The organism is Streptomyces sp. NPDC001339, from assembly GCF_042895955.1.
Lineage (GTDB): Bacteria > Actinomycetota > Actinomycetes > Streptomycetales > Streptomycetaceae > Streptomyces.
Genome location: NZ_JBIAWT010000018.1, coordinates 1 through 56,230, shown reverse-complemented (window position 1 = coordinate 56,230; position 56,230 = coordinate 1). Strand labels below are relative to the sequence as shown.

Genomic DNA, 56,230 nt, shown 5'->3' with positions numbered 1-56,230 from the left:
GCGTCGAAGGGCACGGCGAGCGCGAGCACCGCGCCCGGCCGCGCCGCCACTCCCGCCCCCACTGCTCCCACTGCCCCCACTTCTCCCACCCCCGCTCCCAGCGCTCCCACCGGTGCCACGAAGGCCGACATCGTCCACCTGATGAAGGACGACCCCAAGGTCAGCGCGGATGTGAAGAAGTCCCTGTACAAGCCCTGTGCGGCCGATGAGTACGCGATCGATGTGACCTATGCGTCACTGACCGGCAGCGAGGCTCCGGATGTCATCGTCAACGTCATGACCTGCGCGGATTCCGTGGGCATCGGCTCGTACGTCTACCGCAGGAGCAGCGGCGCGCGGGACGGGTATGACAACGTGTACGCGAATGAGCAGCCGTCGGTCCACGCGGGGATCAGCAAGGGTGAGCTGGAGATCTCCACACAGACCTACGCGCCCAGTGACAAAGTGTGCTGCCCGTCCGGTGAGAACGTGGTGGTGTACCGCTGGACCAAGGACCGCTTCGCCGAGCACGAGAAGTATCACACCGACTACAGCAAGACCACGGTCGCCGGCGGCACGCCGGACGACAGTGCGGTATCGGAGGGCTGAGAGAACCACATGGCCGAGACCCATGTCCTCTTCGTCGAGGACGACGACGTCATCCGTGAGGCCACCCAACTCGCCCTGGAGCGGGACGGGTTCGTGGTCACCGCTATGCCGGACGGGCTTGCGGGCCTGGAGGCGTTCCGCGCCAACCGCCCCGACATCGCCCTGCTGGATGTGATGGTGCCGGGGCTGGACGGCGTCAGCCTGTGCCGGCGGATCCGTGACGAGTCGACGGTGCCGGTGATCATGCTGTCGGCGCGTGCCGACTCGATCGATGTGGTGCTGGGCCTGGAGGCGGGCGCGGACGACTACGTCACCAAGCCGTTCGACGGTGCGGTGCTGGTCGCCCGGATCCGCGCCGTGCTGCGCCGCTTCGGCCACGCCAGCGGGCCGGACGGCGGTAAACCGGCGGCGGACGAGGCGGGCGTGCCCGTCGAGTCGGTGCTGCGCTTCGGTGATCTCGAGGTCGACACAGAGGGCATGGAGGTGCGCAAAGGCGGCCAGAACGTCGCGCTGACGCCCACCGAGATGCGGCTGCTGCTGGAGTTCTCCAACGCCCCGGGTACGGTCCTGTCGCGGGACCAGCTGCTGGAGCGGGTCTGGGACTACGGCTGGGGCGGTGACACCCGGGTCGTGGACGTCCATGTCCAGCGGCTGCGCGGCAAGATCGGCCAGGACCGGATCGAAACGGTCCGGGGCTTTGGATACAAGCTGAGAGGCTGACACCTCCGGTGGTCAGACTGGCCCTGCGGACGGGGCTGAGATGGAAGCTCAGCGCCGCGATCGCGCTCGTCGGAGCGCTGGTCGCGGTCGCGCTGAGCATTGTCGTACACAACGCGGCCCGGCATTCGATGCTCGACAACAGCCGGGATGTGCAGATCGAGCGGCTCAACTTCACGCAGAAGATCTTCGAGTCCACCAACCGGCTGCAGTTCGGCGCGAAGCTCGACGATCCGGCGATGCCGCGGGAGCTGCGCGCGGGGATCGCCAAGGGCGAGCGGGCCACCTACCTCCAGGACACCGGGGAGACCGCTCCCGAGGTCTGGGCCGCCTCGCCGCTGGGCGACGGCCGGGTGCTGTCCATGCACGACCACTTCCCGGACCGCTTCGCCGTTCTGGAGGACCTGGACCGGGCGCTGCTCGTCGGCTCGACCGCGGTGGTGGTCGGTGGCTGTGCGCTGGGCGTACTGGTCGGCGGACGGCTGTCCAAGCGGCTGCGCAAGGCGGCCGCGGCGGCCGGCAAGCTGGCCGACGGGGACACCGCGGTGCGGATCCGTGACGAGGTCGGCGGCGGGCGGGTGCACGACGAGACCGACGATCTGGCCTGGGCCGTCGACGCGATGTCGGACGCCCTTCAGGAGCGCATCGAGGCCGAGCGCCGGGTGACCGCCGATATCGCCCATGAGCTGCGCACACCGGTCACCGGCCTGCTCACCGCGGCCGAACTGCTGCCGCCCGGCCGCCCGTCGGAGCTGGTACGGGACCGGGCGCAGGCGCTGCGCACCCTGGTCGAGGACGTGCTGGAGGTGGCCCGGCTCGACGGCTACGCCGAGCGCGCCGAGCTCCAGGACGTCGCGCTCGGCGAGTTCGTGATCCGCCGGGTCCGGGCCCTCGACCCGGACATCACCGTCGAGGTCGTACGGGACGCCGAGGTCACCACGGATCCGCGCCGCCTGGAGCGGATCCTGGGCAATCTCATCGCGAACGCCGCCCGGCACGGCAGGCCGCCGATCGAGGTCACCGTCGAGGGCAGGGTGCTGCGGGTCCGCGACCACGGCCCGGGCTTCCCGGAGGCGCTGCTCCGGGAGGGGCCGAGCCGGTTCCGCACCGGCAGCAGCGACCGGGCCGGCCGCGGCCACGGCCTGGGCCTGACGATCGCGACCGGCCAGGCCCGGGTGCTGGGCGCCCGGCTCACCTTCCGTAACGCGGATGAGCTCACGGACGGCTCGACCGGGGCGGTGTCCGTGCTGTGGCTGCCGGAGAACGCGCCGACGAACACGGGGAGCTTTCCGGTCATCCATCTTCCGGACCGGTAGTCGTCTCTTCCGGGCCGGTAGTCGTCCCGGACCGGTAATCGCCCCGGACCGGCCGTCCTGCCGGTGCCGCAATACGGTGCCCCGATACGGCGGGCGGCCCCCGGCACGGATGCCGGGGGCCGCCTCGGGGCCGAGAACGCAGGCCGGGTCAGACGGTCTCCGCCACTGCCACCCGGTCCACCGGAGCGTCCCCACCCTCCGGGTTCTCCGCCGGCTTGGCGGGCCCGCCGCGCAGCGGTACTTCCTTCAGGAACCACGCCGCCGCGAAGCCGATGACGCTGACCACCGCGCCCCAGACGAAGACCTGGTGGGTGCCGGAGGCCACCGCGTGCGCGTACGCGTCCTTGACCATCGGCGGGAGCTTGGCCAGGCTCTTCGGGTCCATCTGGGCCCCACCGCTGGTGATCTTCTCGGCGGCCTTGCCGATCCGTTCGGTCATTGTGGACTGCACCTGACTGGTGAAGATCGCACCGAAGATCGCGACGCCGAAGGAGCCGCCGATCGTACGGAAGAGGGTGGCGGACGAGGAGCCGACGCCCATGTCCTTCATCTCGACGCTGTTCTGGGCTATCAGCATGGTGGTCTGCATCAGGAAGCCCATACCAACGCCGAGCACCGCCATGAAGGCACCCGAGGTGAAGCGCGTGGTGCCGGTGTCCATGAGGGACAGCAGCGCCAGCCCCGCGGTGATCAGCGCGCCGCCGCCCACGACGAAGATCTTGTACTTGCCGGTCTGGGTGGTGAACCGGCCGGCGACCAGCGAGACGGCCATCATCGCCAGCAGCATCGGAAGCAGCAGCAGACCCGAGTTGGTGGCCGAGGCGCCCTGCACGGTCTGCTGGAACAGCGGCAGGAACGTCATCGACCCGAACATCACAAAGCCGACCAGGAAGCCGATGACGGTGACGAGCGAGAAGTTGCCGTTACGGAAGATGTGCAGCGGCAGCACCGGCTCGCTGACCTTGCGCTCCACCAGGACAAAGGCCACCAGCGCCAGCACACCGGCGATGCCGAGGCCGACGATCTGGCTGGAGAGCCAGTCGTACTCGGTGCCGCCCCAGGTGGTGATCAGCACCAGGGCCGTGATGCCGAGGGTGAGCAGCGCGGCGCCCACATAGTCGATCCGGGTCTGCGACCGCTTCTTCGGCAGGTGCAGCACCGTGGTGATCATGACCAGGGCGACCGCGCCGAGCGGCAGGTTGATGTAGAAGCTCCAGCGCCAGCCGAGGTGGTCGGTGAGGGTGCCGCCGACCAGCGGTCCGCCGATCATGGCGACGGCCATGACACCGGCCATCATGCCCTGGTACTTGCCGCGTTCCCGCGGCGGGATCAGGTCACCGATGATCGCCATGACGCCGACCATCAGACCGCCCGCGCCCAGGCCCTGTACGGCGCGGAAGCCGATCAGCTGGCCCATGTCCTGGGCCATGCCGGAGAGCGCCGAGCCGATCAGGAAGATCACGATGGAGGTGAGGAAGACGCCCTTGCGTCCGTACATGTCGCCGAGCTTGCCCCAGATGGGTGTGGAGGCCGCGGTGGCGAGGGTGTAGGCGGTGACCACCCAGGAAAGGTGGCTCATTCCGCCGAGCTCGCCGACGATGGTCGGCATCGCGGTGCCGACGATCATGTTGTCCAGCATGGCGAGCAGCATCGCGATCATCAGCGCGAAGAGCACGACGCGTACGCTCGCCGGCTGCTTGTCCCCGTCCGCGCCCGCTGGGGACGCGGGCTGCGGTCCGTCCGCCGTCGCGGACGCGCCGGATGTTGTTCTCTCCCCCGTCGGGGTCGCGGATCGCGACTTCCCCATTGTTCCACTCCCACTTACTTGCCGACCGGCTAGTTCACTACGCTGGAGAAGGTAGGTGACCTACTAGCCGGGCGTCAAGTAAGTTTCTCTGGAACCCGCCTGGGCAGCCCTCTGACCAGTACCGACAAGCAGGAGAAGCACCGTGAGCACACCGCAGGCGCGCAGGGGGAACACCCGACAGCGCATTCAGGACGTCGCTCTGGAGCTGTTCGCCGAGCAGGGCTACGACAAGACCTCACTACGCGAGATCGCCGAGCGGCTGGAGGTCACCAAGGCGGCGCTCTACTACCACTTCAAGTCCAAGGAAGACATCGTCATCAGTGTGTTCCAGGACGTGACCAGGCCCATCGACGAGCTGATCGCCTGGGCCGAGGGGCAGCCGCGCACCCTGGAGACCAAGCAGCGGCTGATCAGCGAGTACAGCGAGTGCCTGCGCTCCGCCGGGCCCTTCTTCCACTTCATGCACCAGAACCAGGCGACGGTGCGCGAGCTGACCATCGGCGAGAGCTTCCGGCAGCGTCTGCTGACCCTCTCCGGGTTCCTCAAGGAGCCCGATGCCGAGCTGGTGGATCAGGTGCGCTGCATCACGGCGCTGTTCGCCCTGCAGGCCCATCTCTTCGCCGCCCAAAGCCTGGAAGGCGACCCCGAGGACAAGCGCAGGGCTTTCCTCGAGGTCGCCACAGAACTGGTCACGGCGGCAAACCCGCCGAGCCGCCGGCCAGTCCGGCCGGATTCAGCTCAGACGTGATCAGACGGTCACGCCGTGAGCCCGCAGGAATCCGGTCGGCTCGATGCCCGTCCCGTAGTTGGGGCCGGTGCGGACCTCGAAGTGCAGGTGGGGACCGGTGGAGTTGCCGGTGCTGCCGACCAGGCCGATCTGCTGGCCGGTGGAGACGTTCTGACCGACCTTGATCTGCACCGATGACAGGTGTGCGTACTGGGAGTACATGCCGTTGTCGTGCTTGATCACGATGGCGTTGCCGTACGCGGGGCCGTCGATGTTCAGGCCGGCCTTGACGACGGTGCCACCGTGCACGGCCTTGACCGGGGTGCCGCTCGATGCGACGAAGTCCTGACCGCTGTGGCTGTGCGACCACATGTTGCCGGCGAGACCGAAGGTGGAGCCGAGGGTGTACTTGTCCAGCGGCGTCACCCACGCGTTGGCCTTCTTCGCCGCGTCCTGCTTCGCCTTCGCAGCGGCCTGCTGGGCGTCGGCGGCGGCCTTGACCTGAGCGTCGGCCTGGGCGGCGACGGTCGAGCCGACGCCCGAGGTGAGACCCAGCAGCCCGCTGTCGGCGGCGGAGGCGACACCGGCGCCGAGCGCCGCGGTGATGCCGATACCGGCGGCCACGACGGCGACGCGGTTACGCAGCACGGACTTCTTGGAATTACGTATGGCGGTGGACTTCGACATGCGGGTTTACCCTCCGGGGAAATTGATTGGTTTCCCGGCTGCGGACCGGGAGCGCCATCCCTTGGTAACCCGCATCAAGCCCCTCGCCAAGGGGCCCTTTCTACTACCGCACCCCGTATGACGGACGAGGGAATATCCCTCTCGCATTCACCGAGCCCATCCCCACCAACCCCCTCAAAACGGACAGGAGGGGACGCGCTCGGGCACCCACCACAGCCCCCTGATCAGTGGTTTCTGCCCTGTACGGCACGGGCGCAGCCGCACCCCGGCCGACCGCCTCTGCCGCCCCTGCCGCATCCGCCGCGAATCCCCGGCCGTCACCCTCTCCCCTCCCCTAACCCCTCTAGTAGTCCCGGAATCCCTGTGCGCCATATCACGACAGGAAGAGATCCAATTTCCCCTCCATGTGAACTGGGTTACTCGAAAACGTGTGATGTGGATTACCCGGATCCGCCCGATATTCCATTCACCGCACTATCGGGATCGCCGAATTCGTGACCGCCACCACACCACACAGCGCCACGCCGCCCGAAGGCGGGATGGCGGATGGCCACATAGCTGGATGACTGGATACCCGGATGCCTGGATGGCTGGATGGCTGGATTCAGAGTTCATGGCCGAAAATGGTCCCCACCCGAAAAGGGACTGCCCCGAAACCGTTTCTCACGGTTTCGGGGCAGTCCCTTATCTGTGTGCGTTGCCTGCGCCGCTTAACGGCTCAGGTGTCGCTTATCAGGATCAGGCGTCCTTGCTCAGGTTCGGGCCCGAGCCGCCGGTGGCGGACTCGATCGGCGGGGCGTCCGGCAGGGCCGCCTTCTCCTCGCCGCGGAAGGTGAACTTGGCGTTCTCCCCCTCGCCCTCGACATCGACGACCACGATGTGGCCCGGACGCAGCTCGGCGAAGAGGATCTTCTCCGAGAGGGCGTCCTCGATCTCGCGCTGGATCGTGCGGCGCAGCGGACGGGCGCCGAGCACCGGGTCGTACCCGCGCTTGGCCAGCATCTTCTTGGCCTCGCCGCTGAGCTCGATGCCCATGTCGCGGTCCTTGAGCCGCTCGTCCACCTTGGCGATCATCAGGTCGACGATCTGGATGATGTCTTCCTCGGTGAGCTGGTGGAAGACGACGGTGTCGTCGACACGGTTGAGGAACTCGGGCCGGAAGTGCTGCTTGAGCTCCTCGTTGACCTTGGCCTTCATCCGTTCGTAGCCGGTCTTGACGTCGCCCTGGGCCGCGAAGCCGAGGTTGAAGCCCTTGGAGATGTCCCGGGTGCCGAGGTTGGTCGTCATGATGATGACGGTGTTCTTGAAGTCCACGACCCGGCCCTGGGAGTCGGTCAGGCGACCGTCCTCCAGGATCTGCAGCAGCGAGTTGAAGATGTCCGGGTGGGCCTTCTCGACCTCGTCGAAGAGGACGACCGAGAACGGCTTGCGGCGGACCTTCTCCGTCAGCTGACCGCCCTCTTCGTAGCCGACGTAGCCGGGGGGCGAGCCGAACAGCCGCGAGACGGTGTGCTTCTCGCTGAACTCCGACATGTCGAGGGAGATCAGGGCGTCCTCGTCGCCGAAGAGGAACTCGGCGAGCGTCTTGGACAGCTCGGTCTTACCGACACCGGACGGGCCGGCGAAGATGAACGAGCCACCGGGACGCTTGGGGTCCTTCAGGCCGGCGCGGGTACGGCGGATGGCCTGGGAGAGCGCCTTGATGGCGTCCTTCTGCCCGATGACGCGCTTGTGGAGCTCGTCCTCCATGCGGAGCAGGCGGCTGGACTCCTCCTCGGTGAGCTTGAAGACCGGGATGCCCGTGGCCGTGGCCAGGACCTCGGCGATCAGCTCCTCGTCCACCTCGGCGACGACGTCCATGTCGCCGGCCTTCCACTCCTTCTCCCGCTTCGCCTTGGCGGCCAGGAGCTGCTTCTCCTTGTCGCGCAGGCCCGCGGCCATCTCGAAGTCCTGCGAGTCGATCGCGGACTCCTTCTCCCGGCGCACATCGGCGATCTTCTCGTCGAATTCGCGCAGGTCCGGCGGCGCGGTCATCCGGCGGATCCGCATCCGGGAGCCGGCCTCGTCGATCAGGTCGATGGCCTTGTCCGGCAGGAACCGGTCGGAGATGTAGCGGTCGGCGAGGGTGGCCGCCGCGACCAGCGCGGAGTCCGTGATGGAGACGCGGTGGTGCGCTTCGTAGCGGTCCCGCAGACCCTTGAGGATCTCGATGGTGTGCGGCAGCGACGGCTCGGCGACCTGGATGGGCTGGAAGCGGCGCTCCAGCGCGGCGTCCTTCTCCAGGTGCTTGCGGTACTCGTCGAGCGTGGTGGCACCGATGGTCTGCAGCTCGCCTCGCGCCAGCATGGGCTTGAGGATGCTGGCGGCGTCGATCGCGCCCTCGGCGGCGCCCGCACCCACGAGGGTGTGGAGCTCGTCGATGAACAGGATGATGTCGCCGCGGGTGCGGATCTCCTTGAGGACCTTCTTCAGGCGCTCTTCGAAGTCACCCCTGTAGCGGGAGCCGGCGACCAGGGCGCCGAGGTCGAGGGTGTAGAGGTGCTTGTCCTTGAGGGTCTCGGGCACCTCGCCCTTGACGATGGCCTGGGCCAGGCCCTCGACGACCGCCGTCTTGCCGACGCCGGGCTCGCCGATGAGGACCGGGTTGTTCTTCGTACGGCGCGAGAGCACCTGCATGACCCGCTCGATCTCCTTCTCGCGCCCGATGACCGGGTCGAGCTTGGATTCGCGGGCGGCCTGGGTGAGGTTGCGGCCGAACTGGTCCAGGACGAGGGAGGTCGAGGGCGTGCCCTCGGCGGGGCCGCCGGCCGTGGCGGCCTCCTTGCCCTGGTAGCCGGAGAGCAGCTGGATGACCTGCTGCCGCACCCGGTTGAGATCGGCGCCCAGCTTCACCAGGACCTGGGCTGCGACGCCCTCGCCCTCGCGGATCAGGCCGAGCAGGATGTGCTCCGTGCCGATGTAGTTGTGGCCGAGCTGGAGGGCCTCGCGGAGCGACAGCTCCAGGACCTTCTTGGCACGCGGGGTGAAGGGAATGTGCCCGGACGGGGCCTGCTGGCCCTGGCCGATGATCTCCTCCACCTGCTGGCGGACCGCCTCGAGCGAAATCCCGAGGCTCTCCAGGGCCTTAGCGGCGACACCCTCACCCTCGTGGATCAGGCCCAGGAGGATGTGCTCGGTGCCGATGTAGTTGTGGTTGAGCATCCGGGCTTCTTCCTGAGCCAGGACGACAACCCGCCGCGCACGGTCGGTGAACCTCTCGAACATCGTTAATCGCTCCTCAGAGCGGTCAGGCAGTTAGGGGTCGGTCCCCTCCCTGTCCTTCCGCATGCTAGTCCCGCAGGGCGGGACAGCTCATTCCAACTGCCGACACCCGTCCGGATCACCCCCGCTCCGGCGGGGAAATGTACTGCCGAACAGCTGACATCTGCTCCAACTCGATGGTGCGAGACGATGTTCCCGCAGGCCAGGCATATACGCCGTCCGCCGCTACGCCCGTGGCGAACGCGGCCCTGCCCGACACACCGTCGGCATCCCGCCATCGCCGGGACCGCGGCGCCGTGTGCGCCGGTCACACCGTCTCTTTCCACTGAGACTGTCTTACCCGCCGCCACTGACACTCCATGCGGCGCGGGCAGCTTCCATCCGCTACGGGCGAACATCCGCGCGCCGCCGAATGCTCCGTCGCACCTCACGGAGAGCACACACAGTTTCCGGAATTCCACCCAGCGTAACTTCCTGGAGGGTGCGGAGTTGCACCGGGCATGGCCCGCGTGCCCTTTCCGCACCCCCGCAGCCCCCTCGCCGCCGTCCGCCGGTGGTACGAGGACGAGCTGGGCTGGCCGACCACCGGTGCGGCACCGGTGGAACTGCTGACGGGGCTGCGCTTCGACGCCCTGGAGATGCCGTATGACGCGGGGTGCGCCGTACTGCGGCGCTGGCCGCACACCGGCCCGGTGGCGCTGCTGCACACCGGACGCGACGGAAATCAGCCCGGTGATCGGCCGAAACTGCTCGTGTTCATCGCGGCCGGCGGCGCCGAGGAACTCCCGGGAATCCTGGAATGGCTGGAGTGGGGCCCTCTGGCGCCGGATCTCACCGCCCGTGGGGCCGGAGACCGGATGCCCGCGCCGGCATTCCCCGCCGGCGCTCCGCCGGAGTCGGCGCCCGGCGGATTCCGCTCGCGGGAGGCCGCGGAACCCGGCGGATTCGGACCGCGGGAGGCCGCGGAATGGGTGCGGCCTCCCCGACCCGGGTACGAGGCGGAGAATTCCCTGCCCGCCACGGGGATCGGGGCAGGTACCGGGGACCGCGGAAGCGCCCCCGACCTCGTACGACTCGTGAGCACGGCGGCGACGGAGTGCCACCGTGCCCGGTTGGTGCGTGCTCGTAATGGCCGGAGTGCTCGTAATGGCCAATCGGACCGCGCGTGCGGCGATCAGGCGTTGGCCTTCTCGAATGCCTCGCGAATGTCGGCGGGGACACGGCCGCGGTCATTGACGTTGTAGCCGTTCTCCTTCGCCCAGGCGCGGATCTTCGCGGTGTCCTGGCTTCCCGCGGAAGCCGTCGCGCGACCCTTGCCGCGGGCGCCGGAACGGCCACCGGTCTTGCGGCCCGCCTTCACGAACTCCGCAAGCGAGTCACGCAGCTTGTCGGCGTTGGAGTCCGAGAGGTCGATCTCGTAGGACTTACCGTCGAGAGCGAACGTCACCGTCTCGTGGGCCTCGCCGCCGTCGAGGTCGTCGACAAGAAGAACCTGAACCTTCTGTGCCACGGGTTTCCCTTTCATCGAATGCGGATTACGACGGAAAGCAAACCGCTTTTCCGGGAAAAACACAAACCCTTGGGTAGGGTTCACTTGCCCACAGACAGGGGAACGCATGCTTCCCTGGCCACTTCCCTGGCCTGAGATAGGGCGCTAGCCATGAGATAGGGGAGCGATTCGGACATAGAACACTCTTCACAGGTACAGATCGCAGGCGAGATCCCAGGTGCGGATCACAGATGCAGAAGCATCCGGCTGTTACCGAGGGTGTTGGGCTTCACTCGTTCGAGACCGAGGAACTCCGCAACGCCCTCGTCATAGGAACGCAGCAGCTCGCTGTAGACATCCCCGTCCACGGGTGCCTCACCGATCTCCACGAAGCCGTGCTTGCCGAAGAAGTCGACTTCGAAGGTGAGACAGAAAATGCGCCGCACTCCGAGCCAGCTCGCGGTGCGCAGCAGCTTGTCCAGCACCTGATGGCCGACTCCCGACCCCTTCAGCCGCGGATCCACGGCCAGGGTGCGGACCTCGGCGAGGTCTTCCCACATGACGTGGAGTGCCCCGCAGCCGACGACCTCGCCGTCTTCGTCGCGCTCCGCGACCCAGAACTCCTGAATGTCCTCGTAAAGCGTGACGGTCGCCTTGTCGAGCAGGATCCCGTCACGTGAGTAGGCGTCGATGAGCCGGCGTACGGCCGGTACATCACTGGTCCTGGCACGGCGGACGGTGAGCCCTTTTGAATGGGGAGGCATGCCCGGACGCTATCGCCCCTTGCCCTCGCCGCCCGTCCCGGGTTCGCCCCGTTCCTCGGATCCGGCTTCACGGCCCGCTCGCGGTCCCTCTCCGGCCCGTTCTCCGGCCCGTTCTTCGGCCCGTTCTTCGGCCCGTTCTTCGGCTCGTTCGTCGTCGGCCTGGACGATCCGTACAGCATCGCGCAGGGCATGGCGCTGGTCCGGCGACATCATGCCGAAGAAGGCCACGAGTGCGGCGGCCGGGTTGTCACTGGCGGACCATGCCTCGTTCATCAGTGCGGCCGCGTAGGCGGCGCGTGTGGAGACCGCCTCATATCGATAGGCGCGGCCTTCCGCTTCGCGGCGCACCCAGCCCTTCTGATGAAGGTTGTCCAATACGGTCATGACCGTTGTGTAGGCGATCGACCGTTCCTTCTGCAGATCTTCCAGGACTTCTCGAACGGTGACCGGGCGGTTCCACTCCCAGACCCGCGTCATGACCGCGTCTTCCAGATCACCCAATGGCCTCGGCACACAAGAACAATAGTCGTAGATGTCAGGAATGTCCGTTGTTCTGGTGCGTGTGCGCCTGTTCTCGCGCGTGTGCGCCGACTCGTCGCGTCGCGCGTCGCAGCACGCGTCGCTCGTCGCAGCACGCGTCGCTCGTCGCGGCGAAGGAATCCCACGGCATGCGTACGGCCCGGGACGCTCGGGTCCCGGGCCGTACGGGTGCGCTGCGCCCGTCGGGCGGTTCAGGCGCCGTGCGCCGTGGGGCTCTGGCCGGAGGACTCCGCGCGGGCCAGTGCGGAGTCCACGGCGGCGTCCTCCTTGGCCTTGTTCGCGCCGCCCTGGCTCTTGATGATCGTGACGATCAGGAAGGTGAAGGCCACGGCCATCACCGCGGGCGGGAGCAGCGCTGCGACGTAATCCATGACGAAGGGCCTCCCTGGCGGGCATGAGCATCCGGACGTACCCCGTCAGCCTACGCAGCCCTCAGGCGGTGCGGCTCGCGGGGGGCCGAGCGGGCTTGCGGCGGGGCGGGAAGACCTCGCCGGGCGTGGGGATCGGCCGGTCGCGCCGTGGGACTTTCGGCTGCGGCGCGGGCGCAGGTGCGGGCGCCGGCGCGGGGTCCGGCTTGCGCTCCGGTTTCGGCTCGCGAGCGGGGTCCGGCTCCCGCCCGCCGCGGGCCCCTGAGCGGCCGCCCGGCAGTGCGCGCAGCCGTACCCGTACGGAGTGTTCGGCCAGGCGCTCACAGTGGCGCAGCAGGGCGCCGCGGCGCTCGCGTACGGCCGGACCGGCGTGCCGGGTGGGCAGCGCACGCAGCGCGGCGAGGTCCTCGGGGCCGGGGGTGTGGCCGGCCTCCAGGGCCTCGGTCAGCAGCGCGAGGTAGCCGGCGGCCGTAGCGGGCAGGGCTTCGCGATAGCGGGCGAGGTCGGCGAGCAGGAAGGCGCGCAGCCGGCCGCCTTCGCTGACCGCCTCGTCGACGGCCTCGGCCAGCCGGAGATATTCCTGGATGTCCCGCGCACCCTCGGGGCCGGGGGCGGCCGGCGGGGCGGGGCAGGGGGTCGTCCGGAGGGCGTGGGCGAGGGCGCGACGGAGCACACGCAACTCTTCGGCGCTGAACGCCACGCCGCCGCGGGTTCCGTTTGGCATTGGCATATAGCGACTTTACGACCTATTTGGACAAAAGCCGCTTAATTCGTGAATGGTGGCGCGGCAGCGAGCCGCACCGCCTCGCACCGGCGCGCGACCGTCAGACCGTCACCTCGAGCCGCCTCGCGTCGCCGTCCCGCGGCCGGTCGCCGGTTACGCCGGGGTCGCCGGTTACGCCGAGGTCGCCGACTGCGCCCGGCTGGCGTTGCGCCCGGCCGGCAGCCGACGTTCACGCCCGGTCGGCGTTACGCCGGGCCGACAGCCGGCGTTCACGCCCGGCCGACGTTGCGCTCGTACACCAGGCGCAGCCCGATCAGGGTCAGCCAGGGCTCGTGCGCATCGATCACCGAGGACTCGCCGAGCACCATCGGGGCCAGCCCGCCGGTGGCGATCACGGTCACCTCGTCCGGCTCCTCGGCCAGCTCCCGCGCCATCCGCTGGACCACGCCGTCGACCTGGCCGGCGAAGCCGTAGAGGATGCCGGACTGCATCGCCTCGACGGTGTTCTTGCCGATGACGCTGCGCGGCCGGGCCAGTTCGATCTTGCGGAGCTGGGCGCCCTTGACCCCCAGCGCGTCCACCGAGATCTCGATGCCCGGCGCGATCACGCCGCCCACGTACTCGCCGCGCGCGCTGACCGCGTCGAACGTCGTGGCCGTACCGAAGTCCACGACCACCGCCGGGCCGCCGTAGAGCTCGACCGCCGCCAGGGCATTGATGATCCGGTCGGCGCCGACCTCCTTCGGGTTGTCCATCAGGACCGGAACGCCCGTCTTGACGCCCGGCTCCACCAGGACGGCGGGCACGTCCCCGTAGTAGCGCCGGGTGACCTCGCGCAGCTCGTGCAGGACGGAGGGCACGGTGGAGCAGATGGAGATGCCCTCGATGCCGTCGCCCAGGTCGTCGCCGAGCAGCGGGTGCATGCCCATCAGGCCCTGCAGCAGCACGGCGAGTTCGTCGGCGGTGCGGCGGGCGTCGGTGGAGATGCGCCAGTGCTCGACGATCTCATCGCCGTCGAAGAGGCCCAGGACGGTGTGGGTGTTTCCTACGTCGATGGTCAGCAGCATGGCGGTCAGCGCTCGTTCCGGTGCTTGTCGTCCGCCCCGTGCTCGTCGTCCGCTCCTTCGGCTTCTTCGCCCACGGCTTCCACGGCTACGGCGTCCACGGCCACGGCTTCGTCGTCCTCGCGCAGGTCGAGGCCGATGTCGAGGATCGGGGAGGAGTGCGTCAGCGACCCGACGGCCAGGTAGTCGATGCCGGTCTCGGCGTACGTACGGGCGTTGTCCAGGGTGAGCCGGCCCGAGGACTCCAGCATCGCGCGCCCGGCGACCAGTTCCACGGCCTCCCGGGTCTGCTCCGGGGTGAAGTTGTCCAGCAGGATGAGCTCGACGCCCTGGGCGAGGATCGGCGGGATCTGGTCGAGCCGGTCGACCTCCACCTCGATCGGCACCCCGGGGAACTCCTCCCGTACGGCGGCGAACGCCGCGGCCACCCCGCCGGCCGCGACCACGTGGTTGTCCTTGATCAGCGCCGCGTCGGACAGCGACATCCGGTGGTTGACGCCGCCACCGCAGCGCACCGCGAACTTCTCCAGGGCGCGCAGCCCCGGCGTCGTCTTACGGGTGTCGCGGACCTTGGCCTTGGTCCCCTCCAGGGCGTCCGCCCAGGCCCGGGTCGCGGTGGCGATGCCCGACAGCCGGCAGAGGAGGTTCAGCGCGCTGCGTTCGGCGGTGAGCAGATCGCGGGTACGGGTGGTGACCGTCAGCAGCTTGGCGCCGGCCGCGACCCGGTCGCCGTCCTCGACGTGCCGCTCGACCGCGAACTCCTCGGTGCACACGAGGGAGAGCACCGCCTCGGCGATCCGCAGCCCGGCGACCGTACCGGCCTCTCGCGCGGTGAAGTCACCAGTGGCGAACGCGTCCGCCGGGATGGTGGCCACGGTCGTGACGTCCACCCCCTGGTCGAGGTCCTCCTCGATGGCGAGGTGCGCGATGTCCTCGACCTGTACGGGGTCGAGCCCGGCGGCGACCAGGAGGGCGGCCAGGTCGGGGTCGAGTCCACAGGTCAGCGGGTCGATCCCGGACGAGCCGTCGTCGCCGGCGCACCCGCAGGCGTCGCCGCAGCCGCCACCGGTGGGGACGCCGCCGGCGGGCCCGCCGATCTGGGGGAAGGGGAGGTCGTCGGTGGTGCTGCTCACGGGGTGGGCTCCGTATTCGGGGAGTCGGTGGTGGGTGTGTTCGGGGACCCAGCGGTGGTGGGCGCGTTCGGGGAGTCGACGGTGGAGGGCGCGTTCGAGGAGTCGACGGTGGGGAGCGCGTTCGGGGAGTCGACGGTGGGTGGGAAGTCGGCGGTCGCCGTCGTATGGATGCGTAGCGCGCGGTCCGCCCCCAGGGTGATGCGGAAGTGGCGGCGCCAGGAGGCATCGTCCCGGTCCGGGTGGTCCTCGCGCCAATGGCAGCCGCGGGTCTCCGCGCGGCGCTGAGCGGCGGCGACCAGCACCCGGGCGACACACAGCAGGTTGGTGGCCTCCCAGGCCTCCACACCGGGCTCGGGCACCTTGTGGGTGGTCTCGGGGGACCCCAGGGAGCCAGGGGCCTCGCCGGTGGCCTCGGGGCCGTCGTCGCCGTTCCCGGCGGCCGCCGCCTCCCTCGCTTCGCGGTGGATCCGGTCCAGCTCCGCGGCCGCCCGGGCGAGGCTGTCGGCGCTGCGCAGCACGCCGGCCCCGGTGGTCATGATCCGCTGGACTTCGCCCCGGGCCTCGGGGGCGAGCAACGGCAGCGCGGTACGAGGCGCCGGGGCGCCCGCGGGCCCGGTCGTGGTCGTGGACACCGGCGCGGGGGCGGACACCGGCGCGGGGGCCGGGCACCCGGGTACGCCGCTGCCGGAGGTGTCACCACCGGGTACGCCACCACCGGGACCGCCGGCGATGTCCGAGGCGATCCGCTCGGCGAAGACCAGGCCCTCCAGGAGGGAGTTGGAGGCGAGCCGGTTGGCACCGTGGACGCCGGTGCAGGCGACCTCGCCGCACGCGTAGAGGCCGGGCACCGTGGTGCGGCCGTGCAGGTCGGTGCGGACGCCTCCGGAGGCGTGGTGAGCGGCCGGGGCGACCGGTATCGGTTCGGTGACCGGGTCGATGCCGTGGCTGCGGCAGGCGGCCAGGATGGTCGGGAAGCGGGTCTCCCACATCCGGGCGCCGAAGTGCCGGGCGTCCAGATACATGTGGTCGACGCCCTGTTCGTGCGCCCGGCGCCGGATCGCCTTGGCGACGATGTCGCGCGGCGCCAGCTCGGCGAGCTCGTGCTGCCCGACCATGAAACGCGTGCCGTCGGCGTCGACGAGGTGCGCGCCCTCGCCCCGTACGGCCTCGGAGATCAGCGGCTGCTGGCCCTCCGCCTCCGGGCCCAGGTACAGGACCGTGGGGTGGAACTGCACGAATTCGAGGTCCGACACCTCGGCGCCGGCCCGCAGCGCCAGGGCCACCCCGTCTCCCGTGGAGACGGCCGGGTTGGTGGTCGCGGAGAAGACCTGCCCCATGCCCCCGGTGGCGAGGACCACGGCCGGGGCGTGTACGGCGCCGACGCCGTCGTGCTGGCCCTCCCCCATGACGTGCAGGGTGACGCCGGACGTACGGCCGTCGGCGTCCGTGAGCAGGTCGAGGACGAGGGCGTTCTCGATGGTGCGCAGTCCGGCGGCGCGGACCGCGTCGACCAGTGCGCGGGAGATCTCGGCGCCGGTGGCGTCACCGCCGGCGTGCAGGATACGGCGGCGGTGGTGGCCGCCCTCGCGGGTGAGCGCCATCTCGTCGCTGTCCGGTGCCGTGTCGAAGCGGGCACCGGCCGCGATGAGCCGGTGGACGGCGTCCGGGCCTTCGGTGACCAGGGTCCGTACGGCCGCCTCGTCGCACAGCCCGGCGCCCGCGACGAGGGTGTCGGCCAGATGCTGCTCAGGGGAGTCGCCGTCGCCCAGTGCCGCGGCGATTCCGCCCTGCGCCCACCGGGTGGAGCCGTCGTCCAGGCGGGCCTTGGTGACGACGACCGTCCGGCGCCCGGCCGCGGCGCAGCGCAGCGCGGCGGTCAGCCCGGCCACTCCGGAGCCCACGACGACGACGTCCGCGTCGATGGCCCAGCCGGGGGCGGGGGCGGTCAGGCGTATAGCGGTGCCCGGTACGGGGTCGAGGTCCGTGCCCGGTACGGGGTCAAGGGCCGTGCCTGGTACGGGATGGGGGCCGTGGCCGGTGTCTGTTCCGGTGGCGGGGCCTGTTCCGGTGACCGTCATCGGGTCCCTCCGAGGGGGCCTTGGGGAGCGTGGGGAGTGCGGGGATCGCGGGCAGCGTGGGAAGTGCGGGAAGTGCGGGGAGCACTTGTCGGCGGTACGTCCGTGCCGGTGCGGGTCGGTACGTCGGTGCCTGTGCCGGTCGGTACGTCGGTGCCTGTGCCGGTCGGTACGAAAGTGAGCCGGATGTTGTCGATGAGACGGGTCGTGCCGACCTTGGCGGCGACCGCGAGGACCGCCTCGCCTTCGTAGGAGTCCGCGATCTCGGTGAAGTCCGACGGATCGACCAGCGCCAGGTAGTCGAGCCTGAGCGGTGGCTCCAGCCGGGCGGCGTCGTCCAGGACGGCGCGGGCCGCGGCACGTGCCACGGACGGCCCGTGCGGGGGGCCGGCGGCGGCGTAGGCGACGGCGTGCGCGTCGGCGGCGGCCCGGTCCTCACCGAGGGCGGCCAGCGCCGCGGAGCGGTCCTGTGCGGGGTGGCCCGTGGAGACGGCGCGGGCGCGCAGCGCCTCTTCGGCGGTGAGCCGGTCGCGGGCCGCGAACAGGGCCGCGGAGAGCGCGAGCGCGGTGCGCCGCTCCGGGGTGGACAGATAGCGGTTGCGGCTGGAGAGGGCGAGCCCGTCCTCCTCTCGTACCGTCGGAACGCCGACGATCTCCACCGGGAAGTTCAGGTCGGCGGCCATCCGCGTGATCACGGCGAGCTGCTGGGCGTCCTTCTGGCCGAAGAACGCGAGGTCCGGCGCGGTCAGGTGCAGCAGCTTGGCGACGACGGTCAGCACCCCGTCGAAGTGTCCCGGGCGGCTGGCGCCCTCCAGGAGCGTGCCCATGGGACCCGCGGTGATCCTTACCTGCGGCTCTCCGCCCGGGTAGACCTCGTCGGCGGACGGCGCGAACACCACGTCCGCGCCCGCCGCGACGGCCAGCTCGATGTCCTCGTCCAGGGTCCGCGGATAGCGGTCCAGGTCCTCGCCCGCCCCGAACTGCAGCGGATTGACGAAGACCGTGACGACGACCTGTCCCTGCGGCCCGACGCGCCGGCGGGCGGCGCGGATCAGGGTGGCATGGCCCTCGTGCAGTGCCCCCATGGTCATGACGACGGCCCGCCCGCCACTGGGGCGCGGGAGGGCGCGGAGGGCGCCGGCGGTGTGGAGGAGGACCGTGGAAGCGGGGGCGGAAGCGGGCGTGGGGGTGGGGGTAGGCGTGGGAGTGGGGGTGGACGGCGAGGAATTCATCGGTCGTCTCCCTCGGGGCCGTGGTCAGGTCCCTCAAGGCCGCGGCCGGGCGCGTCAGGACCGTCATCGGAGGTGTCAGGGCCAGAGTCATGGCCAGGGCCCACGCCACGGGTACCGGGGCCCGCATCGGGGCGGCCGGAGCGGTCATCGGGGCCGCCGGAGCCGTCACCCGGGCTGCCGGCGTTCGGGCTGTCGGCATCGGGGGCGGCCGCGCTGCCGACATCCGGGGCGGCCGGGCCCGGGCGGGGGCCCTCACCGGCGTCCGCGAGCACATCGAGCAGGTCCTCGGCCAGTTCCGGCTTCAGCAGGCCCTGGACCAGCGCCCGGTCCGCGGTCATACGGGCCATCGCGAGGTACCCGGCAACGCTCTGCGGCGAGTGCCGGCGCAGCTCGGCGACATGGGCGGCGACGGTGCCCGCGTCACCGCGCGCGACCGGACCCGTCAGCGCGGCGTCGCCGGAGCGCAGCGCGTTGTCCAGCGCGGCGCCGAGCAGCGGGCCCAGCATCCGGTTCGGCGCCTGCACACCGGCGTCGCCGAGCAGCTCCATCGCCTGGGCGACCAGGGTGACCAGGTAATTCGCACCGATCGCCAGCGCCGCGTGGTAGAGCGGACGGGCGGATTCCGTGATCCATTCCGGCTCGCCGCCCATCTCGATGACCAGCGCCTCGGCGGCCATCCGCAACTCATCGGGCGCGGTCACACCGAAGGAGCAGCCGGCCAGCCGCTGGACGTCCACGGAGGTGCCGGTGAACGTCATGGCCGGGTGGAGGGCGAGCGGCAGCGCGCCGGCCCGGGTGGCCGGTTCCAGGACCGCCGTCCCGTAGCGCCCGGAGGTGTGCACCAGCAGCTGGCCCGGCCGTACGGCACCGGTCTCCGCGAGGCCGCGTACCAGGCCGGCGAGGGCGTCGTCGGGGACCGTCAGCAGGACGAGCTCGGCACGGGCGAGCACCTCGGCCGGAGTGACCACGGGGACACCGGGCAGCAGCTCGGCCGCGCGTCGCCGGGAGGCGTCGGAAACCCCCGACACGGCGACCGGGCGGTGCCCTGCGAGCCGCAGCGCCGCGGCGAGGGCAGGCCCCACACGTCCCGCGCCGACGACTCCTACGGTCAGCCGTGCGGGGCGGTCCTGGGCCTCGATAGGTGGGTTTGCGTTCACGCGGCGATGGCCTTCCGTTCCAGTCCGCGGAGGGGTACCGGACGATTCCTCGCCATGCTACGCGAGTGCTTCCGGCGGGTCCGGAGACTGCGCTGAGGGTGAGACCAGGGTCTCTCGCGGAGTTATCCACAGGGGTCGCGGGCCTGCGGCGGGCTGGGCCATGCTCGGTTCCACGACGCGGGTCGGCAGACACAGCCGGCACGGCAGGCGCAGTCGGCACGGCACGGGCAGTCGACGCGGCACGGGCAGTCGACGCGGCAGGCACAGCAGGCACACATCAGGGGGAATCATGAAACAGCAGATGGGCGAAGCAGGGGCAGGAGCAGGAGCAGGAGCAGGGGCAGGGGCAGGAGCAGGGGACCGCACCCCAGGCCCTCCGGTCGACCGGACGCGCATGGTGGCGGCGTTCCGCGGCGCGGAGCGGGTGCTGGCGGGCGGCGCGCGGGTCGGGACGATCCGCGAGCGGCTGGCCCGCCTGGTGGCCGATGCCCCCGCCGCGTACGACCTGGACGACGTGACCGACATCTACGCGAATGACGACGGCGTGGTCGGTGCCCTGGAACGCCGGACCGCCGAGGCCCTGGGCACCGAGGACGCCGCGTTCTTCCCGACCGGCACGATGGCTCAGCAGGTGGCGCTGCGCTGCTGGGCGGGGCGTACGGGCAACGCGACGGTGGCCGGCCACCCGCTCTCCCATCTGGAGATGCATGAGCGCGACGCGTACGCGGTGGTCAGCGGCCTGCGGATGGTGCATCCGACGCGCGCCCCACGGCTGCCGACAGCCGCGGAGGTCTACGAACTGCGGGAGCCTTTCGGGACGCTGGCGCTCGAACTTCCCCTCCGGGAAGCCGGGTTCACCCTGCCGACGTGGGAGGAGCTGACCTCGGTCGTGGCGGCGGCGCGGGACCGCGACGCGGTGGTGCACTTCGACGGCGCGCGGCTGTGGGAGTGCGGCCCGCATTTCGGCCGCGGTCTCCCGGAGATCGCCGCCCTCGCGGACAGCGTGTACGTCTCCTTCTACAAGTCGTTGGGCGGCATATCGGGCGCCGCACTCGCCGGCTCTGGGGACTTCGTGGCGGAGGCACGGGCCTGGCGGCACCGCTACGGCGGCCAGCTGTTCCAGCAGTGGCCGGCCGCCCTGGCCGCGCTGGCCGGCCTGGACCGCGAACTGCCACGGCTGCCGGAGTACGTGGCCCAGGCCAAGGTCGTGGCGCGGGCCCTGCACGAGGGGCTGGCCGATGCCGGCGTGCCGTGGTTCAGGGTGCACCCGGAAGTGCCGTACACCCACCAGTTCCAGGTGTGGCTGCCGTACCCGTCCGAGGTGCTGACCGAGGCCGCCGTACGCCAGGCGGAGGAGACCGGGACGGCCCTGTTCGGCAGATGGTCCGAGCCGGACCTGGCCGGACCGCCCGGAGTGGCCATGACGGAGCTGACGATCGCCGCCCCGGGTCTGGAATGGGCAACGTCGGAGAGGCCGGAGAGGCCGGAGAGGCCGGAGAGGCCGGAGATACGGGCGGCGGTCGCGGAGTTCATACAGTTCGTGCAGTCGGTGCAGCCCGCGTAGCCCGCATAGCCCGCATAGCCCGCATAGCCCGTGTGTCCGCGCCGTTCGCACCGTTCGCGCCGTCCGTACAGTTCGTGCAGTTCGCGCCGTCCACGCAGCCTGTGCAGTTCGTGGACTACGCGGAGTTCGTGGACTACGCGGAGCGGGTGGGGTCCGCGGGGAGGTGACGGCGGGAGACGGCACGCAGGGCCCGGCGGATCCGCCCCGCGATGCGCCCCGCGAGCCGGCCCTCCGGCTCGCCGATCACGGCCTGGAAGCGGCGCCACTGCTGGATTTCGCGGACGGTGCGGACGGTGCGGGTGCCCGGGGCGGGCGGGGCGGTCTCACCGTGCTGGGCGGCTCGGTAGGCGTCGAGGAGGTGCTGCTGGGTGGCGTTCATGGCGTCACTGTGGGGCCGACCGGCGGCCGGTGGCACGTCGATTGACGGGAGCCGTCAATCGACGACCGTGCAGGTCGTGGCCTCGCGCATGATGGGTCCATGGCCAACGTCATCGACATCACCGGGCTGCTGCCGGAGCGCGTTCTCTTCGCGCCCTCCCCGCTCGCGGAGCTGGGCGCCGCACTGCACGCGCTGTCCGAGCCGGCGCACCACCCCGGGCTGCACGGCTGGGTCACCGCCACCAACGCGGCGTTGAAGACCGACCTGGCCGACCGGCTGTGCGAGGCGGACTTCCTGTGGCGGTCGGCCCGTTCGGACATCCTGCTGCCCGCCCGGCCCGGGGCGACGCTGACCGAGGAGCTGGACGAGCTGGACAAGATCGACGACGAGCGGTTCGTGGCCGCCGTGTTCGAGATCTCCTGCACGACGACGTACACCCGGTGCACGCCGTCGCCGCTCGTCGACGAGCACGAGCGCGCCCGGGTGCGGGAGATGGCCGCCGCACGCGGCCCCCGGCAGGCCGCCTTCACCGACCGGATGCTCACCGACCCCGACGGCCTGCGGATATGGCTGCGCCGGCTCTTCGAGGACTGCGAGGACGCGTTCTTCGGGGACATCTGGCGCCGGGTGGGCGTCCAGCTGGCGGCCGACGCCCGGCACAAGACCGAGCTGCTGCGGCACAAGGGCCTGGCCGAGACGCTGTCCGCGACGTCGAGCGCACTGTCCCTGGAGGACGCGCAGGACGGCAGTGGCGGTACCCGCATCCTGGTCGACAAGCTCGCCCGGGGACGCACCACGGCGTTCGCCAGTCCCGCCGATCCCGGCGTCACCTTCCTGCCGACGTCGTTCGGCTGGCCGCATCTGCTGTTCAGCCACGCTCCGGGCTGGCGGCCGGTGCTGCAATACCCCGTCGCCGGCCCGGAGTTGCCGGCTCCGGCCGCGCTGGAACTCGTACAGCAACGGCTGGAGGCGCTGGGGCACCCGATGCGGATGCAGCTGTGCCGGATGCTGTCGCGGGGGCCGCACACCACCGGGGAGCTGGCGGCCGCGTACGGCATCACAGCGCCGGAGGTGTCGCGGCATGTGGCGACGCTGAAGAAAGCCGGGCTGGTCCAGACGCGGCGCCGTGGCCGCTATGTGCTGCACCAGCTGGACCTCCAGGTGGTGGCCCGGCTGGGCAGCGACTTCCTGGAGGGCGTACTCCGGTAGGCGAGAGTCGGCCGGCGGCAGGCGATCCGCCTACGCCCCCGCTCCCCCGGCCCTCACCAGCCCCGTCTCGTACGCCAGCACCACCGCCTGGACCCGGTCGCGCAGGCTCAGCTTGGTGAGGATGCGCCCCACATGGGTCTTCACCGTGGCCTCGGACAGCACCAGCCGCCCCGCGATCTCACCGTTCGACAGGCCCTGGGCGACCAGGAGCAGCACCTCCCGCTCGCGGTCCGTCAGCCGGTCCAGCTCGGGGTGGGCCGATGTGGCGGAGGCAGTGGGCAGCATCGGCGTGAACCGGTCGAGGAGCCGGCGGGTGGTGGAGGGCGCGACGACCGCGTCGCCGCTCTCCACCGCCCGGATCGCGGAGAGCAGCTCAGCCGGCGGCACGTCCTTCAGCATGAAGCCGCTGGCCCCGGCCTTCAGGGCCGAGAAGGCGTATTCGTCCAGGTCGAAGGTGGTCAGGATGAGCACCTTCGGGGCGTCCTCGCGCTGCCCGCCCTCGCAGATCCGGCGGGTGGTCTCCACCCCGTCCAGATGCGGCATACGGACGTCCATGAGGATCACGTCGACCTTGGTGGAGCGGAGGACCTCCAGGGCCTCGACTCCGTCACCGGCCTCCGCGACGACCTCCATGTCGGGCTGGGCCGCGAGCACCATCCGGAAGCCGGTGCGCAGCAGCACCTGGTCGTCGACGAGCATCACGCGGATGGTCATGGCAGGGGGTTCCCTTCAGGCATGGGCGGGAGAGGCGTGGACGGGAGGGGATGCGGAGGCGTGGGGACGACGCGGAGGCGTGGGGACAAGGGCGAGCGGGTGGGGACAAGGGCGAGCGGGCCGGGGCTGCGGCAGCATGAGCTTGGCCGGTCCTCACTGGGCCGGTTTGAACGGCAGTACCGCGCTGACCCGGAAGCCGCCGCCCGGCCGCGGCCCCGCGGTCAGGCTGCCGCCGACCATACCGATACGTTCGCGCATCCCGATCAGACCGTGGCCGAGGCCGTCGGCCCCGCCTTCTTCGTACAGCTCGTGCTGCGCACCGCGCCCGTCGTCCTCCACGAGCAGATCGAGTTCGTCGTCCCGGTAGGCGAGGCGGACGGTCGCGCGGACATCGGACCCGCCGTGCTTGCGCGTATTGGTGAGTGCTTCCTGGACGATGCGGTACGCGGTGAGTTCGATGCTGCTGGGCAGCGGGCGGGGCTCGCCCTCCACCCGGAAGTCGACCGGCAGTCCCGCGCCGCGCACCTGGTCCACAAGTTCGGTGAGCTGCTCGACGCCGGGCTGGGGGACGTACTCGCCGCCCTCGGGCTGTTCGCCGGTGCGCAGGACGCCCAGCAGGCGGCGCATCTCGGCCAGCGCCTGACGGCCGGTGCCGGAGATCGTCTCCAGAGCCTGCCGGGTCTGTTCGGGCGCGGCATCGAGGACGTACGCGGCCCCGTCGGCCTGGACGACCATCACCGAGACGTTGTGGGCGACGACGTCGTGCAGCTCGCGGGCGATCCGGGCCCGCTCGGCGGCGACCGCGATCCGGGACTGCGCCTCGCGCTCCTTCTCCAGCCGGGTGGCCTTCTCCTCCAGCTGCGCCCAGTAGGCGCGGCGGGTGCGCATGGAGTCGCCGAGCACCCAGGCCAGGACGAGCGGCAGGGTGACCAGCACCGCACCGATCAGCTTGTCCCGCACCGTCGAGGACGACCCCTCCGACAAGCGCCACACGGCGAGGGTGGGGCCCACGACGGCGCCGGCGAGGGCGGAGCGCGACGCCCAGCGGGGGATGGTGGGGCTGGAGGCGACGGTGTAGGCGATCACGAACATCGCGAGGTTGGCGGTGAGGGCCACGGTGTCGGAGATCAACTGGCCGACGCCGATGGCGATGGTCAGCAGCAGCATCTGCACGGGGGCCTTGCGACGCAGGGCCACGGCGAGGCAGAGGCCGACCGTGAAGATCATGAGAGGGGCAGGACTCTTGCCCTCGGCTTCCCCCGAGCCGATCGACAACAGGCTGAACCCGAGCAGGAGGATGGCCCAGAAGCTGTCCACCCCCGTCGGGTGCCTGCGGAGGAAGTCGTAGAGACGGTGCACGTCACCCAGCGTAGGCAGGCCTGATAGGTGCATGAGTCAACCGGAGGAGCGATCCTCCGCGCCGGGTCTACTCCCCAAGGTGGAGAACCTCTGCGCCATATGTGCCGGACCCTGGCATGACCTGGCATGACGTGGCATGACCTGCCATAACCTGCGAAGCCCCCGGGTACGGGCCGGGTGCCCGCCCGTACCGTGGTCGTGTGACGAACGAGTGGCGTGGCTGGCGGGAAGCGACGGAGCGGGCGCTGTACGGCCCGGACGAGGGCTTCTACACCCGGACCGGGGGCCCCGGCCCGGCCGGTCACTTCCGTACCTCGGTGCATGTCTCCGCGCTGTACGCGGGCGCCGTCGCCACTCTCCTGTGCCGCGTCGACGCCGCTCTCGGCCATCCGGGTGAGCTGGCGCTGATCGACGTGGGCGCGGGCCGCGGCGAGCTGCTGACCGGGGTGCTGGCCGCACTGCCGGAGGGGGTCGTGGCGCGGCTGCGCCCGTGCGCCGTCGAGCGGGCCGCGCGCCCCGAGGGCCTGGACCCGCGGATCGAGTGGCGGGCCGAGCTGCCCGCCGTGGGCTCGGTCGCGGGGCTGCTGTTCGCGAACGAGTGGCTCGACAATGTGCCGGTGGACGTCGTGGAGACGGACGCGGACGGGGTGCCGCGCCGGGTGCTGGTGCGCGACGACGGTACCGAGCGGCTGGGCGATCCGGTCGACGGCGCGGACGCGGAGTGGCTGCGCCGGTGGTGGGCGCCGCCGCTGTCGTCCGACTCCACGCTGTCGTCCGACTCCACGCTGTCGTCCGATCCCGCGCTGTCGTCCGATCCCGCGCTGTCGTCCGATTCCACGCTGTCCTCGGATTCCACGCTGTCCTCGGATTCCACGCTGTCCTCGGATAAGGCACTGACCTCGGATAAAGCCCTGACCGCGGATAAAGCACTGACCGCGGCTACCGGGACGGGCGCCCCGCCCCCGGGGCTGCGCGCCGAGATCGGCCGCCCACGGGACGAGGCCTGGGCGCGGGCCGTCCGGACGCTGCGCGCCGGGCTCGCCGTCGCCGCCGACTACGCGCACGAACGGGGCCATCGCCCGCCGTTCGGCACGCTCACCGGCTTCCGCGACGGCCGCGAGGTCCGCCCCGTACCGGACGGCGGCTGCGACATCACGGCGCATGTGGCGCTGGACGCCTGCGCCGGGCCGTCGGCGGCACGGCTCACCCAGCGGGAGGCGCTGCACGCCCTGGGGGTGGACGGCCGTCGCCCGTCGCTCACCCTGGCCACCGCCGACCCGGCCGCGTACATACGGGCGCTGAGCGCTGCCGGTGCGGCGGCGGAGCTGACCGACCCGGCGGGCCTGGGCGGCTTCGGCTGGCTGCTGGAGCCGGTGGGCGAGGAGTGTGCAGGGCTGCTCACACGGCTCGAGGACCGGGACGCCTGACGGCCGCGGACGGCGTGCTGCGAGACTGTTGCCATGACGGAGACGACGGTCGGCATCGGCGGCGCGGCGGAAAGCACCGACATGGTGCTGAACATCGGCCCGCAGCACCCCTCGACGCACGGTGTGCTGCGGCTGCGCCTCGTCCTCGACGGTGAGCGGATCCAGCACGCCGAGCCGGTGATCGGCTATATGCACCGCGGTGCCGAGAAGCTCTTCGAGGCGCGCGACTACCGCCAGATCATCATGCTCGCCAACCGGCACGACTGGCTGTCGGCGTTCTCCAACGAGCTGGGTGTGGTGCTGGCCGTCGAGCGGATGCTGGGCATGGAGGTGCCCGAGCGGGCGGTATGGATGCGGACGCTGCTGGCCGAGCTGAACCGGGTGCTGAACCACCTGATGTTCCTCGGCTCGTACCCGCTGGAGCTGGGCGGTATCACGCCGGTCTTCCACGCGTTCCGGGAGCGCGAGGAGCTGCAGACCGTCATGGAGGAGATCTCCGGCGGCCGGATGCACTACATGTTCAACCGCGTCGGCGGCCTCAAGGAGGACCTGCCGGCCGGCTGGCTCGGCCGGGCCCGGCAGGCCGTCGCCGATGTGCGCTCCCGTATGGACGTCTTCGACAACCTGGTCCTGGGCAACGAGATCTTCCGCGGCCGTACCCGCGGGGTCGGCGTGCTGGCGCCGGAGGCGGTGCACGCGTACGGCGTCTCGGGGCCGATCGCCCGGGCCTCCGGTGTCGACTTCGACCTGCGGCGTGACGAGCCGTATCTGGCGTACGGGGAGCTGGGGTCCACGCTGAAGGTCGTCACCCGGGAGGAGGGCGACTGTCTGGCGCGCTTCGAGTGCCTGCTGGAGCAGAGCCACAACGCGCTCGATCTCGCCGACGCCTGCCTGGACCGGATCGCGGAGCTGCCGCCGGGGCCGATCAACCAGCGGCTGCCCAAGGTCCTGAAGGCGCCCGAGGGCGCGACCTACGCCTGGACCGAGAATCCGCTGGGCATCAACGGCTACTACTTGGTCTCCAAGGGCGACAAGACGCCTTACCGCCTGAAGCTGCGCTCGGCGTCGTTCAACAACATCCAGGCGCTGGTGGAGCTGCTGCCGGGGACGCTGGTGGCCGATATGGTCGCCATCCTCGGGTCGATGTTCTTCGTGGTGGGGGACATCGACAAGTAGGCCCCTCCGGGCCCGTCCACATCCTGTGGACAACTGAACGAAGGCGGCCCCGGAGCCTCCACCGGCTCCGGGGCCACGCGTCGTCCGTCCGGGCGTCTGGGCGTCCGGGCGTCTGGGCGTCCGGGCGGGTCAGGAGATGGCGCTGCGCAGTGCGCCGACGTCGAGCTGCTCGGTCTCGTCGTGCGCGGTCAGGTCGATGACCTCACCGGCATCAGCGGCATCACCGGAATCACCTGCATCCGGGACGTCCATGTCCTCCGCGGTGTCCACGTCGTCTGCGGCCTTCACGTCCTCTGCGGCGTCCACGGAGTCCACGTCGTCCGCCTCGGCCGCAGCCTCCACGCGATTCTTCGTGGATGACGCGGACGTAGTGGTCGACGCGGACGACTGTGCACGGGCCTCCGCGCGCGCCGACTGCTCGGCGACGGCCTCGTCGCCCACGACGTCCGCCAGGTCGTCCTGCAACGGTGCGGTCAGCTGCCGGGGTCCGGGCGAGGTCGTGTTGCCGAAGAAGTCGAAACCGCCCAGCTCGCGGGACGCGGTGGGACGGGACGGGGCGATGGCGGCGGCCGGGACCGGGCGCAGCGCGGGTCCGGCGGCGGCAGCCGTACGGGCGTGAGGTACGCCGCCCGTGTGCTCGGCGGCGGCCGCCGGGGAGTTCCCCCGGCCGTTGTCACCGTCCCCGCCGCTCCCGGCCGTATCCGTAGCGCCCTGGGCCGCGTCCTGCGCAGACTGCTGGGCGGAGGCGGATTGCTGAGCGGAGGCGGATCGCTGGGCGGCGCGCTGCCGGGCGGCGTTGCGGGCGAGCTGACGAAGCGCCTGGTCGGCCTGCGCGAACGTGGCCGGAGCCGGGGCCGCGGCCGAGCCGTCCGCTGCGGGGGCGGGCGCGGACTCGCGGCGAGCCGGGACAAGGGCCGAAGTGACCGAAGTGGCCGGGGAGGCGGACTCGATGGCCAGCAGCCGGCGGACCTCCAGGGCACTGGCCCGCTCGGTCTCGGCGGTGGCGTAACGGCGCAGCAGTTCGGCGTGTTCGCTGCGCAGCCGGGCCAGTTCGGCCCGCTTGGCACGGAGTTTGGCGTCCAGGGCGGTGCGGAGCTCGCGGGACTCCTCGACATCCGTTTCGAGCTCGGCTATCCGCTCCTCGGTACGCCACTCGTCGCGCGTCCGGGCGCGGCTGAGTTCGGCGACCCGGCGGCCGGCGTTACGGTCCCAGCTGCGCAGCAGGACGGCGCCGGTGAGTGCGGCGGCCGCCGCGCCCGCGGCGAGCACCCGCTGCACCAGATCGTCGCCGACGAACCACGCGCCCGCGGCGCAGGCGATTGACGCACCGGCGACCGTCACAGGAGGAAGCAGCCGGTGGAGGGGTGGTGAATGGCGGTGGCGTCCTCGTGGCATGGCCAGAAACTTACCGTGCGTGCGGGACCTGTGGGGCCCCGCACACCAATCCGTTTCCCGCTGGTTACTTCTTGACCAACCCCTTGGACTCCACATAAGCCTGCGCGACATCCGTGGGCTTGAGCCGCTCGGCATCGACCTTGCGGTTCAAGTTGATCAAGTCTTCGGTCGTCAGCACGCGCGTCAGCTTCCCGAGCGCGGCCTCGATCTCCTTGTCACCGGCGGTCCTGGCATTCACCACCGGCAGCACATTGTCGGCGTTCTGGAGCTTCTTGTCGTCGTCGAGAAGCACCAGTCCGAAGTTGTCGAGGGTGGCGTCCGTGGTCGTGGTGAGCACCAGTTGGTCCGTGCCGTCCTTGACCGCCTGTTTGGCCTGCGGGGTCCCGACTCCCTTGGGATCCAGGCCGGCGATGTCGATGCCGTACGTACGCTCCAGGCCCGGCTTGCAGAACACCCGGGTCTCGCACTCCTCGCCCGCCGCGACTTTGATCTTCTGTTTCGATCTGCCGAGGTCGGAGAGGGTCTTCAGCCGGTGCTCGGCGGCGAATTCCCGGCTGACCGCGAAGGCGTTCTGATCCGTCGCCGGGCCCGCCGGCAGCACCTTGAGTCCGCGCGGCCCGGCGAGCTTCCCGAGTGCCGTCACCGTCTTGTCGATGTCGCTGGAGGCGACGGGCTTCGCCTTACTGCCGTTCACCTTCGCATTGAGGAATTCGGCGAGGGTGGAGGCGTATTCCGGCACCACATCGATCTGGCCCTTCTCCAGGGCCGGTTCATAGAGCTCGCGATTGGCGAGCGTCTGTATTCGGGTGCGGTAACCGGCATCGGCGAGGATCCTGGAGTAGACCTCCGCGAGCACCTTGGACTCGGTGAAACCGGCCGAGCCGATGACGATCTCGCCCTTGCCGCCCTTGCCGTTGGCGCCGCCCTTCTCCTCCAGGCTCTGGCCGCACGCGGCCAGCCCGGCCGCCGACGCGACCACGGTGCCCGCGACAAGCGCGGTACGGGCCGCACGCGACATGCTGCTCATGGATGCCACCTTCCACCTTCAGTTCGTTCGGATCGGGTCCGGCCGCGCCGGGCCGGGCGGGGCCGGACCCGACGGGGCAGGGTCGGGCGAGACCGGGTCCGACGGGTCCGACGGGACCGACGGAGCCGGGGCGGCTTCCTCGGACGTACCGCCGGACGCACGGCCGGACATACCGCCGGACGCACGGCCGGACGTACGAGAGGCCGTACGCCGTGCCGTCCGGGTGCCGCGCCGTCGTCCTCGCAGCGGGTCCAGCAGTCGCTCGACGAGGATGAGGACGCCCTCCACGGCCAGGGCGAGCACGGCCACCAGCAGCGCACCCGCGACGACCTGCGCGGTGTCGTAGTTGCCGAAGCCCGCGGTGATGATCCGGCCCAGCCCTCCGCCGCCGGCCAGCGCGGCCAGGGTCGCGGTCGCCACCACCTGGACCGTGGCCGACCGCAGGCCCGTCATGATCAGCGGATAGGCGAGCGGTATCTCGACCCGCAGCAGGAGTTGCGGGCCCGACATCCCCATCCCCCGGGCCGCCTCGACCACATCGCGATCCGCCTCCCGCATGCCCAGATAGGCGTTGGTCAGCAGCGGCGGCACCGCGAACAGCACCAGCGCGATGACCGTCGGCCACTCGCCGTACCGCCCCAGCGGACTGAGCGTCAGCAGCACCAGCACCGCGAAGGTCGGCACCGCACGGCCCACGTTGGAGATGTTGACCGCCAGCGCCCCGCCCTTGCCGAGGTGCCCCAGGTACAGCGCCACCGGCAGGGCGATCAGGCAGGAGAGGACCAGGCAGAGCGCACTGAGCCAGAGGTGCTCGGTGAGGCGGTGCCACACCCCGTTCTCCCCAGCCCAGTTGGCGGCCGTCGTCAGCCACTGCCAGGAGCCCGTGATCGCCTCCATCAGCCCACCGCCTTCGCCGTACGGGCACCGCTCCGGGCGTCCGGGGCCCCCTTCGGCTTCGTCCGCGGGCGCGCCCAGGGCGTGAGCAGCCGCTGAAGGCCCAACAGCAGCACATCGGCCACCAGCGCCAGCAGCACACACAGCACCGACGCGGTCAGCACTTCCGCCTTGAAGAAGCCCGCCATCCCGCTGGCTATGAGATTGCCCAGGCCGCCGTAGCCGACGACGGAGCCGATGGTCGTCATCGCGACCGTCGAGACCGTGGCGATCCGCAGTCCGGCCACCACCGCGGGCAGCGCAAGGGGGAGTTCCACCTCGAACAGCAGCCGCGCGGGGCCGTACCCCATCCCGCGGGCGGCCTCCCGCACCTCGGCGGGCACCGCCTGCAGACCGGCGAGGACATTGCGCACCAGGATCGTCAGCGAATAGAGCACCAGGCCCGTGACGACCACCGCCGCCGAGACCCCGAAGACCGGGGTCAGCAGGGCGAACATCGCCAGTGACGGGACCGTGTAGAGCACCGTCGTCAGCCCCAGGACCGGCCCGGCGGCACTCCGCCAGCGCCGGGCCAGCAGCGCCAGTGGAACGGCGACGGCCAGGCCGATCACCACCGATACGGCGGTGATGCCGAGGTGCTGGACCGTCGCGTCCAGCAACTCCTGACTGCGCGTGCGGACATACTCACCGCAGATCCAGTCGTTCGTTTCCAGACAACTCGGTCCGGCAGCCATGCCGTTCATGGCCCGTCACCTCCCCCGCCCTCTTGCTCACTTCTCGGCGACGTCTGCGACCCTAAACCCCAGCACTGACAATCGCCCGGTCGCCCCGGCTCACCGGCCACAACACCGGCTACCCCGCCATCCGCGCGCAACACCGCGTTCATGAAATTCGTGATCTTCACGACCGCCCGGCCACCATGGGCCACCGCGGAGGGCCGCCCCCACGGGCCAAATCCATCCACAGCTGAGCCATCCACACTTGAGGGAAGAATGATCCGCTTCGAGCACGTCACCAAGCGCTACGCCGACGGCACCACCGCCGTGGACGACCTCACCTTCGAGGTCGCCGAGGGGGAACTCGTCACGCTCGTCGGCCCCTCGGGCTGCGGCAAGACCACGACGATGAAGATGGTCAACCGGCTCATCGAGCCCACCAGCGGGCGGATCCTCCTCGACGGCGAGGACATATCCACCGTCGACCCCGTCCAGTTGCGGCGCCGCATCGGCTACGTCATCCAGCAGACCGGGCTCTTCCCCCACAAGACCGTCCTGGACAACACCGCCACCGTCCCGCACCTCCTCGGCCGCCCCCGCAAACAGGCCAGGGCCCGCGCCGCGGAACTCCTCGACCTGGTCGGCCTGGACCCGGCGACGTACGGCGACCGCTACCCCGACCAGCTCTCCGGCGGCCAGCGCCAGCGCGTCGGCGTGGCCCGCGCGCTCGCCGCCGACCCGCCCGTCCTGCTGATGGACGAACCGTTCGGCGCGGTCGACCCGGTCGTCCGCGAGCATCTGCAGAACGAGTTCCTGCGGCTGCAGTCCACGCTGCACAAGACGGTCCTCTTCGTCACCCATGACATCGAGGAGGCGGTCCGGCTCGGCGACCGGATCGCGGTCTACGGGGCGGGACGCATCGAGCAGTTCGACACCCCGGCGACGGTCCTGGGCGCCCCCGCGACCCCGTACACCGCCCAGTTCGTCGGCGCCGACCGGGACCTGAAGCGGCTCGCCGTCACCCCCGTCGGGCCCGGCGACCTCGAGCAGCCCCCGGTCGTCCGGCTCGACGACTCCGCGGCCCGCACCGCCGACCGGCTGACCGCCGACGGGGCACCGTGGGCGGTCGTGCTGGACGCCGACGGGGCACCGTACGGGTGGGTGACGGCCGGGGAGCTCACGGGTGTGCTCCCGGGTGCGCTCCCGGACGGTGCCGCCCCTCGCGTCGGCACCGTCCGGGAGCACGCCCGGCGGATGACCGCCTGGCTCCCGCTCGGGGCCCCGCTCAAGCAGGCGCTCAGCACGATGCTCCAGCACGACGCGGGCTGGATCGGGGTCCGGGACGGCGACGACCGCCACCTGGGGGTCCTGACCCCCGCCGGGCTGCACACCGCGCTGCGCCGCGCCACCGGCAACAGGGACGGAAATGGAGACGGAGATGGAGACGGCGACGGGGTGCAGCAGGGCGGCGCGGCTCCGGCTCCGGCTCCGAATGCCTGAGGGCCCGGCGCGGCGTCAGCGCACCGCTATCAACACACCCGCATCAACCACACCGGTAGCGACGCACCGGCGTCAACCACACCGGTAGCAACGCACCCGCATCCACCACACCGGTATCAGCACACCGGCGTCAGAGCGCCGCGTCGGCCCCGCCCCGGTCCTCGTCGTCCGGCAGCTTGCACACCCGCTCCAGGAAGACCGCCGCGGCCACCACGGCCGCACCGGCGAGCACCGACAGGCCGGCGTGGATCACCTGGTCCCGGCGCGGCTCGACCTCCAGCCCGGCGGTCAGCAGAAAGACGCCGACACCGCCGTACAGCCCGGAGACCAGCGACGCCACCAGGGCGCTCGCCTGCCCGAAGACCACCGAGCGGGCGGCCATCAGCGGATCGACGCCCTTGGCGCCGGGCCGGCGCTCACGCTGGGCGCGCAGCCGCGACCGGAGCGAGAAGGCGGTGCCGGCGAGCACGGCGGCGATCAGCGCCAGCACGATCGGCGCGGCCACCGGCACACTGGGCAGGGTGCCGTAGGAGTCCCACAGCCGGGCGCCGCCCCAGGCCAGCACCCCGGCCGCCAGAAACAGCCCGACCAGCACCTTGATGTGTAGCTGCCTCACCGAGCGATCGCCTCTCGCACCGTCATGCCCCTGTTGCTGTCACGACCGCAACCCTAACGGCTACTCAGGCAGTCGCAGTTCCAGGTCCGCCCGCGGCACGACACCGTCGCGGCCGACCGCCGCGAGCAGCTCCCCGACCGCGCCGCGACCCGGAACCTCGGCCTCCGGGTCAATGTCGTACCAGGGCGCCAGCACGAACGCCCGCTCATGGGCGCGCGGATGCGGCAGCGTCAGCAGCGGGTCCTCGGAGACCACGTCCTGATAGGCCACGATGTCGACGTCGATGGTGCGCGGCCCCCAGCGCTCGTCGCGGACCCGCTCGAAGGCCTCCTCGATCGCGTGCCCGCGCTCCAGGAGGGAGCTCGGCGGCAGCGTCGTCTTGATCAGCACCACGGCGTTGAAGTACGACGGCTGGGTGCCCGGCGCCACACCCCAGGGCTCGGTCTCGTACACCGGGGAGACCGCCTTGACCCGCAGACCGGGGGTGTCCTCCAGCGCGTCGACGGCACCCTGGAGGGTCTCCAGGCGGTTGCCGAGGTTGCTGCCGAGGGAGAGCACGGCTCGCTTGGGGTTGGAGAGCGTCACATCGGCGGCGTCCACCTGCTCCACGACGGAGGCGGGCACCGGCTGTACGGTCGGGTCACTGCTGGTGTTCATGTACTCGACTCCGAGTGATGGTGATGGTCACGTCGTCGAAGGGGACGGTGATCGGCGCATCCGGTTTGTGCACCACCACCTCCACTTCCTGTACGCCCTCGTGCTTGAGGCACTGGTCGGCGATGCGCTCCGCCAGGGTCTCGATGAGGTCGACGGGCTCGCCCTCCACGACGGCCACCACCTCCTCGGCCACGATGCCGTAGTGCACGGTCTTCGCGAGATCGTCGGAGGCCGCCGCCTGGCGGGTGTCCAGACCGAGGACGAGGTCCACGATGAAGGTCTGGCCTTCCTCGCGCTCCCGGGGGAACACCCCGTGGTGGCCCCGGGCCTTCAGGCCACGCAGCGCGACACGATCCACGCGAATCACTCCCACTGGTCCACGGCACCTCTGGCGCCACTGTTCGTCGGTTCCGGGCAGGCACCGGAGCGGTCCGCCCGCTCCGCCCCGTCATCGAATCTACCTTCGAGCACCGACAGCCCTCGCTCACGGGGGCTATGGATGACTATGGACAAGACCCCGCCCTGCTGCTAGACACGGCTCCCCCGCACGGGCCGGGAGATCGTCCGCGCGCCTCTTACCCCTCTTCCCCCACGCCACCCCTACCCGTGCCCCACTTGGCTCGAACGGGTGCGCCGTCGTCCGGATGACTGACGCCCGCCGCTGACACGCTGGGCAGCCCCTCATCATGAGCGCAAGGGCCGACGGCCATGGCAAGGCTCACACCCCGCCCGCGCCCGCATCGTGAGACGCCGGACGCCGGATCCGCGGTGTTCACCGGAGGTTCAGCAGACGTCCGCCGTGGCCACCGTGACCGCCGTGACCACCGTGAGGCGTCCCCGTGAGGCGTCCGCCGTGACCGCCGTGAGGCTGTCCACCGTGACCACCGTGAGGCGTCCGCCGCGCACGGCGATCCGTCCGAAGTGCCTAGTCGTCCCCGTCTCCCCCGTTCTCGTCCTCCTCGCCCTCCCGGTCCGCCAGCACCGGCGACCCGTGATGCGCCCACACCCGCCAGCCGTCCTCGGTGCGCTTGAAGACATTGGTCGCGACGACCAGCTGGCCGATCAGCGGCCCCACCGAGCCGTCGTCCTCCGCGGGGCCGCCGCTGAGGATGTTCTCGGTGCACGTCACCAGGGCGGTGTCGCCCATGACGTCGATCTCCACGTCGGTGAGGAAGAACTGGATGTACTCGGTGTTCGCCATGATCAGGGCGTACGAGCGGAGCACCTCGCCGCGCCCGCGCAGCACCGGCCACCCGGGGTGGACCACGCTCACCTGACCGTCCAGCCACAGCTCGGACAGCGCCTCATGATCGCCGCGCTCGATGGTCTCGTACAGGGTCGCGTTCGCCTGCTCGACCAGCTCGATGTCCGTCCGTGGGCCCAACCCGCTCACACCGTTCCCGTCGCGTTCGCCGTCGTCCCGCCCGGCCCGCCGGACGCGCCCGTCCCGCTCGTACCGCCCGTCCCGCTCGTCTCACCGGTACCGGCCGTACCGGCCGCGTCCCCGGTGGCGGCCACTGCCGCCGCCCCCTCCACGGCACGGGCCACCCGCACCGCGTCCGCGCTCGCCCTGACCTCGTGCACCCGCACCGCCCAGGCCCCCTCTCGCGCCACGATCGCCGATACCGCCGCCGTCGCGGCGTCCCGCTCCCGGGCCGGCGGCGGGGCGGTTCCCTCACCGCCCGCCAGCACCCTGCCCAGGAACCGTTTCCTCGAAGCGGCCACCAGCAGCGGCCGGCCCAGCGCCCGCAGCCGCGCCAGTCCGGCGACCAGCGCGAGGTCGTGCCCGGCCTCCTTGGCGAAGCCGAGGCCCGGGTCGATGACGATGCGGTCCGGGTCCACACCGCCGGCCACGGCGCGCTCCATGGACTGCCGGAGTTCCTCCAGCACCTCCGTGACCACGTCCCCGTAGACGGCGCGGTTGTTCATGTCGATCGACTGGCCGCGCCAGTGCATCACCACGAACGGGACCTGGTGGTCGGCCACCACCGGCACCATCGCCGGGTCGGCGGCGCCCCCGCTGACGTCGTTGACCAGCCGCGCCCCGGCCCGTACCGCCTGATCGGCGACGGACGCGCGCATGGTGTCGACGGAGACCAGGGCGCCCGCCGCGGCCAGTTCCCGTACGACGGGAACGACCCGGCGCAGCTCCTCGGCCTCGTCCACCCGCGCCGCGCCCGGCCGGGTCGACTCACCGCCCACGTCGACCAGGTCGGCGCCCTGAGCCACCAGGTCGAGACCGTGTTTGACGGCGAGTTCGGTGTCGAACCACTCCCCGCCGTCGGAGAACGAATCGGGCGTCACATTCACGACGCCCATCACCGCGCAGCGGTCCCAGTCCGGCAGTCCGGCCACCCGGCCACGCAAGGTACTCATGGCACCAGCGTAGGCCGTGTGCCGACCGGCCGGATTGCCGCCTTCGCGTGCGGGGACCGGGCCCGCCGGGCCGTCTGTCACGCCGTCCGCCGAGCCGTTCACCGAGCCGCCCGCCACGCCGTTCACCGAGCCGCCCGCCGAGCTGTCCGCCGAGCCCTCCCGCTACGCCGCCCGCTCGACCGGGCCGCCGGCCCGTACCGGCTCCGCCGAGTGCGCCGTGTGCGCGCACGGCCGCGGTTCGGCGGCCTTCCCGCCCCTCAGGAAGCGCGGCAGGCGCAGCTCCAGATAGCCCTCGGCCTGGAGCGCCGCCAGGCCGATGCGCGGGATGTCGCGGCTGTTGCGGAAGACCACGAAACGGGGCTCCCAGCGTGGCCGGAACTTGTCGTTGAACTTGTAGAGCGACTCGATCTGGTACCAGCGGGACAGGAAGATCAGCATGCCCCGCCAGACCCGGATGACCGGCCCCGCGCCGAGCTTCTCGCCGCGCTCCAGGGAGGAGCGGAAGACCGCGAAGTTCAGCGACACCTGCTTGATCTTGAGATCGGGTGCGGCCTGCAGCGCGGCGACGATCAGCAGCTCGTTCATGCCGGGGTCGGCGCTCCGGTCGCGGCGCATCAGCTCCAGGGAGATGCCGCTGTCGCCCCACGGGACGAAGTGCTGCATCGCCTTGAGGTCCCCGTACGGGCCGGGCTCCTCGCCCTCGGCGGCCGCCAGATGCGCGGTGGCGATCACCGCGTCGCCGTCCGCCACTGCGTCGATCCGGCCCAGCGCCATGGAGAAGCCGCGCTCGGTGTCGGTGTCCCGCCAGGCATCGGCGGCCCGCTGGATCCGCTCCAGCTCGTCCGGTTCGAGGTCGCGCACCCGCCGTACCCGGGTGTGGTAGCCGTTGCGCTCGATGCGCTTGACCATCTGCCGTACGTTGCGCATCGCGCGCCCGGTGAGGGTGAAGTCGGCGACGTCCACGATCGCCTCGTCACCGAGCTCCAGGGCGTCCATCCCGGTCTCCCGGGTCCACACCTGGCCCCCGGTCTCGCTGCAGCCGGTGACAGCCGGCGTCCAGGAGTGCGCCCGGGCCTCCTCCATGAACCGCTCGATCGCGCCCGGCCAGGCCTCGACGTCGCCGATCGGGTCGCCGCTGGCGAGCATCACGCCGGAGATCACCCGGTAGCAGACCGCGGCCTTGCCGGACGGGGAGAAGACCACGCCCTTGTCGCGGCGGAGCGCGAAGTAGCCGAGGGAGTCCCGGTCGCCGTGCCGGTCGAGCAGCTCGCGCAGCCGCCGCTCGTCGTCGTCCGTCAGCCGGGCCGCCGGGTGCTCGGGGCGGAAGGCGAGGTACGCGGTGGTGGCGACGGTCAGCAGGCCCAGCGCGCCGAGGGAGTAGCCGACGGTGTAGTCGACGTGGTGGGTGTAGCCGACGGGGCCCTCGAAGCCGAACAGACCCCACAGGACGTGCTCGGCGCGGTCCATGAAGGACGGCGAGCCGATGATCTTGTGGGGGTGGGAGCTGACGATCACCATGCCGATGCCGAAGCTCGCGCCGCCGAGGACGACGAAGTTGGCCACGGCCTTCCAGCGGCTGCGCGGGTCGGGCAGGGCCGCGAACTCCTTGCGGTGCCACACCAGGAACACCAGCAGCGCCAGCGAGAGCACCGCTCCGAGCAGGGAGTGACGGAACAGGAGCTGCGCGGCGATGCCCACCGGAAGCAGCGCCACCGCCGCCGCCCAGGCCCGCCGCTTACGCCGTTTGAGGCCATGGGCGAGCAGGAGCAGCAGGATGCCGACGACAATGGAGGCGGCGGCCGCCAGCGGGCTGACCGCGCCCGGCAGCACCTCGGCCAGGGCGTGCACCCGGCTGTGCCGGAAGCGCGGGAACACCCCGGCGGCCAGGTTGAGCAGGCCGACGAGCACACCGGCCGTACCGACGAGACCGGGCACCCGCTCGGGGCGCGGGCCGCGGAGCCAGCGTGGCGAACGCCACGCAACCGTCTCCGACTTTTCGCCATCTAGCCTGTCAGACATCACTTTCCCGTCGCCCCGGTCGAGAGAACGTGCGAGCCTTGTCGCAGCGTCTGGACTTTTTGCGCCCTGTATGACGGCGTTTCAGGGCTCGGGGTTCCACCTGCGGTACGGATGAGCCGGCCGCCCGGAAGAAAGCACCTCATGGGTCTGACCAGCAAGAAAGTGCTGCTTCTTGCCGTCCTCGTCGCGGTGGCACTGTTCGTTCTGACGATTTGGCTCTGGCCGCGCCTGTCCAAGAAGAGCTGGCGCGCCGTTCTCGGGCGGGTCGGCCTGCTGCTGGCGACCCAGCTCTCGCTCTTCGCCGCGGTGGGTCTGGCCGCGAACCTCTCCTTCGGGTTCTACGCCTCCTGGGCCGACCTTTTCGGCCAGGAGCAGGAGCCGGGCGTGGTGAAGAACTACAAGTCCGGCCCGAACGGCACCAAGCTGCAGATGCTGGGCACCCAGCGGATCAGCGTCGAGAACGGGTCCCGGCCGGCGGAGGCGGGCCGGATCGACAAGGTGATGGTGCACGGCGAGCGTTCCAAGATCTCCAGCCCGGCGTATGTCTATCTGCCGCCGCAGTACTTCCAGAAGGCGTACGCGGAGAAGAAGTTCCCGGCGTCGGTGGTCCTCACCGGATACCCCGGAACGGCCGAGGCCCTGTACAAGAAGCTGCACTTCCCGCAGACCCAGCACCAGCTCCTCAAGGACGGCAAGATGAAGCCGACCGTTCTGGTGATGATGCGCCCGACCGTCGCTCCGCCCCGTGACACCGAGTGCATGGACATACCGAACCAGGAGCAGACCGAGACGTTCTTCACCAAGGACCTGCGCGCCGACCTCTCCGGGCACTACCGAATAGGGAAGGAGTCCAAGAGCTGGGGCGTCATGGGCGACTCCACGGGCGGCTACTGCGCGCTGAAGATGACCATGCGCCACCCCGAGGCGTTCTCCACCGCGGTCTCCCTCTCCGGCGACTACAAGGCCCCCCTCGACGCCACCACCGGCGACCTCTTCGGCGGCAGCAAGCAGCTCCAGCGCGAGAACGATCTCCTGTGGCGTCAGCGCAACCTGCCCGCTCCCAAGGTGAACCTGCTGGTCACCACCAGCAAGCAGGGCGAGAGCAACTACAAGAACACGCTGCGCTTCATCGAGCAGACCAAGTCCCCCACCCGGGTCTCGTCGATCATCCTCGACAGCGGCGGCCACAACTTCAACACCTGGCGCCGCGAGATCCCGGCGGCCCTGCAGTGGATGGGTGACCGCCTGACGGTCTGAACGAGCCGGCCGGCGGCCTGACGGGCCCGGGCCGGAAATGATGCGCCGCGGCGGGATTCCCGCCGCGGCTTTCGACTGTCCGCGCCCCCGCCGCGCCTCTGGCGCCGTAGCGCCTTCAGCGCCCGTAGCGCCTTCAGCGGCGCCCGTGACGTCAGCGCGCCAGTATCAGGCTCATCGCCTCGGCCCGCGTCGCCGCGTCCCGCAGCTGGCCGCGGACGGCCGAGGTCGTGGTCTTGGCACCGGGCTTCCGGACGCCTCGCATGGTCATGCACATGTGCTCGCACTCGATGACGACGATCACGCCGCGCGGCTCCAGGATCTCCATCAGGGAGTCCGCGATCTGCGTGGTCAGCCGCTCCTGGACCTGCGGGCGGCGGGCGAACACATCGACCAGCCGGGCCAGCTTGGACAGCCCGGTGATCTTCCCGTCGACGGACGGGATGTAGCCGACGTGCGCCACGCCGACGAACGGCACCAGGTGGTGCTCACAGCTGGAGACCAGCTCGATGTCCTTGACCAGCACCATCTCGTCGTGGCCCAGGTCGAAGGTGGTCGTCAGCACGTCCTCCGGCTTCTGCCACAGGCCGGCGAAGATCTCCTTGTACGCCCGTGCCACCCGCGCCGGCGTCTCCAGCAGCCCCTCGCGGTCCGGGTCCTCGCCCACCGCGATCAGCAGTTCGCGGACCGCGTTCTCGGCGCGCTTCTCGTCGAACTCGCCGATCGTGCCGTCGACGGCCAGCGTCACAGGGTCGGTCATGTGGTGCCTCGTTCCTTCTGCGCCCGCGCGGTATCGCGGTGGATCGCGGAATGCCGCGCCCCCCAGGCTAAACCTGGGGGGCGCGGCATGTATTCCGGGGGCCGGTCGGGCGGGCGGTTCCGACTCCGCCCGGCCGGGCCGGGTCAGCTCTCCGCGCGCGGCTCCTCGGGGGCCTGCGCCTTCTCCGTGACGACCGTCTCCGGAGCCGCCTTCTCCGTGGAGACGGTGGCGGGCGCCGTCGTCACGGAGCCGTTGGCCGGGGCCAGCTCCCTGGGCGACAGCACCGGCGGGCGGCTGGAGGGCGTACGGCGCGACGAGCCGGTCCACGCCGGGCGGGCCGGGCGCCGGACCACGTGCTTGAACAGCTCGGCGATCTCCTCCTTGTTGAGGGTCTCCTTCTCCAGGAGCTCCAGCACAAGGTTGTCGAGGATGTCGCGGTTCTCGACCAGGATCTCCCACGCCTCGTTGTGCGCGGTCTCGATCAGCTTCTTGACCTCCTCGTCGACCAGCGCGGCGACCTCTTCCGAGTAGTCGCGCTGGTGACTCATCTCGCGGCCCAGGAAGGGCTCGGAGTTGTCGGAGCCGAACTTGATCGCGCCGAGCCGCTCGGTCATGCCGTACTGCGTGACCATCGCGCGGGCCGTGGCGGTCGCCTTCTCGATGTCGTTCGCGGCGCCGGTGGTCGGGTCGTGGAAGACCAGCTCCTCCGCCGCGCGGCCGCCCAGCATGTACGCCAGCTGGTCCAGCATCTCGTTGCGGGTGGTGGAGTACTTGTCCTCGTCCGGCAGGACCATGGTGTAGCCCAGGGCCCGGCCACGGGACAGGATCGTGATCTTGTGGACCGGGTCGGAGTTCGGGGAGGCCGCCGCGACCAGGGCGTGTCCGCCCTCGTGGTACGCGGTGATCTTCTTCTCCTTCTCGGACATGATCCGGGTCCGCTTCTGCGGGCCGGCCACGACGCGGTCGATCGCCTCGTCCAGGAACTTGTTGTCGATCAGCTTCTCGTCGCTGCGGGCCGTGAGCAGCGCGGCCTCGTTCAGGACGTTCGACAGATCGGCACCGGTGAAGCCGGGGGTGCGCTTGGCGACGGCCGAGAGGTCGACGTCCGGCGCGACCGGCTTGCCCTTCTGGTGGACCTTGAGGATCTCCAGACGGCCCTGCAGGTCCGGACGGTCGACGGCGATCTGCCGGTCGAAGCGGCCGGGGCGCAGCAGCGCCGGGTCGAGGATGTCCGGGCGGTTCGTCGCGGCGATCAGGATCACGCCGCCCTTGACGTCGAAGCCGTCCATCTCGACCAGCAGCTGGTTGAGGGTCTGCTCACGCTCGTCGTGGCCGCCGCCCAGGCCCGCGCCACGGTGCCGGCCGACCGCGTCGATCTCGTCGACGAAGACGATCGCCGGGGCGTTCGCCTTGGCCTGCTCGAACAGGTCACGGACACGGGAGGCACCGACACCGACGAACATCTCGACGAAGTCGGAGCCGGAGATCGAGTAGAACGGGACGCCCGCCTCGCCGGCGACGGCGCGCGCGAGCAGGGTCTTGCCCGTTCCGGGCGGGCCGTACAGCAGCACGCCCTTGGGGATCTTGGCGCCGACGGCCTGGAACTTCGCCGGCTCCTGGAGGAACTCCTTGATCTCCTGGAGCTCCTCGACGGCCTCATCCGACCCCGCGACGTCCGTGAAGGTCGTCTTGGGGGTGTCCTTGGTGATCAGCTTGGCCTTCGACTTGCCGAAGTTCATCACCCGGGAGCCGCCGCCCTGCGCCTGGTTCATCAGGAACAGGAAGACGACCACGATGAGGACGAACGGCACCAGGGAGATCAGCATCCCGATGAACGGGTTCTGCTTCTCCGGGGAGACGGTGTACCCGTCATTGATCTTGCCGGTCTCGTACTTGGCCTGCAGGCTCTTCGCCAGATCGACGCCCTGGTCGCCGATGTAGCTCGCCTGGATCTTGTTCGAGCCTTCGATCTTGTGCGAGCCGGACAGCTCGATCTTGATCTTGTTCTCGTCCCCGGTCGTCAGCTCGGCGGACTTCACCTGGTTCTCAGAGATCGCCTTGACGACCTGACCGGTGTCCACCGTCTTATAGCCGCCGGACGAGCCGACGACCTGCATCAACACGACCACGGCGAGGACGGCCAGCACGATCCACATGACCGGCCCACGGAAGTATCGCTTCACGTCCATCCATACGGAGCCGTTTGCGGCCCCGTCCCTCCTGCCACAGTGAGGCACAACGCCCTCGGGAGGGCTGGTCGTGCGTACGGTGTATTACTGGCCCGAAAGCAGACTGCCTTCGGACGGTACCCCAGCATTGTCACCCGGCGCCTGCGCCGAGAGTGAACATGCGCCCGGGAATTCCCCTCCCCCTGCTCCAACGGCGGGAAGCCCCGAAGGGTTCCCGCCGGGCGCCAGGGCCGCCTCAGCCGCCGTAGACCTGCGGCGCGAGGGTGCCGACGAAGGGGAGGTTGCGGTACTTCTCGGCGAAGTCGAGACCGTAACCCACGACGAACTCGTTGGGGATGTCGAAGCCGATCCACTTCACGTCGATGGCCACCTTGGCCGCGTCCGGCTTGCGCAGCAGCGTGCAGACCTCCAGCGAGGCCGGCTCGCGCGAGCCGAGGTTCGACAGCAGCCACGACAGGGTCAGGCCGGAGTCGATGATGTCCTCGACGATCAGGACATGCTTGCCCTTGATGTCGGTGTCCAGGTCCTTGAGGATGCGGACCACACCGGAGGACTGGGTGCCCGCGCCGTAGGAGGACACGGCCATCCAGTCCATGGTGACGGGGGTGGACAGCGCGCGCGCCAGGTCCGCCATCACCATCACCGCGCCCTTGAGGACACCGACGATGAGCAGGTCCTTGCCCGCGTACTCCGCGTCGATCTTCGCGGCCAGTTCGGCCAGCTTCGCGTCGATCTCTTCTTTGGTGATGAGAACCGACTGAAGGTCGGAGCCCATGTCCTTGTCGTCCACCCGTGCCACTCTCGCTCGGTTCGGTGTTCACGTCAGCCGTGAGACGTCCACGTCAGTCGTGAGACTTCAGATGCACGGCAGCGTCTGCGGCTCAGCCCTGCCGGATGACAAGTCTGCCACCCTGGCGGCGTACCCCGACGCGCCCGGGGAGATTGATGGCCCCCTGGCCGCGCCAGGCAGTGATCAGCCGGTCCACTTCCTCGATGTGGCGGGCGAAGAGCGAACCGGGCGGTGAGCCGGCGGCGATGACCGCCCGGCGCAGCACCCGGCGGCGCACCGCGGGCGGCAGGGCGAACAGGGCGGCGACGTCGAGGGTCCCGGCGTCGTCCAGAACCGTTCCCTCGGCCGCGAGGGCCCAGGCGTCGAGCGCGTCGGCGTCGTCCCGGGAGAGCTGGGCAGTACGGGCCAGCGCCTCGACGACGCCCTTGCCGAGCGCCTTCTCCAGGGCGGGCAGCCCCTCGTGGCGCAGCCGGGAGCGGGTGTAGGCGGGGTCGGAGTTGTGGGGGTCGTCCCAGACGGGCAGCGACTGGATCAGGCAGGCCTTGCGGGCGGTCTGGCGGTCCAGGTCCAGGAAAGGGCGGCGGTAGCGGCCGTTGTGGCCGCTGGTCGAGGCCATGCCGGACAGCGAGCGGGTGCCGGAGCCGCGGGCGAGGCCGAGGAGCACCGTTTCGGCCTGGTCGTCGCGGGTGTGGCCGAGGAGGACGGCGGCGGCGCCATGGCGCTCGGCGGTCGCGTCCAGAGCGGCGTAGCGGGCGTCCCGGGCAGCGGCCTCGGGCCCTCCGGTGCGGCCCACGCTGACGGACACGACCTCCACGGGGTCAAGCCGCAGGGCCCGCAGTCGCAGGGCGACCTCGGCGGCCCGGAGGTCGGAGCCCTCCTGAAGGCCGTGGTCGACGGTGACGCCCCCGGCCCGGACGCCCAGCTTGGGGGCCTCGAACGCGAGAGCGGAGGCGAGCGCCATCGAATCGGCGCCGCCGGAGCACGCGGCGAGCACGAGCGGGGGCTCGTGCCGGTCCTGCGCGCAGTGGTGGTTGAGCACGTCGTGGAGTACGCGGCGGACCGCCAGGCGTATCGCGGCGACCGCTGGATGGGGACCCATGTCCGTTTCCAATCGTTCAGCTGGGAGCCTCGGGCCGGGGAGACCCTTCGTCACACAGAGTGCCTAGATGGTGACAGAGGCGAGCGGTTCCCCGAGCATTGCACGCCTATCCATCGACAACGGTCCCTCAGACGGGTGAATGACGGGGCGCTCTTCTGCCGTGCGGCGTGCCCAGCTCACGACGTTCCCCTACGGTGCCCCGTCCGCTTTGCGGTGCACCCGCGCGATCCAGTCCGCCGGTTTGGCGATCTCTTGTTTGGTGGGGAGGGTGTTCGGCGACGTCCACACCCGGTTGAAGCCGTCCATGCCCACCTCCTCGACGACGGACCGGACGAACCGCTCGCCGTCGCGGTACTGCCGCAACTTGGCGTCCAGCCCGAGCAGTTTACGCAGCGCCAGGTCGAGCCGTCCGGCACCGCTGGCCCGGCGCTTCTGGAACTTCTCCCGGATCTCCGCGACCGACGGCACCACGTCCGGGCCCACGCCGTCCATCACGTAGTCGGCGTGCCCCTCCAGCAGGGACATCACCGCCGTCAGCCGCCCGAGGATCTCCCGCTGCGCCGGCGTCTGCACCAGATCCACGATCGAACGGCCGCCGTCGTCGCCCTCCTCCCCCACGGGCTTGGCCCCGGCAAGCGACTGGGCGGCCTCCCGCAGCCGCTCCAGCAGCGTGCCCGGATCGATGTCGGTCTCCCCGAGGAACGACTGGATCTCGCCCTCGATGTGGTCACGCAGCCACGGCACGGCCGTGAACTGGGTCCGGTGGGTCTCCTCGTGCAGGCACACCCACAGCCGGAAGTCGTGCGGCGCCACCTCCAGCTCGCGCTCCACATGGACGATGTTCGGCGCCACCAGCAGCAGCCGTCCGCCCTGCGACCCGGCGGGCAGGTCCCGGGACGGCGGGGCGAAGGTCTCGTACTGGCCCAGCACCCGCGACGCCAGGAACGACAACAGCATCCCCAGCTCCACGCCGGTCACCTTGCCGCCGACCGCGCCGAGCACCGCGCCCCCGGGCACCGCCGCGCGCCGGTCCTCCATCTTGGCCAGCAGCGGCTTGAGCACCGCCCGGAACCCGGCGACATTGGCCCTGATCCAGCCGGGCCGGTCCACGACCAGGACCGGGGTGTCGTGCGGCGCGCCGGCCGACGCGCCCCGCGGCAGGTCACCGCCCGCCTCCCCCGCCGCACCCGTCGCACCGGGCTGCGCCATCCGCGTGAACGCGCGCACATGCTCCTCGGACGACTTGGCGTGCCGCCGCAGCTCGGCGACGATCGCCCGCGCCTCGTCCCGGCTCACCTCCGGCCCCGGCCGCACGAACCGCGTCGCGGTCGCGACCGCCAGATTCCAGTCGACCATCTCGGTCCCACCGATGCTCGTCATGGCTTCACGGTACGTGGGCGCCCCGCCGGGGGATAGCCGCCCATGGGGGCGCGGGACCAGTACGGCTACTGGTGCGGGATGGGTCCGGCTACCGGCAGCCGCAGTTCGCCACCGCCGAGGCCAGGTGGTCCAGAGCCCGCTGCGCGCCCTCCGCATCCTCCGTCCCGGAGGTCATGAACGAGAAGGCCAGCAGCCGGCCGTCGACGTCGACGACGGTGCCCGCCAGCGTGTTCACGCCGGTGAGGGTGCCCGTCTTGGCCCGTACGGTGCCGGCGCCGGCGCTCTCACCCGCGTAGCGGCGGCTGAGGGTGCCGGTGAAGGCGGCCACCGGGAGGCCGGTGACCACCGGGCGCAGCGCAGGGCGGTCGGGCGCGGCGGCCTCCTGGAGGAGACGGGAGAGGAACGCCGCGGACACCTTGTCCTTGCGGTCCAGGCCGCTGCCGTCGGCGAAGACCGCGCCGGAGAGCGGCAGCCGCAGGCGCGCGAGGGCGGCACGCACAGCCGTGCCGGCCCCGGCGAAGCTGGCCGGCTGACGTGCGGCGAGCGCGGTCTGGCGGGCCAGGGCCTCGGCGATGTCGTTGTCGGAGTAGGTGAGCATCCGCTCCACGAGGGAGGAGACGGGGAGGGAGCGGACGACCGCGAGCCGGTCGCGGCCGCCCTCCGGTGCCGAGGCGGGCGCCGCGGCGGGGCCGGGGTCGCCCTCCACCGTGATACCGCGCTCACCGAGCAGCTCGGCGAAGGTGGCGGCCGCCGCGCGGGCCGGGTCGGACTCACGGGGCGCGGTGCCGTGCTCGCTGTCGTCGAGGCGGGCCTCGTCGACCATCAGGGCGGTGACGGGGGCGATGTTCTCGTTCGGGCCGATGGGGTGCTCCACCGGGCCCGCGTACGCGGAGGTGTCGTAGCCGAGGCTGATCGTGCCGAGGTGGCGCCGGGCCAGGGCGCGGGCGGTGTCGTCGGCGAGCGCGCGCAGGCTCGCGGGCTGCTCCTCGCCGCTCCGCTTAGGGGCGCGCGCGGTGAGCGTCGGGTCCCCGCCGCCGACGAGCACCACGCGGTCCTCACCGGCCAGCACGGCGGTGGTCTCGATGCGGTGGTCGGGACCGCGGGCGGCGAGCGCGGCGACGGCGGTGGCGAGCTTGACCGTGGAGGCCGGGGTGACGGCCGTGCCCTGGCCGGCGCCGTAGACCTCACGGCCGGCGGCGACGTCGATGACCGAGGCGGTACGCACCGGGCCCAGCGCCGGGTCCCTCAGCAGCGGTTCGAGGGCGTCGGCCAGCCCCGCACCGGTGGGGACGGGGGCCGCGCCCCGGCCCCCGGCACCGCCCGCCCGGCCGCCGAGCGCGGGCAGCACGGGCGGGGCGCTGGGCCCGCCCCCGGGATCCGCGGCGTGACGCTCACCACTGGCACCGTCCATCACCGCCGCTGCCGCCCGTTCGGCCCTACGCTGGCCCGAGTCCCATGGGCCGGCCGCCGCCACCGCGACGAGCGCGACCGCCAGGCCGGTGGCCGCGGAGACCACCGTCAGCCGCCAGGTCTGCCGGGTGTGGCGCGGTGCGGCCCGCCAGGCCTGCCGCGCCGAGGCGGCCGCCGTACGGGCGGTACGCCCCGCCGCATACGTCGCCGTCCGTGCGGATCGGTGCACCGACTGCCATCTGACCTGCCACTTTCCGGTCTCCGGCACCTCGGACCAGCCCCTTTCGCGACCACACACCTGCGTGAGGGACACTTAATCACCAGAACTATGTGCTGATCATGGAGGAGCCACCCGTGGAGTTCGACGTCACCATCGAGATCCCGAAGGGTTCGCGGAACAAGTACGAGGTGGACCACGAGACCGGTCGGATCCGCCTCGACCGTCGACTCTTCACCTCGACCAGCTACCCGGCCGACTACGGCTTTGTGGAGAACACCCTGGGCGAGGACGGCGACCCGCTGGACGCGCTGGTCATCCTCGACGAGCCGACCTTCCCCGGCTGCCTCATCAAGTGCCGCGCCATCGGCATGTTCCGGATGACCGACGAGGCCGGCGGCGACGACAAGCTGCTGTGTGTCCCGGCATCCGACCCGCGGGTGGAGCACCTGCGCGACATCCACCACGTGTCGGAGTTCGACCGCCTGGAGATCCAGCACTTCTTCGAGGTCTACAAGGACCTGGAGCCCGGTAAGTCCGTCGAGGGCGCCAACTGGGTCGGCCGCACGGACGCCGAGGCCGAGATCGAGCGCTCCTACAAGCGCTTCGAGGCGCAGGGCGGCCACTGACCTCTCCGGCGGTCTCTGACCGTCTGACGCGCGCACCGACGCGCTGATTTTCGTACGCGAACGGGCGGCACCCAGTCAGGTGCCGCCCGTCGTGCGTTCATGCCAGCCGTATGGTTTGGACCGGCGGCGCTAGAACCCCCGGGTCCGCTTGGCCGCCCGCCGCGCGCCCTCCCCCACCGGCGCGCGCAGGAACAGCCGCGCGACCTCGGCACCGAGGTTGACCCCGACCGCGATGGCCAGCGCCAGCGAGGCGGCCGTCACCAGGGACGCGAGGCCCTGCACCAGGCGCCCCTGGGCGAAGTTGAGCAGCCCGAAGTACGTGGCGCTACCGGGCAGCAGCGGGCCGATGGCGGCGGTGACGTACGGCAGCGCCGACGCGTAGCGGTAACGGGAGAGCAACTGGCCGAAGAGGCCGACCAGTCCGGCCGCGATGGCGGTGCCCGGCACCGGGTTGATGCCGCCGACGTTGACCAGGGCCCCGTACACCACCCAGGCCACCCCGCCGTTCAGCGTCGCGAAGGCCACGGTGTGACGTTCCTGCTGAAGCAGCACACAGAACGCCAGCGCCAGCAGCATGGCGGCGGCGATCTGCACCAGCGGCTCGTTGTAGGACGGCAGCGCCTGCTCCGGACTGAGCCGCGTGAGGCCGGGTTTCAGCCGCAGCCCGATATAGAGCACGCTGAGCACGCCGACGACGATCCCGACGATGAGGTAGCCGACCTCCAGCAGCCGGGCGGCGGCGGTGATGTAGTAGCCCGTCAGCCCGTCGTGCACCCCGGCGACCAGCGCCCGCCCCGGGATCAGCGCGAACAGCCCACCGGTGATCACCGCGGACGCCTGCACATTGGCGTGCGCCACGGCGAGGGTGATGCCGACCGCCGCGGGCGGCATCGCGGCGACCACGAACTGGTAGAACTCCGGCAGCCCCCGCCCGGACGCCAGCCACGCCAGCCGGTCACCGAGGATCGAGCCCACCGCGGCCGCGATGAACACCAGCGCCCCGCCGCCGACCAGCATGGACGCGGCACCGGAGAGCAGCCCGGAGGCCAGCGTCAGCGCCCAGCTCGGGTACGGGTGGCGGTTCCGCCGGATCTCGGCGAGGCCGCGGTAGGCCTCTTCGAGCGTGATGCCCTCGGTGGCGATCTCGTCGATGAGCCGGAAGACCGCGGACAGCCGGGTGTAGTCCGCACCGCGGCGCCGCACCGTCCGGCTGGCCGTGACCGGGTCGTCGATCAGCGACGGCTGGTACGAGATCGACAGCAGGGTGAAGGTGGCCGTCGGCTCGACCCGCTCCAGCCCGTAGGCGTGCGCGACCCCGAACATCGCGGCCTCGACGTCCTCCGCGCCCTCGCCGCCGGCCAGCAGGATCTCGCCGATACGGAGCGTCAGGTCGAGCACCCGCGGCACGGCCGGGCCGGTCTCCTCCTCACCGGTCGTACGCCGCTCGGGCACCGGCCGCTCCCCCACCGGCATCCGCAGCATCGTCCGCATCCGGTCCTGCCAGGGGGCTTCCTTGGTCAGGCTGATGGCCGGTATGCCGTGCGGCGGGGTGAACGCCGTGCTCATGGCCGTGGCGCCGACGGGCGCGGGCAGCGGGGTCTGCCCCGTGGTGCTGCCGGGCGGCACGAACGCGGAACCCTCCTCCTCGGCCGGCGCCTCCGGGCGCACACCGGCGGGGAGGGCGAACTCGGAGGTCGGGTGCTCGTCCTCGGGAAGCGGCGGGTAGGGGACACCGAGCGGCGGGGTGAAGGCCGAATGCGCCTCGTCCGAGGACGGCTTACGGTCCTCCGGCCCGCCACCTGACTCCGGTGCATGGGGATCCGACGCCACGGGTTCTCGCTCCTGCTCTTCGAGGGCCTCCTGAGGGGTGATTCACACACACGATGCCCGATGCCACAACACCGTGCGCACCCGGGGCACACCTTCCCCCAGGCACCCGCGACCACTCACACCGGCCCCCGCAGCGGACCGTCGGCCCGGCGGCCCGTCAGCGCTTGGCGTGCCGCCCGCGCCGTACGGGCTCCGGGGCGGAGCCGGACGCCGCCGTTCCGGCTGACGTTCCGGCCGCCGGGCCCGCCTTCTTCGCCTTGCCCCGCGCCCGCAGGAACTCGATCACGACCGGCACCACGGAGATCACCACGATCCCCACGAGGATGAACTCGATGTTCTTGTGCACGAACTCGACGTTGCCCAGCGCGGCGCCCAGCAGCGTCACCCCGGCCCCCCACAGCACACCGCCGATGACGTTGAACGTGAGGAAGGAGCGGTAGTTCATCCGGCTCACGCCCGCGATGATCGGCGTGAACGTCCGCACGATCGGCACGAAGCGGGCCAGGATCAGCGACTTCGGGCCGTGCTTGTCGAAGAAGACCTGAGCCTTCTCCACGTTCTCCTGCTTGAAGAGCCGCGAATCGGGCCGCTTGAAGAGCGACGGGCCGACCTTGCGGCCGAAGAGATAGCCGGCCTGGTCACCCAGAATGGCGGCCAGCACCACCAGGACGCACACCAGCCACAGCGGCTTGTCGATCTTCCCCGCCGTCACCAGCAGACCGGTGGTGAACAGCAGCGAGTCCCCCGGCAGGAAGAAGCCGATCAACAGCCCCGACTCCGCGAAGACGACGAGCACCACGCCGATCAGGCCGAAGGTCGTGATCCAGTAATTCGCGTCCAGCAACTGGGTCAGCCACTGGGGGCCGAGCGCGAGAGTATTCACGGGGTGAAGGCTCCTGGGTCGAGGGCGCCGGATCGTGCGGCCGGATCATGCGCACGAAGGGGGTCGGGAAGGGGGTGCAGGCGCGTTTGCGGCCCAAAACTATCAACGCCGGATGTCCCCCCTTGGTTCCAGCCACCTGCCGGGCCGCTTCCCGCCGGACCCCCCGACCGCTCCCGGACCACTGGCCGTACTCCCCGAACCGGGTGATGCTGACCACAGGGGGGACGCAAGGCGGCAAACAGGCGCCACAAGGAGGTGCGCCCCATGGGCACCGAGGAGTACGGCGGCGGACAGCGCGAGAACTCCGACGTCCTCGTCGTGACGACGAACGACGTACCGGGCTTCTACGTGCAAAAGGTGATCGGCGAGGTCTTCGGCCTGACCGTCCGCTCCCGGCACCTCGGCAGCCAGATCGGCGCGGGCCTGAAGTCACTGGTCGGCGGCGAGCTGCGAGGGCTGACCAAAACCCTCGTCCAGACCCGTAACCAGGCGATGGAACGACTGGTGGACCAGGCCCGCTCGCGCGGTGCCAACGCGGTGCTGATGTTCCGCTTCGATGTCACCGAAGCCGCGGACGTCGGCACCGAGGTATGCGCGTACGGCACCGCGGTGGTAGTGGCCCCGCGGTCCTGAACCTGAATCTGAACCCAGGACCGCGGAGCCCTCCCCGCCTAGTGGGGCCCACCCCCGTACGGCCCCTACAGACGGCACCTACAGATGGCGGTGGCCTTGCGGCGGCCGCCCCCTACAGAGATCGACACACAGATCGACCCCCTACGCGTGCCGCGCCGCGTTGGCGAGGATCGCCTCCTTCAGGTAGCCGGCCAGGCCCGGCTTGATCTTGTCGTAGGTGGCGGTGAAACGAGGGTCCGCGACGTACATCTCACCCATGCAGGTATGCAGCTCGTAACCGCACTCGTAGAAGCTCCCGCAGATGTGCTGCCGGTGCCGCTCCGCCAGGTCCATGGCCGCCTCCGAGTCCGAGGCGTCCCCGGCCTCCATCAGGGCGGCGAACGCGCTGTTGATCTCGTCCCCCTCCGCCTTGATCCGCAGCCAGTCCTCCTTCGTGTACGAGGCGGTCCTGCGCTGCGACTCGCGGTACGCCTCGGTGTCGCCCCAGCGCTCCCGGACCTCGTCCTCGTACTGCTCCGGGTCGTGCTCTCCGAAGACCTCGAACTTCTCCTCGGGCGTAAGCTGAATGCCCATCTTCCGTGCCTCCATGGCGTGTTCGACGGCCTCGGCCATCCTCTCCAGCTTCGCGATCCGGCCGGTCAGCAGCTCGTGCTGGCGCCGCAGGTGCTCTTGCGGATCCACGTCCGGGTCGTCGAGGAGAGCCGCGACCTCGTCGAGCGGAAAGCCGAGCTCCCGGTAGAACAGAATCTGCTGCAGCCGGTCGAGGTCGTCGTCGCCGTAGCGCCGGTGCCCCGCGCGGTTGCGCTCACCGGGCTGCAACAGCCCGATCTCGTCGTAGTGGTGCAACGTCCGCACCGTCACCCCGGCGAAAGCCGCAACCTGCCCTACCGAATAACTCACTTCCGTCCGCTCCCTTCTCGGTACGCACTCCACGATGTGTCCTCACGCAACGTGAGGTGCAAGTCCATATCCCAGAGTGCTCCCGAAATACCGGCGAGCAGACGAAAACACCGAGGTCAGCCCTCCAGGAACTGACGGGCGAGTTCGGTGAGGGGGTGGTCGGGGCCGTAGAGGCGTTCGCGATCAGCCAGCACCCTCTCGAAGAGGGCAGCGGCCGTATCGACGTCGCCGGCGAGCTTGTGGGCGTAGGCGAGGTTGCTGCGGGCGGTGACGGTCTCGGAGTGGTCCGGCCCGTAGACCCGTTCATAATCGGCGACGGCCTGGTGGTGGAGGTCGATGGCCGTCTCCAGTTCACCCATGTCGCGGCAGGAACTTGCCAGGTTGGCACGGGCGTTGACGGTGTGAGGGTGGTCGGGGCCGTGGAGGCGCTGCATGTCCGTCAGGTTCTGCTGGTGCAGGTCCCGCGCTCGCGCCGGCTCGCCCTGCAAGGCATAGAGGTAGGCGAGGTTGGCCCGGGCGACGAGGGTATCGGGGTGGTCGGAACCGTGGATGCGCTCGTGGTCGGCCAGGTTCTGCTGGTGCAGAGGGGTGGCCGTCTCCAGATCGCCGGCGGCCCGGTGGGCGCTGGCAAGGAAGCTGCGGGCCGCGAGCGTGGCCGGGTGGTCGGGGCCTTGAAGTCGGGTGTTGATGTCCACCGCGTGCTGGGCGCACGCTATGGCCGCGCTGGTGTGGCCGTCGCCCTGCAGGAACCCTGAGGCGGCCACGAGCAGGCCGGCGGTGTGCCGGTCCTCCTCCGCCGCCGGGGTCCGGTCGGTCAGGGCCAGCAGGTGCGGCAGGAGCTCGCGCCACCGGGGCCATTCGGGGACGTTGAACAGCGGGTTCTCCGGCAACGCCTGCTCCAGCAGCCGGGTGGCGCGTTCGCGGGCGGTGGTGACGGCCTGGACGGTGCGGTGGGGGTCGGCAGGGTCGGGGATACGCGCCACGGCCTGGACCAGGCGGTGGACGGCCACGGCCTGCCGGGTCAGGGTGATCATGCTGTAGCCGTGGAGCAGCGCCAGCGCCTCATCGACGGCGAACGGGTCTTCCTCTCCCAGATCCGTGTGGAGGCCTTCGAGGACGTCGCGCGGCAGCGGGGCGGGGGCGAGCCAGGCGAACAGCCGCAGCAGGTCTCCGGCCAGGGGTTGCTGGTCCGTTATCGCCTGGAGGGACAGTTGCCAGATCCGGGCGACGGTGCGCTGGTTGTCCGCTTCCTGACCGCTCGTCGAGGCGGCTGCGAACATACGGCCCGGATAGCGGCGGAGGCGGTCGAGATAGGTGGCCGGGCTGATGGCGGTGGACTCGATGTAGGCGGCGGCCTGCTCCAGGGCCAGGGGCAGGTGCCCCAGTTCGTCGGCAAGGCAGGCCAGGACGCGCTCGTCGTCGGTTCCGTCGGTTCCGTCGGGCTCGATGATGCGCATAAGCAACTCCACCGCAGCGTCGGAGGGCAGGGTGTCCAGCGGAAGAGGCTGGGCCAGGCGGCGCCAGCCGGTGGTCCGCCGGCTGGTGATGATGTGCCGCCCCGTGGTCATGCCCAGCACCGGGGCCAGGTCACGCGGGGAGGCAGCATCGTCCAGCACGAGGAGCCAGTCCTGGTGCGTCTGCAGCCAGCTCAGGGCCCACTCGGCGCGCTCGGCGCTGGTCGCGGCGGCCAGGTGCTGGTGGGGGGCGAGCCGGACGGCAAGGTCGGCGAGCCCGTGGGTGAGGCTGGAGGCGGAGTCCGCGCTGAGCCACCACACTGGGTTGAACCTGTGCCGCTGCCGGTGGGCGACCTGCAGAGCCAGGGCACTCTTGCCCGTCCCGCCCAAGCCGTGCACGATTCGGGGCACCGTCGGACCGGCCTCGCCCAGAACGGCCTCCAGGTGGGCCAGGGGTTCCGTTCGGTCGACGAAGTCCGGGTTCGCCGGTAGCGGCAGGTTGGTGGTCCCCTGCGGCGCCGGAACGTCGGCGGGCTGCCGGACGGCCCCGGCCTGCACGTGGACGGTGCGGGCATCGATCGTGGCGTGGTCGCCGGTGGAGACGATGCCGCTGTTGGTGCCGACGGCCACCGCCCGCTCACCGGCGGCTTCGACGTGGGGCCTCTCGCTCACCGCTGGATGGTGGCGCCGTCGCCGGTGCTGATGATGCCGTTGTTCGTCTCCACCGCGACGGCGCCGTCCCCGGAGGCGGTGAAAGAACGAGCCGGCAGCAGTTGGGCCAGTTCCGCGGCCAGCTCGGAGTCCTGCCGCAGGATGCGACGCACCTGGACGCGCAAAGCGGCCTGGGCGTCGTCGTCCTGCGGGTCCTCGGCGACCTCCTCGATGGCCTGCTCCAGCCCGTCCCGGTTCTCCTCTCGACTCCACAGTCGCTGCACAATGCGCCGGCCCAGAGACACCGTCGCGTCGGCGGCCGTGTCGGTGGTCCGGGTGACCACGGCGCTCCCGTAAGCGGTGACGGCGGCAGTGACGTACGGCACCACGTCGTTGGCGACGGTCAAAGCGTCCACAGTGTTCCCCCTCTGTCGATTTCCCCGAGCATGCCACGACCACCCCGACCCGGTCGTCCGGCAGAGGGGAGTGCCGGAAGTCGGTGCGGGGCGCGGCGCCGGTAGCGTGGGGCCGATGAGCAGTTACACGGTGAAGGTCGGCGAGACGAGCGTGCGGGCCCGGTCCCTTCAGGACGCACAGACAGTCGTGATGGAGTACATCACCGACCTGCTGGCCCGCGACCCGGAAGCAGCCTCACAGGGCGCCCTGATGGCCAACAAGGCGTTCTCCGCCGGCACCGTCGCCCACGCCCTCGACACCCACGGCAGTTGGCAGACGGTCATCACCGTCCAGGGCGAACAGGCCAAGGTCTCGATCACCAAGCGCCACTGGTGGCGATGGCGAAACACCGGCCTCTGAGCCGGTTCGCGACACCCGACGGCCTCAATGGCGCCCTCCCCCACCGGACGACCACCCGTTCAGCCTCCGGAGCCTCTCCTCCAGCTCCCGCCGCCGGGCGTCCTCGTCCGCCGTGTTCTGCCACTTCTGCCACGCCTCGGGCACGTCCACGTACGGCCGGACGAGGCGGCTGTCCTCGCCCCGCGACAGGAGCAGCCCGGTTGGTACCCGCTGTACGTACACCAAGCGCCGTCTCGGCGGCCCCTCCTCGCACCAGGCGGTGGCGGACAGCACGCCGGTCCCGGCCGCCCGATGGCCGCCCGTCCCCGGAAACAACCAACTCAGCAGCGTTCCAAGGACCGTTCGGATAATGCCGGTCATGCGGTGGTCGCCGCCTTACGGAGCACCTCGGCGAGCTTGCGGGCAGTAGCCGCGTTGCAGTTACCCAGGGCGACGAGCGGAGCTCCGTAGCGGCCCGCGAAGGTCGGCAGATCGACCCTGAGCGACGGCAGCGTGATGCCGTGACCCCAGAGCGCCTTCCGCAGCTCTTCGACGCTCTCGGGTACGTCGTCGACAGTGGGGTGTTGAAACCTCCCCTCCCTGAAGGGAGGGGATTCCTCACCCTCCAGGGCTGATCGAGGATTTCTAGCTCAGGCCGCCATCGGGGGCAGCGCCCCCG

At 71.0% G+C, this 56,230-nt stretch carries 53 protein-coding genes (1 of these 53 cut by a window edge); 14 read left to right on the top strand and 39 right to left on the bottom strand.

Annotated features, from left to right (window positions below; genetic code table 11):
• Positions 1-71, bottom strand: partial view of a hypothetical protein gene (locus ACFY12_RS33515; protein WP_390719743.1) — the 5' portion only. The gene continues 52 nt to the left of window position 1, outside the view; only the first 71 of its 123 coding nucleotides appear in the window; it begins with the start codon at positions 69-71; its stop codon lies beyond the left edge, outside the window.
• A 70-nt stretch (positions 72-141) separates the two neighbouring features.
• Here ACFY12_RS33515 and ACFY12_RS33510 point away from each other — a divergent pair, with 70 nt between their 5' ends.
• Genes ACFY12_RS33510 through cseC form a run of 3 tightly spaced genes read left to right on the top strand, consistent with a single transcriptional unit; the run spans position 142 to position 2,621 of the window.
• Positions 142-588, top strand: a complete 447-nt coding sequence (locus tag ACFY12_RS33510; RefSeq protein WP_390719742.1) for a hypothetical protein — start codon at positions 142-144, stop codon at positions 586-588.
• Between the two features lie 9 nt (positions 589-597).
• A complete protein-coding gene (gene cseB / locus ACFY12_RS33505) occupies positions 598-1,308 on the top strand; it encodes a two-component system response regulator CseB (RefSeq protein WP_390719741.1) in 711 nt (236 codons plus the stop codon).
• 8 nt (positions 1,309-1,316) lie between these two features.
• A complete protein-coding gene (cseC, locus tag ACFY12_RS33500) occupies positions 1,317-2,621 on the top strand; it encodes a two-component system sensor histidine kinase CseC (protein WP_390719740.1) in 1,305 nt (434 codons plus the stop codon).
• A 148-nt stretch (positions 2,622-2,769) separates the two neighbouring features.
• On the opposite strand, the gene ACFY12_RS33495 is transcribed toward cseC, so the two are convergent.
• Positions 2,770-4,281: an MDR family MFS transporter gene (locus ACFY12_RS33495; RefSeq protein ID WP_390719775.1), complete on the bottom strand. Its 1,512-nt coding sequence runs from the start codon at positions 4,279-4,281 to the stop codon at positions 2,770-2,772.
• Between the two features lie 289 nt (positions 4,282-4,570).
• On the opposite strand from ACFY12_RS33495, the gene ACFY12_RS33490 reads away from it, so the two are divergent.
• Positions 4,571-5,176, top strand: coding sequence for a TetR/AcrR family transcriptional regulator (locus ACFY12_RS33490; RefSeq protein WP_390719739.1), 606 nt, complete (start codon positions 4,571-4,573; stop codon positions 5,174-5,176).
• On the opposite strand, the gene ACFY12_RS33485 is transcribed toward ACFY12_RS33490, so the two are convergent.
• Positions 5,177-5,842, bottom strand: a complete 666-nt coding sequence (locus ACFY12_RS33485; protein WP_390719738.1) for a M23 family metallopeptidase — start codon at positions 5,840-5,842, stop codon at positions 5,177-5,179.
• Between the two features lie 738 nt (positions 5,843-6,580).
• Positions 6,581-9,106, bottom strand: a complete 2,526-nt coding sequence (locus ACFY12_RS33480) for an ATP-dependent Clp protease ATP-binding subunit (RefSeq protein ID WP_390719737.1) — start codon at positions 9,104-9,106, stop codon at positions 6,581-6,583.
• Positions 9,107-9,603: 497 nt separating this feature from the next.
• On the opposite strand from ACFY12_RS33480, the gene ACFY12_RS33475 reads away from it, so the two are divergent.
• Complete coding sequence (locus ACFY12_RS33475) at positions 9,604-10,347, top strand: SCO3374 family protein (protein WP_390719736.1); 744 nt, start codon at positions 9,604-9,606, stop codon at positions 10,345-10,347.
• Here ACFY12_RS33475 and ACFY12_RS33470 read toward each other — a convergent pair.
• From ACFY12_RS33470 to ACFY12_RS33425, 10 genes are all read right to left on the bottom strand, one after another.
• On the bottom strand, positions 10,278-10,613 hold the full coding sequence (locus tag ACFY12_RS33470) for an Lsr2 family protein (RefSeq protein ID WP_390719735.1): 336 nt from the start codon (positions 10,611-10,613) through the stop codon (positions 10,278-10,280). The genes ACFY12_RS33475 and ACFY12_RS33470 overlap by 70 nt on opposite strands.
• Positions 10,614-10,837: 224 nt before the next feature.
• Entirely contained in the window at positions 10,838-11,356 is a 519-nt protein-coding gene (locus tag ACFY12_RS33465) for an amino-acid N-acetyltransferase (protein WP_390719734.1), read from the bottom strand.
• Between the two features lie 9 nt (positions 11,357-11,365).
• On the bottom strand, positions 11,366-11,833 hold the full coding sequence (locus ACFY12_RS33460) for a BlaI/MecI/CopY family transcriptional regulator (protein WP_390719774.1): 468 nt from the start codon (positions 11,831-11,833) through the stop codon (positions 11,366-11,368).
• A 254-nt stretch (positions 11,834-12,087) separates the two neighbouring features.
• Positions 12,088-12,267, bottom strand: coding sequence for a hypothetical protein (locus tag ACFY12_RS33455; RefSeq protein ID WP_390719733.1), 180 nt, complete (start codon positions 12,265-12,267; stop codon positions 12,088-12,090).
• A gap of 61 nt (positions 12,268-12,328) precedes the next feature.
• Positions 12,329-12,994 (bottom strand): hypothetical protein, encoded by a 666-nt coding sequence (locus ACFY12_RS33450; RefSeq protein ID WP_390719732.1) that lies wholly within the window; start codon positions 12,992-12,994, stop codon positions 12,329-12,331.
• A 263-nt stretch (positions 12,995-13,257) separates the two neighbouring features.
• On the bottom strand, positions 13,258-14,055 hold the full coding sequence (locus ACFY12_RS33445) for a type III pantothenate kinase (protein WP_390719731.1): 798 nt from the start codon (positions 14,053-14,055) through the stop codon (positions 13,258-13,260).
• Positions 14,056-14,060: 5 nt separating this feature from the next.
• Positions 14,061-15,185, bottom strand: coding sequence for a carboxylating nicotinate-nucleotide diphosphorylase (gene nadC, locus ACFY12_RS33440; protein WP_390719730.1), 1,125 nt, complete (start codon positions 15,183-15,185; stop codon positions 14,061-14,063).
• Positions 15,182-17,263 (bottom strand): L-aspartate oxidase, encoded by a 2,082-nt coding sequence (locus ACFY12_RS33435; RefSeq protein ID WP_390719729.1) that lies wholly within the window; start codon positions 17,261-17,263, stop codon positions 15,182-15,184. Before ACFY12_RS33435 ends, nadC begins: the two co-directional genes overlap by 4 nt.
• Positions 17,260-18,492 (bottom strand): pantoate--beta-alanine ligase, encoded by a 1,233-nt coding sequence (gene panC, locus ACFY12_RS33430; protein WP_390719728.1) that lies wholly within the window; start codon positions 18,490-18,492, stop codon positions 17,260-17,262. Before panC ends, ACFY12_RS33435 begins: the two co-directional genes overlap by 4 nt.
• Positions 18,489-19,649 carry a DUF2520 domain-containing protein gene (locus ACFY12_RS33425; protein WP_390719727.1) on the bottom strand — a complete coding sequence of 387 codons (1,161 nt, stop codon included), beginning with the start codon at positions 19,647-19,649 and terminating at the stop codon, positions 18,489-18,491. The genes panC and ACFY12_RS33425 overlap by 4 nt, the downstream gene beginning before the upstream one ends.
• 394 nt (positions 19,650-20,043) lie before the next feature.
• On the opposite strand from ACFY12_RS33425, the gene ACFY12_RS33420 reads away from it, so the two are divergent.
• A complete protein-coding gene (locus ACFY12_RS33420) occupies positions 20,044-21,213 on the top strand; it encodes a threonine aldolase family protein (RefSeq protein WP_390719726.1) in 1,170 nt (389 codons plus the stop codon).
• A gap of 133 nt (positions 21,214-21,346) precedes the next feature.
• On the opposite strand, the gene ACFY12_RS33415 is transcribed toward ACFY12_RS33420, so the two are convergent.
• Positions 21,347-21,592 carry a hypothetical protein gene (locus ACFY12_RS33415; RefSeq protein ID WP_390719725.1) on the bottom strand — a complete coding sequence of 82 codons (246 nt, stop codon included), beginning with the start codon at positions 21,590-21,592 and terminating at the stop codon, positions 21,347-21,349.
• A gap of 99 nt (positions 21,593-21,691) precedes the next feature.
• Between ACFY12_RS33415 and ACFY12_RS33410 the strand changes: the two genes are divergently transcribed.
• On the top strand, positions 21,692-22,801 hold the full coding sequence (locus tag ACFY12_RS33410) for a DUF5937 family protein (protein ID WP_390719724.1): 1,110 nt from the start codon (positions 21,692-21,694) through the stop codon (positions 22,799-22,801).
• A gap of 30 nt (positions 22,802-22,831) precedes the next feature.
• Here ACFY12_RS33410 and ACFY12_RS33405 read toward each other — a convergent pair whose 3' ends face one another.
• Positions 22,832-23,515, bottom strand: coding sequence for a response regulator (locus ACFY12_RS33405; RefSeq protein ID WP_390719723.1), 684 nt, complete (start codon positions 23,513-23,515; stop codon positions 22,832-22,834).
• A 153-nt stretch (positions 23,516-23,668) separates the two neighbouring features.
• Positions 23,669-24,874 carry a sensor histidine kinase gene (locus tag ACFY12_RS33400; RefSeq protein WP_390719722.1) on the bottom strand — a complete coding sequence of 402 codons (1,206 nt, stop codon included), beginning with the start codon at positions 24,872-24,874 and terminating at the stop codon, positions 23,669-23,671.
• Between the two features lie 200 nt (positions 24,875-25,074).
• On the opposite strand from ACFY12_RS33400, the gene ACFY12_RS33395 reads away from it, so the two are divergent.
• Positions 25,075-26,301, top strand: a complete 1,227-nt coding sequence (locus ACFY12_RS33395) for an SAM-dependent methyltransferase (protein ID WP_390719721.1) — start codon at positions 25,075-25,077, stop codon at positions 26,299-26,301.
• Positions 26,302-26,334: 33 nt separating this feature from the next.
• On the top strand, positions 26,335-27,477 hold the full coding sequence (locus tag ACFY12_RS33390; RefSeq protein ID WP_390719720.1) for an NADH-quinone oxidoreductase subunit D: 1,143 nt from the start codon (positions 26,335-26,337) through the stop codon (positions 27,475-27,477).
• 129 nt (positions 27,478-27,606) lie between these two features.
• Here the strand turns inward: ACFY12_RS33390 and ACFY12_RS33385 are convergent, their stop codons facing one another.
• The 4 genes from ACFY12_RS33385 to ACFY12_RS33370 all read right to left on the bottom strand — a co-directional run bounded on the left by ACFY12_RS33385 (position 27,607) and on the right by ACFY12_RS33370 (position 31,536).
• Complete coding sequence (locus ACFY12_RS33385; RefSeq protein WP_390719719.1) at positions 27,607-28,872, bottom strand: hypothetical protein; 1,266 nt, start codon at positions 28,870-28,872, stop codon at positions 27,607-27,609.
• A 64-nt stretch (positions 28,873-28,936) separates the two neighbouring features.
• Entirely contained in the window at positions 28,937-29,890 is a 954-nt protein-coding gene (locus ACFY12_RS33380) for an ABC transporter substrate-binding protein (protein ID WP_390719773.1), read from the bottom strand.
• Between the two features lie 27 nt (positions 29,891-29,917).
• Positions 29,918-30,796 (bottom strand): ABC transporter permease, encoded by an 879-nt coding sequence (locus ACFY12_RS33375; protein ID WP_390719718.1) that lies wholly within the window; start codon positions 30,794-30,796, stop codon positions 29,918-29,920.
• On the bottom strand, positions 30,796-31,536 hold the full coding sequence (locus ACFY12_RS33370; protein ID WP_390719717.1) for an ABC transporter permease: 741 nt from the start codon (positions 31,534-31,536) through the stop codon (positions 30,796-30,798). Before ACFY12_RS33370 ends, ACFY12_RS33375 begins: the two co-directional genes overlap by 1 nt.
• 249 nt (positions 31,537-31,785) lie before the next feature.
• Between ACFY12_RS33370 and ACFY12_RS33365 the strand changes: the two genes are divergently transcribed.
• Positions 31,786-33,009 carry an ABC transporter ATP-binding protein gene (locus ACFY12_RS33365; RefSeq protein ID WP_390719716.1) on the top strand — a complete coding sequence of 408 codons (1,224 nt, stop codon included), beginning with the start codon at positions 31,786-31,788 and terminating at the stop codon, positions 33,007-33,009.
• Positions 33,010-33,139: 130 nt separating this feature from the next.
• On the opposite strand, the gene ACFY12_RS33360 is transcribed toward ACFY12_RS33365, so the two are convergent.
• From ACFY12_RS33360 to ACFY12_RS33335, 6 genes are all read right to left on the bottom strand, one after another.
• The gene (locus ACFY12_RS33360) at positions 33,140-33,625 is read right to left on the bottom strand and encodes a DUF3180 domain-containing protein (protein WP_390719715.1); all 486 of its coding nucleotides are present in this window, start codon (positions 33,623-33,625) and stop codon (positions 33,140-33,142) included.
• A 60-nt stretch (positions 33,626-33,685) separates the two neighbouring features.
• Positions 33,686-34,282, bottom strand: a complete 597-nt coding sequence (gene folK, locus ACFY12_RS33355; protein WP_390719714.1) for a 2-amino-4-hydroxy-6-hydroxymethyldihydropteridine diphosphokinase — start codon at positions 34,280-34,282, stop codon at positions 33,686-33,688.
• Positions 34,266-34,640, bottom strand: coding sequence for a dihydroneopterin aldolase (gene folB, locus ACFY12_RS33350; protein ID WP_066933703.1), 375 nt, complete (start codon positions 34,638-34,640; stop codon positions 34,266-34,268). Before folB ends, folK begins: the two co-directional genes overlap by 17 nt.
• A 567-nt stretch (positions 34,641-35,207) precedes the next feature.
• Complete coding sequence (locus ACFY12_RS33345; protein WP_390719772.1) at positions 35,208-35,666, bottom strand: nuclear transport factor 2 family protein; 459 nt, start codon at positions 35,664-35,666, stop codon at positions 35,208-35,210.
• Positions 35,667-35,671: 5 nt separating this feature from the next.
• The gene (gene folP, locus ACFY12_RS33340; protein ID WP_390719713.1) at positions 35,672-36,658 is read right to left on the bottom strand and encodes a dihydropteroate synthase; all 987 of its coding nucleotides are present in this window, start codon (positions 36,656-36,658) and stop codon (positions 35,672-35,674) included.
• Positions 36,659-36,820: 162 nt separating this feature from the next.
• Positions 36,821-38,677, bottom strand: coding sequence for a phosphatidylglycerol lysyltransferase domain-containing protein (locus ACFY12_RS33335; RefSeq protein ID WP_390719712.1), 1,857 nt, complete (start codon positions 38,675-38,677; stop codon positions 36,821-36,823).
• 141 nt (positions 38,678-38,818) lie between these two features.
• Between ACFY12_RS33335 and ACFY12_RS33330 the strand changes: the two genes are divergently transcribed.
• Positions 38,819-39,934, top strand: a complete 1,116-nt coding sequence (locus tag ACFY12_RS33330; protein WP_390719711.1) for an alpha/beta hydrolase — start codon at positions 38,819-38,821, stop codon at positions 39,932-39,934.
• Between the two features lie 151 nt (positions 39,935-40,085).
• Here ACFY12_RS33330 and folE read toward each other — a convergent pair whose 3' ends face one another.
• The 6 genes from folE to dacB all read right to left on the bottom strand — a co-directional run bounded on the left by folE (position 40,086) and on the right by dacB (position 47,827).
• Positions 40,086-40,691, bottom strand: a complete 606-nt coding sequence (gene folE / locus ACFY12_RS33325) for a GTP cyclohydrolase I FolE (RefSeq protein WP_390719710.1) — start codon at positions 40,689-40,691, stop codon at positions 40,086-40,088.
• 143 nt (positions 40,692-40,834) lie between these two features.
• On the bottom strand, positions 40,835-42,880 hold the full coding sequence (gene ftsH, locus ACFY12_RS33320) for an ATP-dependent zinc metalloprotease FtsH (protein WP_390719709.1): 2,046 nt from the start codon (positions 42,878-42,880) through the stop codon (positions 40,835-40,837).
• A gap of 235 nt (positions 42,881-43,115) precedes the next feature.
• Positions 43,116-43,655, bottom strand: coding sequence for a hypoxanthine phosphoribosyltransferase (gene hpt / locus ACFY12_RS33315; RefSeq protein WP_390719771.1), 540 nt, complete (start codon positions 43,653-43,655; stop codon positions 43,116-43,118).
• Positions 43,656-43,761: 106 nt separating this feature from the next.
• The gene (tilS, locus tag ACFY12_RS33310) at positions 43,762-44,769 is read right to left on the bottom strand and encodes a tRNA lysidine(34) synthetase TilS (protein WP_390719708.1); all 1,008 of its coding nucleotides are present in this window, start codon (positions 44,767-44,769) and stop codon (positions 43,762-43,764) included.
• 189 nt (positions 44,770-44,958) lie between these two features.
• Positions 44,959-46,149 (bottom strand): zinc-dependent metalloprotease, encoded by a 1,191-nt coding sequence (locus ACFY12_RS33305; RefSeq protein WP_390719707.1) that lies wholly within the window; start codon positions 46,147-46,149, stop codon positions 44,959-44,961.
• Positions 46,150-46,237: 88 nt separating this feature from the next.
• A complete protein-coding gene (gene dacB, locus ACFY12_RS33300) occupies positions 46,238-47,827 on the bottom strand; it encodes a D-alanyl-D-alanine carboxypeptidase/D-alanyl-D-alanine-endopeptidase (protein ID WP_390719706.1) in 1,590 nt (529 codons plus the stop codon).
• An 86-nt stretch (positions 47,828-47,913) separates the two neighbouring features.
• On the opposite strand from dacB, the gene ACFY12_RS33295 reads away from it, so the two are divergent.
• Positions 47,914-48,405, top strand: coding sequence for an inorganic diphosphatase (locus ACFY12_RS33295; protein WP_066972977.1), 492 nt, complete (start codon positions 47,914-47,916; stop codon positions 48,403-48,405).
• A 129-nt stretch (positions 48,406-48,534) separates the two neighbouring features.
• Here the strand turns inward: ACFY12_RS33295 and ACFY12_RS33290 are convergent, their stop codons facing one another.
• Both ACFY12_RS33290 and ACFY12_RS33285 read right to left on the bottom strand, forming a co-directional pair.
• The gene (locus ACFY12_RS33290) at positions 48,535-50,235 is read right to left on the bottom strand and encodes a threonine/serine exporter family protein (RefSeq protein WP_390719705.1); all 1,701 of its coding nucleotides are present in this window, start codon (positions 50,233-50,235) and stop codon (positions 48,535-48,537) included.
• Positions 50,236-50,392: 157 nt separating this feature from the next.
• Positions 50,393-51,118, bottom strand: a complete 726-nt coding sequence (locus ACFY12_RS33285) for a DedA family protein (protein WP_390719704.1) — start codon at positions 51,116-51,118, stop codon at positions 50,393-50,395.
• Positions 51,119-51,382: 264 nt separating this feature from the next.
• Between ACFY12_RS33285 and ACFY12_RS33280 the strand changes: the two genes are divergently transcribed.
• Positions 51,383-51,751: a YbjQ family protein gene (locus ACFY12_RS33280; RefSeq protein ID WP_390719703.1), complete on the top strand. Its 369-nt coding sequence runs from the start codon at positions 51,383-51,385 to the stop codon at positions 51,749-51,751.
• A gap of 141 nt (positions 51,752-51,892) precedes the next feature.
• Here ACFY12_RS33280 and ACFY12_RS33275 read toward each other — a convergent pair whose 3' ends face one another.
• The 3 genes from ACFY12_RS33275 to ACFY12_RS33265 all read right to left on the bottom strand — a co-directional run bounded on the left by ACFY12_RS33275 (position 51,893) and on the right by ACFY12_RS33265 (position 55,172).
• A complete protein-coding gene (locus ACFY12_RS33275; RefSeq protein WP_390719702.1) occupies positions 51,893-52,651 on the bottom strand; it encodes a MerR family transcriptional regulator in 759 nt (252 codons plus the stop codon).
• 116 nt (positions 52,652-52,767) lie between these two features.
• Positions 52,768-54,777: a tetratricopeptide repeat protein gene (locus ACFY12_RS33270; RefSeq protein WP_390719701.1), complete on the bottom strand. Its 2,010-nt coding sequence runs from the start codon at positions 54,775-54,777 to the stop codon at positions 52,768-52,770.
• Entirely contained in the window at positions 54,774-55,172 is a 399-nt protein-coding gene (locus tag ACFY12_RS33265; RefSeq protein ID WP_390719700.1) for a hypothetical protein, read from the bottom strand. Before ACFY12_RS33265 ends, ACFY12_RS33270 begins: the two co-directional genes overlap by 4 nt.
• Before the next feature lie 115 nt (positions 55,173-55,287).
• Here ACFY12_RS33265 and ACFY12_RS33260 point away from each other — a divergent pair, with 115 nt between their 5' ends.
• Entirely contained in the window at positions 55,288-55,572 is a 285-nt protein-coding gene (locus ACFY12_RS33260) for a hypothetical protein (RefSeq protein ID WP_390719699.1), read from the top strand.
• Between the two features lie 24 nt (positions 55,573-55,596).
• Here the strand turns inward: ACFY12_RS33260 and ACFY12_RS33255 are convergent, their stop codons facing one another.
• Positions 55,597-55,932, bottom strand: coding sequence for a hypothetical protein (locus ACFY12_RS33255; protein WP_390719698.1), 336 nt, complete (start codon positions 55,930-55,932; stop codon positions 55,597-55,599).
• Positions 55,933-56,230: the final 298 nt, after the last annotated feature.

What these genes read in the sequence shown, in the direction of transcription:
- folK (WP_390719714.1), bottom strand. Translation starts at nt 34,282, where the DNA reads ATGAACACCAGCAGTGACCCGACCGTACAGCCGGTGCCCGCCTCCGTC.
- ACFY12_RS33485 (WP_390719738.1), bottom strand. Translation starts at nt 5,842, where the DNA reads ATGTCGAAGTCCACCGCCATACGTAATTCCAAGAAGTCCGTGCTGCGT.
- cseB (WP_390719741.1), top strand. Translation starts at nt 598, where the DNA reads ATGGCCGAGACCCATGTCCTCTTCGTCGAGGACGACGACGTCATCCGT.
- ACFY12_RS33390 (WP_390719720.1), top strand. Translation starts at nt 26,335, where the DNA reads ATGACGGAGACGACGGTCGGCATCGGCGGCGCGGCGGAAAGCACCGAC.
- tilS (WP_390719708.1), bottom strand. Translation starts at nt 44,769, where the DNA reads ATGGGTCCCCATCCAGCGGTCGCCGCGATACGCCTGGCGGTCCGCCGC.
- folE (WP_390719710.1), bottom strand. Translation starts at nt 40,691, where the DNA reads ATGACCGACCCTGTGACGCTGGCCGTCGACGGCACGATCGGCGAGTTC.
- ACFY12_RS33460 (WP_390719774.1), bottom strand. Translation starts at nt 11,833, where the DNA reads ATGACGCGGGTCTGGGAGTGGAACCGCCCGGTCACCGTTCGAGAAGTC.
- ACFY12_RS33420 (WP_390719726.1), top strand. Translation starts at nt 20,044, where the DNA reads ATGGTGGCGGCGTTCCGCGGCGCGGAGCGGGTGCTGGCGGGCGGCGCG.
- ACFY12_RS33305 (WP_390719707.1), bottom strand. Translation starts at nt 46,149, where the DNA reads ATGACGAGCATCGGTGGGACCGAGATGGTCGACTGGAATCTGGCGGTC.
- ACFY12_RS33480 (WP_390719737.1), bottom strand. Translation starts at nt 9,106, where the DNA reads ATGTTCGAGAGGTTCACCGACCGTGCGCGGCGGGTTGTCGTCCTGGCT.
- ACFY12_RS33510 (WP_390719742.1), top strand. Translation starts at nt 142, where the DNA reads ATGAAGGACGACCCCAAGGTCAGCGCGGATGTGAAGAAGTCCCTGTAC.
- ACFY12_RS33375 (WP_390719718.1), bottom strand. Translation starts at nt 30,796, where the DNA reads ATGGAGGCGATCACGGGCTCCTGGCAGTGGCTGACGACGGCCGCCAAC.
- ACFY12_RS33410 (WP_390719724.1), top strand. Translation starts at nt 21,692, where the DNA reads ATGGCCAACGTCATCGACATCACCGGGCTGCTGCCGGAGCGCGTTCTC.
- ACFY12_RS33475 (WP_390719736.1), top strand. Translation starts at nt 9,604, where the DNA reads ATGGCCCGCGTGCCCTTTCCGCACCCCCGCAGCCCCCTCGCCGCCGTC.
- ACFY12_RS33385 (WP_390719719.1), bottom strand. Translation starts at nt 28,872, where the DNA reads ATGCCACGAGGACGCCACCGCCATTCACCACCCCTCCACCGGCTGCTT.
- ACFY12_RS33435 (WP_390719729.1), bottom strand. Translation starts at nt 17,263, where the DNA reads ATGACGGTCACCGGAACAGGCCCCGCCACCGGAACAGACACCGGCCAC.
- ACFY12_RS33280 (WP_390719703.1), top strand. Translation starts at nt 51,383, where the DNA reads ATGGGCACCGAGGAGTACGGCGGCGGACAGCGCGAGAACTCCGACGTC.
- hpt (WP_390719771.1), bottom strand. Translation starts at nt 43,655, where the DNA reads ATGGGCTCCGACCTTCAGTCGGTTCTCATCACCAAAGAAGAGATCGAC.
- ACFY12_RS33380 (WP_390719773.1), bottom strand. Translation starts at nt 29,890, where the DNA reads ATGTCGCGTGCGGCCCGTACCGCGCTTGTCGCGGGCACCGTGGTCGCG.
- folP (WP_390719713.1), bottom strand. Translation starts at nt 36,658, where the DNA reads ATGAGTACCTTGCGTGGCCGGGTGGCCGGACTGCCGGACTGGGACCGC.
- ACFY12_RS33370 (WP_390719717.1), bottom strand. Translation starts at nt 31,536, where the DNA reads ATGAACGGCATGGCTGCCGGACCGAGTTGTCTGGAAACGAACGACTGG.
- ACFY12_RS33465 (WP_390719734.1), bottom strand. Translation starts at nt 11,356, where the DNA reads ATGCCTCCCCATTCAAAAGGGCTCACCGTCCGCCGTGCCAGGACCAGT.
- ACFY12_RS33405 (WP_390719723.1), bottom strand. Translation starts at nt 23,515, where the DNA reads ATGACCATCCGCGTGATGCTCGTCGACGACCAGGTGCTGCTGCGCACC.
- ACFY12_RS33450 (WP_390719732.1), bottom strand. Translation starts at nt 12,994, where the DNA reads ATGCCAATGCCAAACGGAACCCGCGGCGGCGTGGCGTTCAGCGCCGAA.
- ftsH (WP_390719709.1), bottom strand. Translation starts at nt 42,880, where the DNA reads ATGGACGTGAAGCGATACTTCCGTGGGCCGGTCATGTGGATCGTGCTG.
- ACFY12_RS33455 (WP_390719733.1), bottom strand. Translation starts at nt 12,267, where the DNA reads ATGGATTACGTCGCAGCGCTGCTCCCGCCCGCGGTGATGGCCGTGGCC.
- ACFY12_RS33330 (WP_390719711.1), top strand. Translation starts at nt 38,819, where the DNA reads ATGGGTCTGACCAGCAAGAAAGTGCTGCTTCTTGCCGTCCTCGTCGCG.
- panC (WP_390719728.1), bottom strand. Translation starts at nt 18,492, where the DNA reads ATGAATTCCTCGCCGTCCACCCCCACTCCCACGCCTACCCCCACCCCC.
- ACFY12_RS33255 (WP_390719698.1), bottom strand. Translation starts at nt 55,932, where the DNA reads ATGACCGGCATTATCCGAACGGTCCTTGGAACGCTGCTGAGTTGGTTG.
- ACFY12_RS33365 (WP_390719716.1), top strand. Translation starts at nt 31,786, where the DNA reads ATGATCCGCTTCGAGCACGTCACCAAGCGCTACGCCGACGGCACCACC.
- ACFY12_RS33495 (WP_390719775.1), bottom strand. Translation starts at nt 4,281, where the DNA reads ATGATCGCGATGCTGCTCGCCATGCTGGACAACATGATCGTCGGCACC.
- ACFY12_RS33335 (WP_390719712.1), bottom strand. Translation starts at nt 38,677, where the DNA reads ATGTCTGACAGGCTAGATGGCGAAAAGTCGGAGACGGTTGCGTGGCGT.
- ACFY12_RS33415 (WP_390719725.1), bottom strand. Translation starts at nt 21,592, where the DNA reads ATGAACGCCACCCAGCAGCACCTCCTCGACGCCTACCGAGCCGCCCAG.
- ACFY12_RS33445 (WP_390719731.1), bottom strand. Translation starts at nt 14,055, where the DNA reads ATGCTGCTGACCATCGACGTAGGAAACACCCACACCGTCCTGGGCCTC.
- ACFY12_RS33260 (WP_390719699.1), top strand. Translation starts at nt 55,288, where the DNA reads ATGAGCAGTTACACGGTGAAGGTCGGCGAGACGAGCGTGCGGGCCCGG.